Source organism: Sphingobium sp. DN12 (genome assembly GCF_051058005.1).
Taxonomy (GTDB): Bacteria; Pseudomonadota; Alphaproteobacteria; order Sphingomonadales; family Sphingomonadaceae; genus Sphingobium; species Sphingobium yanoikuyae.
This window is the reverse complement of record NZ_CP173717.1, coordinates 167,768-223,383: the sequence shown is the minus strand read 5'-3', so window position 1 is coordinate 223,383 and position 55,616 is coordinate 167,768. Positions and strand designations below refer to the sequence as shown.

General features: G+C 64.9%; 54 protein-coding genes, 1 tRNA gene, 1 pseudogene and 1 other annotated feature (2 of these 57 running past the window's edge). Of the genes and pseudogenes, 32 read left to right on the top strand and 24 right to left on the bottom strand.

What is annotated here, in order from left to right:
* Positions 1-673, bottom strand: partial view of an IS110 family transposase gene (locus tag ACI6S0_RS01085; RefSeq protein WP_026109761.1) — the 5' portion only. The gene continues 344 nt to the left of window position 1, outside the view; the window shows 673 of its 1,017 coding nt (coding positions 1-673); the start codon lies at positions 671-673; its stop codon lies beyond the left edge, outside the window.
* A gap of 69 nt (positions 674-742) precedes the next feature.
* Between ACI6S0_RS01085 and ACI6S0_RS01080 the strand changes: the two are divergent.
* Positions 743-1,227, top strand: a pseudogene (locus ACI6S0_RS01080) (IS3 family transposase); the annotation flags it as partial.
* 39 nt (positions 1,228-1,266) lie between these two features.
* Here ACI6S0_RS01080 and ACI6S0_RS01075 read toward each other — a convergent pair.
* The 5 genes from ACI6S0_RS01075 to fsa form a co-directional block, all read right to left on the bottom strand.
* A protein-coding gene (locus tag ACI6S0_RS01075; RefSeq protein ID WP_120249343.1) for an IS3 family transposase occupies positions 1,267-2,495 on the bottom strand; the annotation gives its coding sequence in 2 pieces (ribosomal slippage) (positions 1,267-2,207 and positions 2,207-2,495; 1,230 coding nt in all).
* Positions 2,098-2,214, bottom strand: a sequence feature (AL1L pseudoknot). (Overlaps the previous gene by 117 nt.)
* A 786-nt stretch (positions 2,496-3,281) precedes the next feature.
* Positions 3,282-3,458 carry a hypothetical protein gene (locus ACI6S0_RS01070; protein ID WP_279729077.1) on the bottom strand — a complete coding sequence of 59 codons (177 nt, stop codon included), beginning with the start codon at positions 3,456-3,458 and terminating at the stop codon, positions 3,282-3,284.
* Positions 3,459-3,677: 219 nt separating this feature from the next.
* Positions 3,678-4,886 (bottom strand): GGDEF domain-containing protein, encoded by a 1,209-nt coding sequence (locus tag ACI6S0_RS01065; RefSeq protein ID WP_434404657.1) that lies wholly within the window; start codon positions 4,884-4,886, stop codon positions 3,678-3,680.
* Between the two features lie 69 nt (positions 4,887-4,955).
* Entirely contained in the window at positions 4,956-5,282 is a 327-nt protein-coding gene (locus ACI6S0_RS01060) for an antibiotic biosynthesis monooxygenase family protein (RefSeq protein WP_434404656.1), read from the bottom strand.
* Between the two features lie 86 nt (positions 5,283-5,368).
* Positions 5,369-6,022, bottom strand: coding sequence for a fructose-6-phosphate aldolase (fsa, locus tag ACI6S0_RS01055; protein WP_004210778.1), 654 nt, complete (start codon positions 6,020-6,022; stop codon positions 5,369-5,371).
* Between the two features lie 141 nt (positions 6,023-6,163).
* Here fsa and ACI6S0_RS01050 point away from each other — a divergent pair, with 141 nt between their 5' ends.
* Genes ACI6S0_RS01050 through ACI6S0_RS01040 form a run of 3 tightly spaced genes read left to right on the top strand, consistent with a single transcriptional unit; the run spans position 6,164 to position 9,185 of the window.
* Positions 6,164-6,802 (top strand): DUF2490 domain-containing protein, encoded by a 639-nt coding sequence (locus ACI6S0_RS01050; RefSeq protein ID WP_434404654.1) that lies wholly within the window; start codon positions 6,164-6,166, stop codon positions 6,800-6,802.
* Positions 6,803-6,840: 38 nt separating this feature from the next.
* Positions 6,841-9,009, top strand: coding sequence for a primosomal protein N' (locus ACI6S0_RS01045; RefSeq protein ID WP_434404653.1), 2,169 nt, complete (start codon positions 6,841-6,843; stop codon positions 9,007-9,009).
* The gene (locus ACI6S0_RS01040; protein ID WP_434404652.1) at positions 9,009-9,185 is read left to right on the top strand and encodes a DUF1289 domain-containing protein; all 177 of its coding nucleotides are present in this window, start codon (positions 9,009-9,011) and stop codon (positions 9,183-9,185) included. Before ACI6S0_RS01045 ends, ACI6S0_RS01040 begins: the two co-directional genes overlap by 1 nt.
* Here the strand turns inward: ACI6S0_RS01040 and ACI6S0_RS01035 are convergent.
* The 4 genes from ACI6S0_RS01035 to ada form a co-directional block, all read right to left on the bottom strand.
* Complete coding sequence (locus ACI6S0_RS01035; RefSeq protein WP_434404651.1) at positions 9,182-9,673, bottom strand: OmpA family protein; 492 nt, start codon at positions 9,671-9,673, stop codon at positions 9,182-9,184. The two genes, ACI6S0_RS01040 and ACI6S0_RS01035, sit on opposite strands and share 4 nt — an antisense overlap.
* A gap of 14 nt (positions 9,674-9,687) precedes the next feature.
* Complete coding sequence (locus tag ACI6S0_RS01030; RefSeq protein ID WP_434404650.1) at positions 9,688-10,908, bottom strand: diguanylate cyclase domain-containing protein; 1,221 nt, start codon at positions 10,906-10,908, stop codon at positions 9,688-9,690.
* Between the two features lie 2 nt (positions 10,909-10,910).
* Complete coding sequence (locus tag ACI6S0_RS01025) at positions 10,911-11,456, bottom strand: YfiR family protein (RefSeq protein ID WP_434404649.1); 546 nt, start codon at positions 11,454-11,456, stop codon at positions 10,911-10,913.
* A gap of 86 nt (positions 11,457-11,542) precedes the next feature.
* On the bottom strand, positions 11,543-12,631 hold the full coding sequence (ada, locus tag ACI6S0_RS01020) for a bifunctional DNA-binding transcriptional regulator/O6-methylguanine-DNA methyltransferase Ada (protein ID WP_434404648.1): 1,089 nt from the start codon (positions 12,629-12,631) through the stop codon (positions 11,543-11,545).
* Between the two features lie 125 nt (positions 12,632-12,756).
* Between ada and ACI6S0_RS01015 the strand changes: the two genes are divergently transcribed.
* The 8 genes from ACI6S0_RS01015 to ACI6S0_RS00980 all read left to right on the top strand — a co-directional run bounded on the left by ACI6S0_RS01015 (position 12,757) and on the right by ACI6S0_RS00980 (position 21,564).
* On the top strand, positions 12,757-14,316 hold the full coding sequence (locus ACI6S0_RS01015; RefSeq protein WP_333885037.1) for a S1C family serine protease: 1,560 nt from the start codon (positions 12,757-12,759) through the stop codon (positions 14,314-14,316).
* Positions 14,317-14,497: 181 nt separating this feature from the next.
* The gene (locus ACI6S0_RS01010; protein WP_010338579.1) at positions 14,498-15,052 is read left to right on the top strand and encodes a F0F1 ATP synthase subunit delta; all 555 of its coding nucleotides are present in this window, start codon (positions 14,498-14,500) and stop codon (positions 15,050-15,052) included.
* A 2-nt stretch (positions 15,053-15,054) separates the two neighbouring features.
* Positions 15,055-16,584, top strand: coding sequence for a F0F1 ATP synthase subunit alpha (atpA, locus tag ACI6S0_RS01005; RefSeq protein ID WP_004210768.1), 1,530 nt, complete (start codon positions 15,055-15,057; stop codon positions 16,582-16,584).
* 42 nt (positions 16,585-16,626) lie between these two features.
* Entirely contained in the window at positions 16,627-17,217 is a 591-nt protein-coding gene (locus tag ACI6S0_RS01000; RefSeq protein WP_037511450.1) for a LysE family translocator, read from the top strand.
* Between the two features lie 3 nt (positions 17,218-17,220).
* Positions 17,221-18,105, top strand: a complete 885-nt coding sequence (locus tag ACI6S0_RS00995) for a F0F1 ATP synthase subunit gamma (RefSeq protein ID WP_004210766.1) — start codon at positions 17,221-17,223, stop codon at positions 18,103-18,105.
* Between the two features lie 24 nt (positions 18,106-18,129).
* Entirely contained in the window at positions 18,130-19,575 is a 1,446-nt protein-coding gene (gene atpD / locus ACI6S0_RS00990; RefSeq protein ID WP_004210765.1) for a F0F1 ATP synthase subunit beta, read from the top strand.
* A 54-nt stretch (positions 19,576-19,629) separates the two neighbouring features.
* A complete protein-coding gene (locus tag ACI6S0_RS00985) occupies positions 19,630-19,884 on the top strand; it encodes an ATP synthase F1 subunit epsilon (protein ID WP_004210764.1) in 255 nt (84 codons plus the stop codon).
* Positions 19,885-20,004: 120 nt separating this feature from the next.
* Positions 20,005-21,564: a hypothetical protein gene (locus ACI6S0_RS00980; RefSeq protein ID WP_434404644.1), complete on the top strand. Its 1,560-nt coding sequence runs from the start codon at positions 20,005-20,007 to the stop codon at positions 21,562-21,564.
* On the opposite strand, the gene ACI6S0_RS00975 is transcribed toward ACI6S0_RS00980, so the two are convergent.
* Entirely contained in the window at positions 21,538-22,263 is a 726-nt protein-coding gene (locus tag ACI6S0_RS00975) for a class I SAM-dependent methyltransferase (protein WP_434404643.1), read from the bottom strand. The two genes, ACI6S0_RS00980 and ACI6S0_RS00975, sit on opposite strands and share 27 nt — an antisense overlap.
* The gene (locus tag ACI6S0_RS00970) at positions 22,236-23,261 is read right to left on the bottom strand and encodes a glycosyltransferase family 2 protein (protein ID WP_434404642.1); all 1,026 of its coding nucleotides are present in this window, start codon (positions 23,259-23,261) and stop codon (positions 22,236-22,238) included. Before ACI6S0_RS00970 ends, ACI6S0_RS00975 begins: the two co-directional genes overlap by 28 nt.
* Before the next feature lie 243 nt (positions 23,262-23,504).
* Between ACI6S0_RS00970 and ACI6S0_RS00965 the strand changes: the two genes are divergently transcribed.
* The 7 genes from ACI6S0_RS00965 (at position 23,505) to ACI6S0_RS00935 (ending at position 30,215) form a co-directional block, all read left to right on the top strand.
* Entirely contained in the window at positions 23,505-25,037 is a 1,533-nt protein-coding gene (locus tag ACI6S0_RS00965) for a CpaF family protein (protein ID WP_004210759.1), read from the top strand.
* A gap of 78 nt (positions 25,038-25,115) precedes the next feature.
* The gene (locus ACI6S0_RS00960) at positions 25,116-25,841 is read left to right on the top strand and encodes a hypothetical protein (protein WP_434404641.1); all 726 of its coding nucleotides are present in this window, start codon (positions 25,116-25,118) and stop codon (positions 25,839-25,841) included.
* Positions 25,842-25,887: 46 nt separating this feature from the next.
* Positions 25,888-27,111 carry a glycosyltransferase family 4 protein gene (locus ACI6S0_RS00955; protein ID WP_434404640.1) on the top strand — a complete coding sequence of 408 codons (1,224 nt, stop codon included), beginning with the start codon at positions 25,888-25,890 and terminating at the stop codon, positions 27,109-27,111.
* A gap of 5 nt (positions 27,112-27,116) precedes the next feature.
* A complete protein-coding gene (locus ACI6S0_RS00950) occupies positions 27,117-27,644 on the top strand; it encodes a sigma-70 family RNA polymerase sigma factor (protein ID WP_038292604.1) in 528 nt (175 codons plus the stop codon).
* A complete protein-coding gene (locus ACI6S0_RS00945) occupies positions 27,637-28,362 on the top strand; it encodes an anti-sigma factor family protein (RefSeq protein WP_434404639.1) in 726 nt (241 codons plus the stop codon). Before ACI6S0_RS00950 ends, ACI6S0_RS00945 begins: the two co-directional genes overlap by 8 nt.
* Before the next feature lie 87 nt (positions 28,363-28,449).
* The gene (locus ACI6S0_RS00940; protein WP_069336645.1) at positions 28,450-29,256 is read left to right on the top strand and encodes a class I SAM-dependent methyltransferase; all 807 of its coding nucleotides are present in this window, start codon (positions 28,450-28,452) and stop codon (positions 29,254-29,256) included.
* Positions 29,257-29,309: 53 nt separating this feature from the next.
* On the top strand, positions 29,310-30,215 hold the full coding sequence (locus ACI6S0_RS00935; protein ID WP_434404638.1) for a DMT family transporter: 906 nt from the start codon (positions 29,310-29,312) through the stop codon (positions 30,213-30,215).
* On the opposite strand, the gene ACI6S0_RS00930 is transcribed toward ACI6S0_RS00935, so the two are convergent.
* Positions 30,212-30,643: an OsmC family protein gene (locus ACI6S0_RS00930; RefSeq protein WP_017500508.1), complete on the bottom strand. Its 432-nt coding sequence runs from the start codon at positions 30,641-30,643 to the stop codon at positions 30,212-30,214. The two genes, ACI6S0_RS00935 and ACI6S0_RS00930, sit on opposite strands and share 4 nt — an antisense overlap.
* 86 nt (positions 30,644-30,729) lie before the next feature.
* On the opposite strand from ACI6S0_RS00930, the gene ACI6S0_RS00925 reads away from it, so the two are divergent.
* From ACI6S0_RS00925 to ACI6S0_RS00875, 11 genes are all read left to right on the top strand, one after another.
* Entirely contained in the window at positions 30,730-31,095 is a 366-nt protein-coding gene (locus ACI6S0_RS00925; RefSeq protein WP_037511472.1) for a PRC-barrel domain-containing protein, read from the top strand.
* A gap of 174 nt (positions 31,096-31,269) precedes the next feature.
* Entirely contained in the window at positions 31,270-31,938 is a 669-nt protein-coding gene (locus ACI6S0_RS00920) for an RBBP9/YdeN family alpha/beta hydrolase (protein ID WP_010338566.1), read from the top strand.
* Between the two features lie 110 nt (positions 31,939-32,048).
* The gene (locus ACI6S0_RS00915) at positions 32,049-32,237 is read left to right on the top strand and encodes a YezD family protein (protein WP_010338565.1); all 189 of its coding nucleotides are present in this window, start codon (positions 32,049-32,051) and stop codon (positions 32,235-32,237) included.
* 167 nt (positions 32,238-32,404) lie between these two features.
* Positions 32,405-34,864, top strand: coding sequence for a TonB-dependent receptor (locus ACI6S0_RS00910; protein ID WP_434404637.1), 2,460 nt, complete (start codon positions 32,405-32,407; stop codon positions 34,862-34,864).
* Positions 34,865-34,966: 102 nt separating this feature from the next.
* On the top strand, positions 34,967-35,839 hold the full coding sequence (gene panB / locus ACI6S0_RS00905; protein WP_004210735.1) for a 3-methyl-2-oxobutanoate hydroxymethyltransferase: 873 nt from the start codon (positions 34,967-34,969) through the stop codon (positions 35,837-35,839).
* 74 nt (positions 35,840-35,913) lie between these two features.
* Positions 35,914-36,612, top strand: coding sequence for a tetratricopeptide repeat protein (locus ACI6S0_RS00900; RefSeq protein WP_434404635.1), 699 nt, complete (start codon positions 35,914-35,916; stop codon positions 36,610-36,612).
* 8 nt (positions 36,613-36,620) lie between these two features.
* Positions 36,621-37,970, top strand: a complete 1,350-nt coding sequence (locus tag ACI6S0_RS00895) for a PQQ-binding-like beta-propeller repeat protein (protein ID WP_004210733.1) — start codon at positions 36,621-36,623, stop codon at positions 37,968-37,970.
* 32 nt (positions 37,971-38,002) lie between these two features.
* Positions 38,003-39,367 (top strand): ribosome biogenesis GTPase Der, encoded by a 1,365-nt coding sequence (der, locus tag ACI6S0_RS00890; RefSeq protein WP_010338561.1) that lies wholly within the window; start codon positions 38,003-38,005, stop codon positions 39,365-39,367.
* A complete protein-coding gene (locus ACI6S0_RS00885; RefSeq protein WP_026109037.1) occupies positions 39,357-39,593 on the top strand; it encodes a sulfurtransferase TusA family protein in 237 nt (78 codons plus the stop codon). Before der ends, ACI6S0_RS00885 begins: the two co-directional genes overlap by 11 nt.
* A gap of 55 nt (positions 39,594-39,648) precedes the next feature.
* Positions 39,649-40,080 (top strand): Hpt domain-containing protein, encoded by a 432-nt coding sequence (locus tag ACI6S0_RS00880; protein ID WP_010338559.1) that lies wholly within the window; start codon positions 39,649-39,651, stop codon positions 40,078-40,080.
* Between the two features lie 45 nt (positions 40,081-40,125).
* Positions 40,126-41,130 (top strand): LLM class flavin-dependent oxidoreductase, encoded by a 1,005-nt coding sequence (locus tag ACI6S0_RS00875; protein WP_434405890.1) that lies wholly within the window; start codon positions 40,126-40,128, stop codon positions 41,128-41,130.
* Positions 41,131-41,134: 4 nt separating this feature from the next.
* On the opposite strand, the gene ACI6S0_RS00870 is transcribed toward ACI6S0_RS00875, so the two are convergent.
* Positions 41,135-42,217 carry an acyltransferase family protein gene (locus ACI6S0_RS00870; RefSeq protein ID WP_434404633.1) on the bottom strand — a complete coding sequence of 361 codons (1,083 nt, stop codon included), beginning with the start codon at positions 42,215-42,217 and terminating at the stop codon, positions 41,135-41,137.
* A gap of 237 nt (positions 42,218-42,454) precedes the next feature.
* On the opposite strand from ACI6S0_RS00870, the gene ACI6S0_RS00865 reads away from it, so the two are divergent.
* Positions 42,455-44,119 carry an ATP-binding protein gene (locus tag ACI6S0_RS00865; RefSeq protein WP_434404631.1) on the top strand — a complete coding sequence of 555 codons (1,665 nt, stop codon included), beginning with the start codon at positions 42,455-42,457 and terminating at the stop codon, positions 44,117-44,119.
* A gap of 14 nt (positions 44,120-44,133) precedes the next feature.
* Here ACI6S0_RS00865 and ACI6S0_RS00860 read toward each other — a convergent pair whose 3' ends face one another.
* The 8 genes from ACI6S0_RS00860 to ACI6S0_RS00825 form a co-directional block, all read right to left on the bottom strand.
* Positions 44,134-45,585 (bottom strand): MATE family efflux transporter, encoded by a 1,452-nt coding sequence (locus ACI6S0_RS00860; RefSeq protein WP_099231838.1) that lies wholly within the window; start codon positions 45,583-45,585, stop codon positions 44,134-44,136.
* A gap of 44 nt (positions 45,586-45,629) precedes the next feature.
* Complete coding sequence (locus tag ACI6S0_RS00855) at positions 45,630-48,329, bottom strand: valine--tRNA ligase (RefSeq protein ID WP_434404630.1); 2,700 nt, start codon at positions 48,327-48,329, stop codon at positions 45,630-45,632.
* Between the two features lie 47 nt (positions 48,330-48,376).
* The gene (locus ACI6S0_RS00850) at positions 48,377-48,973 is read right to left on the bottom strand and encodes an AAA family ATPase (protein WP_434404629.1); all 597 of its coding nucleotides are present in this window, start codon (positions 48,971-48,973) and stop codon (positions 48,377-48,379) included.
* Entirely contained in the window at positions 48,970-49,185 is a 216-nt protein-coding gene (locus tag ACI6S0_RS00845) for a hypothetical protein (protein ID WP_004210716.1), read from the bottom strand. Before ACI6S0_RS00845 ends, ACI6S0_RS00850 begins: the two co-directional genes overlap by 4 nt.
* A gap of 38 nt (positions 49,186-49,223) precedes the next feature.
* Positions 49,224-51,302: a prolyl oligopeptidase family serine peptidase gene (locus ACI6S0_RS00840; RefSeq protein WP_434404628.1), complete on the bottom strand. Its 2,079-nt coding sequence runs from the start codon at positions 51,300-51,302 to the stop codon at positions 49,224-49,226.
* A 141-nt stretch (positions 51,303-51,443) separates the two neighbouring features.
* Entirely contained in the window at positions 51,444-51,932 is a 489-nt protein-coding gene (locus tag ACI6S0_RS00835; RefSeq protein ID WP_004210714.1) for a DUF2497 domain-containing protein, read from the bottom strand.
* Between the two features lie 69 nt (positions 51,933-52,001).
* Positions 52,002-53,444, bottom strand: a complete 1,443-nt coding sequence (locus tag ACI6S0_RS00830; RefSeq protein ID WP_434404627.1) for a TolC family outer membrane protein — start codon at positions 53,442-53,444, stop codon at positions 52,002-52,004.
* 10 nt (positions 53,445-53,454) lie between these two features.
* Entirely contained in the window at positions 53,455-54,087 is a 633-nt protein-coding gene (locus ACI6S0_RS00825; RefSeq protein WP_004210712.1) for a protein-L-isoaspartate O-methyltransferase family protein, read from the bottom strand.
* A 190-nt stretch (positions 54,088-54,277) separates the two neighbouring features.
* On the opposite strand from ACI6S0_RS00825, the gene ACI6S0_RS00820 reads away from it, so the two are divergent.
* A tRNA-Cys gene (locus tag ACI6S0_RS00820) sits at positions 54,278-54,351 on the top strand.
* Positions 54,352-54,398: 47 nt separating this feature from the next.
* Here the strand turns inward: ACI6S0_RS00820 and pnuC are convergent.
* Complete coding sequence (pnuC, locus tag ACI6S0_RS00815; protein ID WP_434404626.1) at positions 54,399-54,965, bottom strand: nicotinamide riboside transporter PnuC; 567 nt, start codon at positions 54,963-54,965, stop codon at positions 54,399-54,401.
* A protein-coding gene (locus ACI6S0_RS00810) for a phosphotransferase enzyme family protein (protein WP_434404625.1) crosses the window boundary here: on the bottom strand, positions 54,965-55,616 show its 3' portion. The gene runs 491 nt beyond the window's last position; only the last 652 of its 1,143 coding nucleotides appear in the window; its start codon lies beyond the right edge, outside the window; its stop codon occupies positions 54,965-54,967. Before ACI6S0_RS00810 ends, pnuC begins: the two co-directional genes overlap by 1 nt.

Below are 55,616 nucleotides of genomic sequence, written 5' to 3'. Positions count from 1 at the left end.
CCGTTTTGGGCCCAACGCCTTTGATCCTGGCGACACGCTGACAGGGCTCGCTCGATTTGAAGACGGCTTCGATTTTCTTGTCGAAATGCTCGATGCGGCGTTCGAGATCGCAGAAGAAATCCCAGAGCTCGGCAATGGTCTCACGGGCCATAGTCGAGAGGCCGGAGTCGGCGCGTGCGAGTATCTCCGGAATCATGCGTCTCACCCGGGTAATCGACTTGGCAAAGGCAATGCCACGATCAAGCAGCAGCCCGCGCATCTGGCTGACCAGGGCCGTTCGGTGGTTCACAAGACGCTGGCGGGCGCGGTGTAGAGCCTGGATATCCTGTTGCTCAACGCTTTTCTTAGGCACCAGCGGAATGTGGGGTTGACGCACAGCCGTACAGATCGCCTCGGCATCGTTGCCGTCGTTCTTCTGCCTGCGGACAAATGGCTTCACATATTGAGGACTCACGATCTTCACGTTGTGGCCCAACTCTTCAAATTGGCGGGCCCAGCAAAATGCTCCTGTGCAGGCTTCGATCGCGACGGTGCAGGGCTCAATCCCGGCCAGCACCGAAAGTAGTTGGTCGCGCATGACCCGCCGTTTGAAAATCGCATTGCCCTTGCGATCAACGCCATGCAGCTGGAAGACATTCTTCGCCAGATCAATACCAAGTACATCGATGGTCATCATTCCTCTCCTTCGACTGCCGGTTGCACAACGATGCTCCGGGGTGGGAGAGCCGTCCATCCCATTAGCTGGCGCAAGGAATATGGCGGGCTGAAGACCGACCAGGCACGGCGGATGAAGGATCTGGAGAAGGAAAACCAACGGCTGCGCCGGGCGATCTCGGACCTGACGCTGGACAAGCTGATATTGCAGGAAGCTGCACGGGGAAACTTCTGAGCCCCGCGCGGCGACGGCGCTGCATCGATCATATACGACGGGATCTGCCAGTCCGGCTATCCGAGCGACGGATATGCCGGGTTCTAGGGCAGCATCGATCGACACAGCGTAAAGTGCCGCGTGGGGCGGATGACGAACAGGCGCTGACGGAGGACATCATCGCCTTGGCAAAGCAATATGGTCGTTACGGCTACCGCCGGGTCACGGCGTTGCTGTGCCATGCGGGGTGGACGGTGAACCATAAACGGGTCGAGCGGATATGGCGGCGCGAAGGGCTCAAGGTGCCGCAGCGCCAGCCCAAACGCGGGCGTCTATGGCTCAACGACGGATCATGCATCTGAACCGCACCGGGTCTGCCGGAGGCATTGGGTTGTGAGTCACGCTGCCATATCGATGTTGGCCGCGGCAGCATAATATTGTTCTTCGGCTTCGGCAGGAGGGATGTTGCCGATGGACTCCAGCAGCCGACGATGGTTGAACCAGTCGACCCATTCGAGCGTGGCATATTCGACTGCTTCGAAGCTGCGCCATGGTCCACGCCTGTGGATCACCTCAGCCTTGTAAAGGCCATTGATCGTCTCGGCCAAAGCGTTGTCATAGCTATCGCCGACGCTGCCGACTGAGGGTTCTATCCCGGCTTCGGCGAGACGCTCGGTGTACTTGATGGAGACGTATTGCGACCCGCGATCGCTATGATGGATGAGGCCGCCCCGATGGGCCGGCCGACGATCGTGAAGCGCCTGTTCCAGAGCATCGAGCACGAAGCTGGCATGGGCCGTTCTGCTGGCCCGCCAACCTACAATCCGCCGAGCATAGGTATCGATGACGAAGGCAACGTAGACGAACCCCGCCCAGGTCGCGACGTAGGTGAAGTCCGACACCCACAGCATGTTCGGCGCTGGCGCGTAGAACTTGCGGTTGACGTGATCGAGAGGGCATGGCGCCGCCTTGTCACTGATAGTTGTGCGCACCGGCTTGCCCCGGATCACCCCTGCCAAGCCCATCTCCCGCATCAACCGCGCGACTGTGCAGCGGGCGACCGGAAAGCCTTCCCGCATCATCTGCCGCCAGACCTTGCGCACGCCGTAGACCGCGAAGTTCTCGGCGAATACGCGCGCGACCTCGGGCTTCAGGGCGACGTCCCGCTGCGCCCGCGCCGACAGGCGTGTCGGATCCTGCCGCTTTGCGACGCGCTCGTGGTAAGTGGATGGGGCGATCGGCAGGACACGGCAGATCGGCTCGACCCCATAGGCATCGCGGTGATCGTCGATGAAGGCGATCATCGCCGGAACGGGCGGTCGAGCTCCGCCTGGGCAAAATATGCCGATGCCTTGCGCAGGATCTCATTGGCCTGTCGCAGCTCGCGGACCTCGCGCTCCAGTGCCTTCATCTTGTCGGCTACCTCGGTCGGGACGCCCGCGCGCTTGCCGCTGTCGACCTCAGCCTTCTTCACCCACTCATGCAGCGTCTGCGGAACGCAGCCGATCTTCTCCGCAATCGAAACCACCGCTGCCCAGCGAGAGGGGTAATCACGTTCGTGATCGATCACCATACGCACCGCGCGCTCGCGGACTTCCGGCGCAAACTTGTTCGTTGTCTTGCTCATACAGGCTCCACCTTCTCAGGAGTTGGAGCCTCCGGCAAACCCGGGGCGGTTCAAAGACAAAGCCTAAAACGCCTTCGCCCGCGTCGTTGGTAATTTACCGGGGCGCTCCCATCAATGATCCGCGGCTGAAGGTTCAGATGCGCTTACTCGGCATTTCTGAGCCAGACATACAGGTAGATGCTCGCCGCCCAGGATTGCCTCTCACTGCTCTGTTTGGAACTAAGCTCGGTCGTGTCGCGGTCAATCCACGCAGCGATCCTTCAAACCCATACGCAGTTGATGAGTCTCTCCCTCTGCATGTTGTGCGTCCAGCTATTGCCCTTCTCTTAGAACGCCATCACGCAGGCCTTCAGGTTAATCGTGAGATCGCGGCAATCGCATCAGCTACCACTGCAGTACAGGCGGTTACCAAAGGGCCGCAAAAATCAAACAATCAGGAATTTACCTCAGCTCGACTCCCACGCACAAATAGCAAAAATAGCCGTTAAACAATGAGCTGCCACTACTAACGATACGCCCATCGACACCAAACTGCATCTACCCCATTGCGGTCGGAGCAGAGGTTGACACAAAACCCGCTTCAGAGGAGCAGAGGTTGAAAATCAGCCGTGATCCTCTGGTGACAAAAGTGCCGAAATGCGTGGGTGCCAGGAGCAGACTTCCTGACAACCGACAGATTGCGCGATGGCGCCTTGCTGTGCCGCCCCGCTTGCCATCCCGGCGCGCCGCTGCTTGGGTTTCGCGATGCTGCTAACTGCCAAGGCGGCGCGGCGACACGCGCCCTTGTCATTCTGCCTGACTGGTTGCCTTGTTCACATAATATTGGCGCTGATGTTCCGGCATCACGCTCCATTCAGGGTGATAACCCAGATCGATATGGGTTTCCCCCGCGGCGATCTGATCGAGCAATTTCTGCCGATCCGCCGCGGCCATCTCCCGTGCCAGTTTTTCTATCTTATCCATCGCAAACCCCTGTTATATGGCGACAACCGATGACCAACCTTGTTATTCTACGGCCATATCGCGCAAGTAATAACTCATTGATTTAAATCAAGTTCCCGACGAACGAGCTTGTCCCGTGCACGACCAGTCGCGATCCGATCCGCGGACAGCGACCAATTGTCGGGAAATCGGTGTTTCGGCGGCACATTCAGGGCGCTGATCACGGGAGCGAATCGCCGATCAGGCGCGGCGGGCCACGCTGGCGAGACGCAGTGGCGGACTTGCGGCGCCCTGCTCCATGTCGGCGTCAAACGACATGCGATCGCGCCCCTTGCGCTTGGCGTCATAGAGCGCGCGGTCCGCCCGATCGAACAGATGCGGCAGTTCCTCCGTGCCCGTGATGCTGGCCGCCGCCCCGATGCTGGTCGACACTTGCAGACTCGCCCCGGCGACACCCGCCCCGCTCTGCGCGAAACGATGGCAGATGCGGCGACCGAGCGCCGGCAGATTTTCGGGTGGGAGGCCAAAGAGCAGAACGGCGAACTCATCGCCGCCCAGCCGCGCCACCAGTGCATCGGCGGGTACGCAATCCGTCAATATTTCGGCCAGGCCCGACAGCAGCCGGTCCCCGGTGGCGTGGCCGAAGCCGTCATTGACCGCCTTGAAATGATCGACGTCGCACAGCAGCAGGGCCACCGGCTGGCCGGCCCGCCGCGCCAGCGCCATGCCGGCTGCCGCCTTCGCCTCGAACGCGCGGCGATTATAGGCGCCGGTCAGCGAATCCCGCTCCGCCAGCGCCGTGATCTGCCGTTCGCGCCGGTGCCGCACCGCCGCCAGCATCAGCAGCGCCAGCGACACTTCGACCAATATGCCCTCATAGAGCGAGGCCTTGATCAGCAGCCCCTTGAAGCCGACTAGGCTGACAAACAGGCCCGGCATGAAGATCAGCCCCGACTTGGCGAGGTAGAATATGCCGTGGCCAAGGAAGATGTGCCCCAGCCGCACCGCATCGCGCACTTCGCTGGTGCGGCGGAGCGAAAGCAGGAGGGACGCGGCCTTGAGCGACAGGATCGCGACCAGCGCCGAATTGACGAGACCGAACAGGGCGGTGCGATCACTTGCCGGATCGGTGCCCAGCAGCGCCACCCAGACCAGCAGCACGCCGAGCCAGATGCCAGGGAGGCGTCGCCCGGCAAAGGCCGCCGCCCCCTTGGCGAACAACAGATGCGCCACCACCAGCAGGCCATTGGCCAGCCAGACATAGAGAAGGAAGCTGTCCACCGTGCGCAGCACCGACATGCCGCTGCCCACCACGATGGTCGCGAATCCCGCGCTCCACCAGGCGAGCGAGCGCACCTTTGCCAGACGCCATTCGGCGGCCAGCACCAGCGCCGCAACAAGGGCGATGGCCTGGGTCATGAGCAGCATGGTGACGGCGTCGATCGGCATGGACAGGTTCATCGGGGAAAGGAGCGCGTTATCTATCCGAATATGCTGAACAAAAGGTTCCCGCCCGGCTCAGCTCGTCGCACGCATCAGCAGGTCGTCGGTGACCGTCATGGTGAAGATCGGGTCGGCATCCGCCGGCACTTCGGCGATCGCGTCAACAAAGGCGGCGCGGGTGTCCGGATCATCATAGACCATCTTCGCGTCGAACGCCGCGCGCCAGGTCGCCTCGTCCGGCCATTCGGCATAGCCCACGAACCGCCCGTCCACATCGCGGTGCAGGCGCGATCCATAGCTGCCATATTTTTCACGGATGAGGTCGGTGCCGCGGCGCCAGGCTGCACGGAACTGCTCTTCCTTGCCGGGGTGGATGCGCCACCAATAGACCGCAACGAACATGGCCACCTCCTTGTGCGGAGACAATGGCCGGGCGGCGGCAGGAGTTCCGGCGGGCAGGCCGATCGCCCGCCCGCCGGCAATGTCGCTTAGAGGATCGACTGGCCGGTCTTGGCCCAATCCGACATGAAGCCGGCAATGCCCTTGTCGGTCAGCACATGGTTGAACAGGGCCTTGATGACGGCCGGCGGCGCGGTCATCACATCGGCGCCGATCTTGGCGCTGTCGAGCACATGGATCGGGTGACGGACCGACGCGACCAGGATTTCGGTGTCGAACGCGTAATTGTCGTAGATCAGGCGGATGTCTTCGATCAGCTGCATGCCGTCGAAGCCATTATCGTCATGACGGCCGACGAAGGGCGAGATGAAGCTGGCGCCGGCCTTGGCCGCGAGCAGTGCCTGGTTGGCCGAGAAGCAGAGGGTGACGTTCACCATCACGCCATCGTCGGTCAGCGCCTTGCAGGTCTTGAGGCCGTCGATGGTCAGCGGCACCTTGATGCAGACATTGGGGGCGATCTTCCGCAGGACCGCGGCTTCCTTCATCATCGTCTCATGGTCGAGCGCGACGACCTCGGCCGATACCGGGCCGTCGACGACGCCGCAGATTTCCTCGATCACTTCCAGGAACTTGCGGCCCGACTTGTGGATCAGCGACGGGTTGGTGGTGACGCCGTCCAGCAGGCCGGTGGCGGCCAGGTCACGGATTTCGGCAATGTCGGCGGTGTCGACGAAGAATTTCATGGGATGCTCCGGGGCAGGATTCGCGAATCGGCTCCCTTTAGCGGCTGGCCGATGGATTGGCCATCGGGGCGAACGGTGATTGCCTTGCCCCCCGCCGCCTTCTACCTCTTCCGCGACAGGGGAGCGGCCATGATGTTTGCGATGCGCGCATATATTTGCCTGACTGCCCTCGCCATGCTCGTCCTGCCCTTTTCCGCCCGCGCTGCGGATCAGGAGGCGCAGACCTGGATCAGCGCTGGCGGCGTCGCGCAGATTGACGACAATGATCGCATCGGCATCGAAACAAGCTATCGCCTGCGGCCGGCCGACGACCAGCTGCTGCAACGGATCACCCTGGACCATCGGATCGCCGATGGCGTGCAACTGGGCGGCGGCTTCGCCTTCGTCACCAGCCGGAAGCAGAAGGAGATGCGCTTCCACCAGCAGCTGATCGTGGATCTGGGCGTGCTGCAGAGCCGCACCCGGCTGGAACAGCGCTATATCGACAGCGCCGCCCGCCCGGCCTGGCGCCTGCGCGAACGCATCCAGCTCGACATCCCGCTGGAAAAGCAGCGGAAATGGTTCCTCCTGACCTCCGCCGAATTTTTCTTCGAACTGCACAAGCCAAGCGCGGTCCAGGACAGCGAACTTGTCACCACGCGGCAGCTGATCGGCCTGCGCCATGTGCTGACGCCGCGGCTCGGCATCCAGCTCAGCTATATGCGCCAGCATAGTTTTCCCGACGACCGCCCCGACGAGGTCGTCCATGTCCCCTGGCTGGCGATCGCCTGGCGGCTCTGACGATTTGCCAGAACGGCAAGAGCGGTTAAGGACGCTCCATGGCCCGCGCCCGTGTCCTCCTGCTCAATGCCGCCCTCGGCCCGCTCGACTATCGCATCCCCCATGGCATGACGGCCAGGCCGGGCAGCATCGTGGTCGCCCCGCTGGGCCCGCGCCAGCTGGTCGGTGTGGTCTGGGACGAGGAGTCCTTTCCGGATGTCGAGACGGTCGGCGACAACCGGCTGCGCAACCTGCTGGAAGTGCTGGACGCGCCGCCGCTGCCTGAAACGCTGCGCCGGCTGATCGAATGGACCGCCGACTATTATCTTGCTCCGCCGGCCGCCGTGCTGCGCATGGCGCTGGCGTCGATGTCCGCGCTGGAGGGCACGCGCACCGTCATCGAATATCGTGCCACCGGCCAGCGGCCCGATCGCATGACCGAACAGCGGACCCAGGCGATGGAGCGGATCGGCGACCGGCAGGGGCTGGTGCGCGAACTGGCGATGATCGGCGGGGTCAGCGACACGGTGATCCGCGGTCTGGTGAAGGCAGGCGCGTTCGAACCGGTCGAGGTCAGCGTCGACACGCCTTTCCCCGAGCCCGACCCGGCCCACGCGCCGCCGGCCCTGTCCGACCAGCAGATGGCGGCCGCGACCGACATGGCGGATGCGGTGCGTGCCCATGAATTCGCCCCCTTCCTGCTCGACGGCGTCACCGGATCGGGCAAGACCGAGGTCTATTTCGAGGCGATCGCCGCGGCCATCCGCGCCGGCAAGCAGACCTTGGTGCTGCTGCCCGAAATCGCCCTGACCGAACCCTTCCTTGAGCGGTTCGAAAAACGCTTCGGCACGGTCCCCGTCAACTGGCATAGCGGCCTGCGCCAGAGCGAACGCCGGCGCGCCTGGCGCGCGATCGCGGCAGGCGAGGCCCGTGTTGTCGTCGGTGCCCGGTCCGCCTTGTTCCTGCCCTACCCAAATCTGGGCCTGATCGTCGTCGACGAAGCGCATGAGGCGAGCTTCAAGCAGGAGGAAGGCGTCCATTATCACGCCCGCGACGTCGCGGTGATGCGGGGCCTCATCGAACATTTCCCGGTCGTTCTGGCCTCCGCCACTCCCGCGATCGAGACACGGCACCAGGTAGATCTCGGCCGTTATCGCGAGATCAAGCTGCCCGCCCGTTTCGGCGGCGCGCAGATGCCCGATATCGAAGGCATCAACCTGCTGACCGATCCGCCCGAGCGCGGCCGCTGGATCGCGCCGCCGCTGGTGGTGGCGATGGAGGAAGTACTGGCCAAGGGCGAGCAGAGCCTGCTCTTCCTCAACCGACGCGGCTATGCGCCGCTGACGCTGTGCCGCCATTGCGGCTATCGCTTCCAATGCCCCAATTGCACCAGCTGGATGGTCGAGCATCGGCTGACCAAGCGGCTGGCCTGCCATCATTGCGGCCATGTCATCCCGGCGCCGCGCTTCTGCCCCGAATGCAAGGAAGAGGACAGCCTGGTCGCCTGCGGCCCCGGCGTCGAGCGCATCGCCGACGAAGTGAAGGCGCTGTGGCCACAGGCGCGGGTGGCCATCGCCACGTCCGACACGCTGCATTCGCCCGCCCGCGCCGCCGATTTCGTCAAGTCGGTCGAGGCCGGCGACATCGACATCATCGTCGGCACCCAGCTCATCACCAAGGGCTATCATTTCCCCAACCTGACCCTGGTCGGCGTGATCGACGCGGACCTGGGGTTGGAGGGCGGCGATCTGCGCGCGTCTGAACGCACCTTCCAGCAGATCATGCAGGTCGCCGGGCGCGCCGGGCGCGGCGAAAAGCCGGGCCATGTCTTCATCCAGACCCGCATGCCCGATGCGGAGGTGATCCAGGCACTGATCGCCGGCGACAGCGAGCGCTTCTATCTGATCGAGACCGAAAATCGCCGCCGCGCCAACGCCCCGCCCTTCGGCCGTTTCGCCGCGATCATCATTTCCAGCGAGGATAGCGACGAAGCCGCACAAACCGCGCGGCTGATCGGCAAGTCGGCGCCACAGGTGGAGGGCATGCGGGTCTATGGCCCCGCCCCAGCCCCCCTTTCGGTGCTGCGCGGCCGGCATCGCCACCGGCTGCTGATCCACGCCACGCGCCAGGTCGACATCCAGTCGGTGATCCGCGAATGGCTGGGCAATCTGGTGTGGAAATCCACCACCCGCGTCGCGGTGGACATCGATCCCTACAGCTTCATGTGATGGCCGCGCCGATCGAGTGCCCATGCCGCAATCTCTGTTCGCTCGATGCGGAACGCAAGAGCTGCACCGGCTGTGGCCGCACGCTCGACGAAATCGTTCACTGGCGCAGCATGACCGACGCCGAACGCGCCGCCGTCATGGCGCGGGTGAAGGATTTCGAGCCGATTCGCCGTTAAAGCGGCATCGCATCGCCTGGTGCGACGATGATGACCACGCGGCGGTTTTCCTGACGGCCGACCTCGCTGTCATTGCTCGCCACCGGCACCCGCAACCCCATGCCCACCGGATGCAGAGCCGCCGGTGCCATGCCGCCCGCCGCCAGCGCGTCGGCAACGGCCTGCGCCCGCTTCTGCGACAATTGCTCATTATAGGCGGCCGTGCCGGTATTGTCCGTATGCCCCTCCACCTTGGCGCCGCGCACTTCGACGGCGACCAGCGCGCTCGCGATCCGGCTGATCACGTCGCGCTGCGCCGGGATCAGCACGCTCTGGTCGGTCGAGAACAACAGCCGGTCGGCCATGCCGAATTCCCAGTTGCTGCCGACCGGCTGAAAGCCATTGGCGCGCAGCACCGTCTTCTGTGCTTCGGTGAAGCCATCACTCGGCTCCACCGTCTGACAGGCTGCCAGCAAAGTCAGCGCCAGGAGGGAAAGAAGCTTTCGCATATTGTTCCTCATCATCAATTCCGGCCGTCGCTCCGCGCCTTGGCCGCATACATGGCCGCGTCGGCATGGCGCAGCAGTGCGCGCGGATCGACACTGTCCTGTGGATAGAGAGCGCTGCCGATGCTCAGCGAGGATCGGATGCTGACGCCGCTCGGCAACATGATCGGCTGGGTCATGCCGGCCCCGATCTGGGCCGACATCTGATCGGCCTCGGATCGGGTCGCCCCGGCCGCCAGGATCAGCGCAAATTCGTCGCCGCCCAGACGGAAGGCCATGTCGCCCGGCCTCAAGGCCATCCGCAGCCGCGCGGCGATGACGATCAGCATGACATCGCCGGCATCATGCCCATGGCTGTCATTGACCTGCTTGAACCGGTTCACATCGACATAGATGACCGCGAAGGATGTGTCGCCTGCATCGGCCTGCGCCATGGTCGCCGCCAGCTCTCGCTCGAACATCGCACGATTGCCAAGGCCGGTCAGCGGATCGCGCGTCGCCTGGCGCTCCAGGATCCGATTCTCGTTCAAAATGCCGGTGTGCCATTCGTCCAGTTCATCCAGCAGCGCATTGAAATCGCGCGCGAACTGATCGACCTCATGAATGCCGGCGACCGGCACGCGCCGATCGAACTGGCGGTCAGTGCGAACTGCATGGGCGACTTGCGCAATATGGGCCAATGGTCCCGTCACGTCGCGCTGCAACCGCCGCGCCAGCAACTGGGTCGCGACGATGGTCAGCCCCAGGCAGGCGAGCGCAGTGGCCACCCCCGACAGGATATAGCGCCCCAGCCCTCCGGCATCGCCGAACACCTGCACTTCGGCGACGACGACCGGCCCATGATGAACCGGCACCCGCACCGGGCTGGGCCAGAACAGCGCGTCCACGATCCGGGACAGGCTGCCGGCCATGCCGCGATCGGGCCGGTTCCAGGCCGCGATCAGCCGTCCATCACGATCATGCAGTTCGACCGATCGCACGCTTTCGGATGCCGCCACCGTAGCGATCCCGCGCCGCGCCGCATCGACATCCTCGAACAGCAGGGCCGGCTCGACCGTATAGGCGACGGTCTGCGCGATCAGCGTCAGGTTGCGCGCGGCATAGCCGCGAATGACGGTGACACCTGTCACCGTCAGCGTCAGGCCCGCCATCAACACGGCGAACAAAATCAGGCGCAGATGCGCTCGCGCCAGCAACTGGCGCAACGTCGGCATTGCGGTCAGGCTTGGTTCGGCCATGGTCAATAGCCCCCCTTCGCCACGCGCAGCACACGCGGATCGATCCGCACCGTGGATCGGGACACCGCATCGATGTTGAGCTGGAAGGACAGCGTCTGCGGCGCAAACAACAGGCAGAACATCGCCCCGCCCGCACAGTCGCGATCATCCTCCGCGATCGTCACCACCGCATTGCCGCGCATGGCGGCGATCAAACGCTGGCGCACCACCGCGTCCAGGCTTCCGAGATAAAGCGCATCGCACCGCGCGGCCGGCGCGGTCTCGTCGGCGGCCAGCGCCACCGTGGTGATCCGCGCCCCGTTCGTCAGGCTGATCTCATCCAACTGGTCGCCATGGGCGACGACACCGGCCATGCACATGCGCACGACCGGCCGCGCGGTTGGCCAGCGGGTAAATTCCAGGATGGATCCGACCATGCGCGCAACGCCGGCGGCCATCCGGTCGGGACCGGGACCGATCGGCATCGCCACCGGCCGCGCCAGCGGCAATGCCACTGTCATGGTCGGCGTCATCAGCAACAGCCAGAACAACAGACTACGCAAGCCCACCCGCCCCCTTTGAAGAAGGCGCGAGCCTATAGTTAATCAAAAGTTAAATTACGAGAATATTGTGACGCAAGCGGATCGAGAAAGGATCATTCACCTGTCGCCTTCGCTGTCATCTTCGCGCGACGCTCCGCCTCCAGCAGGCTCCGCTTGCGGTCGACTCCATAGGCATAGCCGCCCAGGCTTCCGTCGCTGCGCAGCACACGATGACACGGCACCAATATTGCCAGGCCATTGTCGCCGCAGGCGGTCCCCGCTGCGCGCACGGCGCCCGGCCGGCCGATCGCCGCGGCGATTTCTCCATAGCTGCGCGTCTCGCCCGCCGGGATCGCCCGCAAGGCGGCCCAGACCGCCTGCTGAAAGGCGGTGCCGCCGACATCGGTCGGCAGGTCCGCGTCGGCGCCCGGATTGTCGACCAGCGCCGCCACTGCCGCCGCCCAGCGATCCAGCGCGGCGTCCGAGGGCAACAGAGTCGCGTTGGGATATCGGCGGCGCAGGTCTGCCTCCCCTTCCTCGAAGGCGATGCGGCACAGGCCGCGCTCGGTCGCCGCGACCAGCAGCGCGCCCAGGCTCGTCCCGATCACGACATGGCGGATATCGACGCCGCGCCCGCCCTCGCGCCAGGCGCTGGGCGTCATGCCCAGATGCCGTTCGGCATCGGCATAGGCGCGGCTCGGCGCGTTATAGCCGGCCTCATAGATCGCATCGGTCACGCTGCCGGGCGTCGCCAGTGCCGCCTTCAGCCGCTCGGCGCGCAGATCGCGGGCATAGGCGGCCGGGGTCAGGCCGGTGATCCGCTTGAACAAGCGATGGAAATGATGCGGCGCATAGCCGACATGGTCGGCCATCTCCTCCAGCCGGGGCGGCGTTTCGGCGGCGCGGATCAGGCGGATCGCCGCTTCCACCGCCTGCTGGTCGCGCCCGACCTCATCCGGCCGGCAGCGCAGACAGGCGCGAAAGCCCGCCGCACGGGCCGCCGCACCATCAGGCAGGAAGATCATATTCTCCCGCTTCGGGTGCCGGGCCGGGCAGCTCGGCTTGCAATAGATGCCGGTGGTCAGCACCGCCCCGACGAAGCAGCCATCCTGCCGCCGATCGCGTGCGAGAAAGGCGGCCCAGCAGTCTTCGGCATCGGGCATGGCGGCCGGGACGGGTTCGAGGCGTGTCATCTGGTTCATGGATATGGGGTAATCCAGACGGCTTGGCGAGGCTTCCCGTCGCTTGCGGTCAAAAGCACACGGCCCGTCGCATCCGCTTTTTCCCGATTGCCTAAAGCGGGCCTTCGCATATGTATGCGCCTCCTATGGTCGCCCTTTTCCGTCGCCTTCGCCCGATCGCCGCGCTTGTCGCGTCCCTCGTCCTGCTCAGCCCCGCACGGGCCGAACAGCAGGATATCACCGCCGCCGCGCGCAGCGTGGTGCGCGTCGCCCTGGTCGCGACCAATGGCGCGGACGCCTATTTCGTGGGCCATGGCAGCGGCATCGCGATCGCCCCGGACAAGGTGCTGACCAACGCCCATGTCGTCGAACTGGCGCGCGAGGAGAAGGATCTCGTCATCGGCGTGATCCCGTCGGAGGGCAAGAAAAGCTATGGCGGGCGGATCATCGCCTATTCGCCGGGCAACGACCTGGCCCTGATCCAGCTGGAGGAAGGCAGCCTGCCGGTCGCCACCTTCTATGCCGGGGCGGTCGATGACGGCCAGCATGTCACCGCTATCGGCTATCCCGGCACCGTCGATCGCGCCCAGGGCCTCAGCCTCAAGCAGTTGGTCGAACCGCTCGGCACGGTGAAGACCAGCGGCAGCATCTCGTCCGGCCGCTCCAGCCAGAGCTTCGACACCATCCTGCACACCGCCCCGCTTGCCGCCGGCAACAGCGGCGGCCCGCTGGTCGACGATTGCGGCCGGGTGCTGGGCGTCAACAGCTTCGGCTCGATCTCGGACGGCAATGATGCCGAATTCGGCTTTGCCGTATCCTGGCGCGAAGTCGCTTCCTTCCTGCGTCAGGCCGGCGTGTCCTCGCTCCACACCGTCGTCGCCTGCCGCACCATGGCCGAAGCCGACGCGGCCGAAGCATCGATCACCCAGCGCGAATCGCAGTTGACCGAACAGAATGACCGCGCCGCCGCCGACAAGCGCGAGCAGGCGCTGCAGCAGGCCCGCGACACCGCCGAGCGCGATGTCATTTCCGGCCGCGAAAATGCGATGGCGGGCGCCGCCGTGCTGCTGGCCCTCGCCGTGCTGGGTCTGGGCGCTGGCGGCCTCTTCTACAGCCAGGGCCGCGAAAAGCGCGCCACCTGGTTCATCGCCGGTGGCGGCATCCTGTTGATGGGCGCGCTTGGCCTGTTCGTGTTCAAGCCCAGCTTTGCCAGCATCGACGAGCGGGTGAAGCTGCCCGAGGACCAGAGCGTGGTCAGCAACAAGGCCTTTGCCTGGGCCGGCGACAATATCTGCCGCATCGACCTCAACCGCAGCCGACTGACCGTGTCGCAGCCCAATGATGTCGGCCTGAACTGGGCCGAGGGCGGCTGCGTCAACGGCGACACGCAGTATCAGGCGACCGGCACGACCTGGCAGCGCGCCCATGTGCCCGACGAGGGCAATTATGTCAGCCGCAGCGAATTCGACCCGACCACCGGCCTGTTGCGGGTGCAGCGCTGGCTGCCCGACGGCAACACGATGGACAAGGCCCGCGCCCTGCTGAAGGATGGCCCGATCAAGGGATGCAGCAGCGATTCCACGATGTTGACCCGGATCGCGACGCTCCAGTCGGACCTCGCCGCGCTGCTGCCGCCCCAGCCGAACGAGCGGCTGGTCTATCATTGCCAAAAAGGACGGCTTGCCCCCGCAGACCCTGCCCCCTAGCCTGTCCGTTTTCCCGAAAAACTCAGTCAAATTGGCTTGATTTCGTCGATGCGATGGAATCGTGTCACATGACTTGCATAGTCATATTGGCACTGCTAACCGGCCCGACAACAGGGGACGGTTATTACTGCTCCCCCTCTTTTTGCATGACCGGCAAATCAAGTTGGAGGACGGTAAGCGCGTGGAGACTACCGGCGGTATTCAGGCCAGCCTCAGCGGCCGCTATGCGGTGGCGCTGTTCGATCTGGCCCGCGACGGCAAGACGCTCGACACCGTCGCAGCGAGCCTCGCGGCAATCAAGACGGCGATCGCAGAATCGTCTGATTTCAAGGGCCTGATCAACAGTCCCGTTCTCAGCCGCGACGCAGCGGGTAAGACGATCGCGGCGGTTGCATCCGCCATGTCGATCGATCCGCTGACGACGAATTTTCTGGGCGTACTCGCCCAGAACCGTCGCCTCTCGCAGCTTCCCGCGGTCATCCGCGCCTATGAGACGCTGCTGTCGAATCACAAGGGCGAGGCCCGCGCCGAAGTGACGAGCGCGCATCCGCTCACCAAGACTCAACTGACCGCGCTGGCCAAGGGCCTCAAGGCGCGCGTCGGCCGCGACGTCGCCGTCGAGGCCAAGGTCGATCCCGCGATCCTGGGTGGGCTGGTCGTCAAGATCGGCAGCCAGATGATCGATTCCTCCATCCGCACCCGTTTGAATAGTCTCGCCCTGGCGATGAAAGGCTGAACATGGATATCAACGCCGCAGAAATTTCGAAGGTCATCAAGGACCAGATCGCCAATTTCGGCACCGAAGCGCAGGTCAGCGAAGTCGGTTCCGTTCTGACCGTGGGTGACGGCATCGCCCGCGTCCATGGCCTCGACAACGTCCAGGCGGGCGAAATGGTCGAGTTCGCCAATGGCGTGCAGGGCATGGCACTCAACCTCGAAGCCGACAATGTCGGCATCGTGATCTTCGGCTCGGACGCCGAGATCAAGGAAGGCGATACCGTCAAGCGCACCGGCACCATCGTCGACGTTCCCGTCGGCAAGGGTCTGCTGGGCCGCGTCGTCGACGGCCTCGGCAATCCGATCGATGGCAAGGGCCCGATCGAATATACCGAGCGCAAGCGCGTCGAAGTCAAGGCACCGGGCATCATCCCCCGCAAGTCGGTGCACGAACCCGTGCAGACCGGCCTGAAGGCGATCGACGCCCTCGTCCCCGTCGGCCGTGGCCAGCGCGAACTGATCATCGGTGACCGCCAGACCGGCAAGACCGCCGTCGCGATCGATACCTTCATCAACCAGAAGGGCATCAACGCAGGCGACGACGAGAGCAAGAAGCTCTACTGCATCTACGTCGCCGTCGGCCAGAAGCGCTCGACCGTCGCGCAGATCGTCAAGCAGCTCGAAGAAAATGGCGCGATGGAATATTCGATCGTCGTCGCCGCGACCGCTTCGGAACCCGCTCCGCTCCAGTATCTGGCGCCCTATACCGGCGTCACCATGGGCGAATTCTTCCGCGACAACGGGATGCACGCCGTGATCGTGTATGACGACCTTTCCAAGCAGGCCGTCGCCTATCGTCAGATGTCGCTGCTGCTGCGCCGCCCGCCGGGCCGCGAAGCCTATCCGGGCGACGTCTTCTATCTGCACAGCCGCCTGCTGGAACGCGCTGCGAAGATGAACGACGCCAATGGCAATGGCTCGCTGACCGCGCTGCCGATCATCGAGACCCAGGCAGGCGACGTGTCGGCCTATATTCCGACCAACGTGATCTCGATCACCGACGGCCAGATCTTCCTCGAAACCAACCTCTTCTACCAGGGCATCCGTCCGGCCATCAACGTCGGCCTGTCGGTGTCGCGCGTCGGCTCGGCCGCGCAGACCAAGGCGATGAAGAAGGTTTCGGGCTCGATCAAGCTGGAGCTGGCCCAGTATCGCGAAATGGCGGCCTTCGCCCAGTTCGGTTCGGACCTCGACGCCTCGACCCAGAAGCTGCTGAACCGCGGCGCGCGCCTGACCGAACTGCTCAAGCAGGGCCAGTTCTCGCCGCTGCCGTTCGAAGAGCAGACCGCGTCGATCTTCGCCGGCACCAACGGCTATCTGGACGGTATCCCGGTCAAGGACGTGACCCGTTATGAAGAGCTGATGCTCGCCTATCTGCGTCACGACCACCCCGAAGTGCTGACCGCGATCCGCGACAGCAAGGATCTGGGCGACGACGCCAAGGGCAAGCTGAAGGCTGCGCTGGACTCGTTCGGCAAGACCTTCGCTTAAGACGCTGTGCTGACCGCCCATTCCCTTCTTGCCTGGACCGTGATGTCGATCGGTCTGGTGCTGCTGCCGGGGCCGGACACCATGTTGGTGGCCGGCCACGCGGCGCGCCGCGGCTTCAAGGCGGGAATGGCGGCAATCGGCGGCATCCAGCTTGGCGGCCTGTTCTACATGCTGTTGTGCGGCTTCGGCTTCCTCAGCGTGCTGAATGCGGTGCCGGGGCTGTTCTTGGGCGTCAAGATCGCCGGTGCCCTCTATCTGGCCTGGATGGGCTTTGGCCTGCTGCGCGGCGCGATCAAGCCGGCGCCGGCAAGCGAAACGCCCAAGGTCCGGATCGGCGGATCGCCCTTCGCCCAGGGCCTGGTCAGCACCGTGCTGAACCCCAAGGTCGCGATCTTCTTCCTCGCCGCGCTGCCGCAGTTCGTGGGCACCGGCCCGGATGCGCCGTGGCAGGGCATGCTGCTGATCGCGATCGTCTATGGGCTCGGTTTCCTGTGGTGCGCCCTGCTCGCGCTGCTCGCCACCAAGGCGGGCCGCAAAGTGGGGCAGAGCAGCGCGATGCGCTGGTTCGAAGGCGCCATGGGCGTCGGTTTCTTTGGTCTCGCGGGCCGTCTGGCCCTTGCTCGGAATATTTGAACTATGGCTAGCCTCAAGGAACTGAAGCTGCGCATCGGGTCGGTGAAGTCGACCCAGAAGATCACCAAGGCGAAGCAGATGGTCGCCGCGGCCAAGCTGCGCAAGGCGCAGGCCGCTGCCGAAGCTGCCCGCCCCTATAGCGAGCGATTGGAAGCGGTCGTTGCAAGCCTGGCGACCAAGATCGCCGGCGGCTCGGGCGAAGGCGCTTCGCCGCTGCTCGCCGGCACCGGCAAGGACGAAGTCCATCTGCTGGTCGTCGCCAATAGCGATCGCGGCCTTGCCGGCGCGTTCAACGCCAATATCGTGAAGGCCGCGCTGGCCAAGGCCCGCGCGCTGGAGCTGGATGGCAAGAAGGTGCTGTTCTACCTGATCGGCCGCAAGGGCCGTCCGGTGATCAACCGCACCTATCCGGGCAAGATCGTCGCCAATTACGACACCACCGGTGCCAAGGAACCGGGCTTTGCCCAGGCCCAGGCGGTGGCGCAGGAACTCAGCCAGATGTTCCTGGACGGCAAGTTCGACGTCGCCCATCTCTTCTACTCGCGCTTCAAGTCGGCGCTCGCGCAGATCCCGACCGAACAGCAGATCATCCCGGTGAAGATCCCCGCCGATGCCGACCGCAACGCGATCGCCGCCACGGTGGAATATGAACCGAGCGAGGAAGCGATCCTCGACGACCTGCTGCCGCGCAACGTCACGGTGCAGCTCTTCAAGGCGCTGCTGGAAAACAACGCGTCCGAACAGGGTGCGTCGATGACCGCGATGGACAATGCGACCCGCAATGCCGGCGATCTCATCAACAAGCTGACGATCCAGTATAACCGCAGCCGCCAGGCCGCGATCACCACCGAACTCGTCGAAATCATCTCGGGCGCCGAAGCCCTCTAAGGACAAGCAGGCAAGGACATAGTCATGGCAACCACCAACAATGTAGGCCGCATCTCGCAGGTCATCGGCGCCGTCGTCGACGTGACCTTCCCCGATGCGCTTCCGGCGATCCTTTCGGCGCTGGAAACCAGCAACAACGGCCAGCGCCTGGTGCTGGAAGTCGCCCAGCATCTGGGTGAGAACACCGTCCGCACCATCGCGATGGACTCGACCGACGGTCTGACCCGCGGCCAGGAAGTCACCGACACCGGCGCGCAGATCTCGGTTCCGGTCGGCCCGGCCACCCTCGGCCGCATCCTGAACGTCGTCGGCGAGCCGATCGACGAGCGCGGCCCGGTTGCCACCGAACTGCGTTCGCCGATCCATGCCAAGGCCCCCGAGTTCGTCGACCAGTCGACCGACGCCTCGATCCTGGTCACCGGCATCAAGGTCATCGACCTTCTGGCCCCCTATGCCAAGGGCGGCAAGATCGGCCTGTTCGGCGGCGCCGGCGTCGGCAAGACCGTTCTCATCCAGGAACTGATTAACAACATCGCCAAGGGCCATGGCGGCACCTCGGTCTTCGCGGGCGTCGGCGAACGCACCCGTGAAGGTAACGATCTGTACCATGAATTCCTCGACGCCAACGTCATCGCCAAGGATGCCGACGGCAACGCGATCAGCGAAGGTTCGAAGGTGGCCCTGGTCTATGGCCAGATGAACGAACCGCCGGGCGCCCGTGCCCGCGTCGCCCTGTCGGGCCTGACGATCGCCGAATATTTCCGCGACGTCGAGAACCAGGACGTGCTGTTCTTCGTCGACAACATCTTCCGCTTCACCCAGGCGGGCGCGGAAGTGTCGGCTCTGCTCGGCCGTATTCCTTCGGCCGTGGGCTACCAGCCGACCCTGGCGACCGACATGGGTCAGCTGCAGGAACGCATCACCTCGACCAACAAGGGCTCGATCACCTCGGTCCAGGCCGTCTACGTCCCCGCGGACGACTTGACCGACCCGGCGCCGGCGACCTCGTTCGCGCATCTTGACGCCACCACCGTTCTCAACCGCGCCATTTCGGAACTGGGCATCTATCCGGCGGTCGATCCGCTGGACTCGACCAGCCGCGTTCTGGAACCCCGCGTCGTCGGCCAGGAACATTACGACACCGCCCGTGCCGTCCAGTCGATCTTGCAGAAGTACAAGTCGCTGCAGGACATCATCGCGATCCTGGGCATGGACGAGCTGTCGGAAGAGGACAAGATCACCGTCGCCCGCGCGCGCAAGATCCAGAAGTTCCTGTCGCAGCCGTTCCACGTCGCCGAAGTCTTCACCGGCATCTCGGGCAAGTTCGTCCAGATCGAAGACACGGTGAAGTCGTTCAAGGCCGTGGTCGATGGTGAATATGACCATCTGCCCGAAAACGCCTTCTACATGGTCGGCGGCATCGACGAAGCCATCGAAAAGGCGAAGAAGCTGGCTGCCGAAGCAGCCTAAGCTCTAACCTCATATACCCCTCCCCGGTTCGGGGAGGGGGCATAGGACATAAAAATGGCACTGCATTTCGAACTCGTGACCCCTGAAAAGCTCGTCCGCTCGGAAGAGGTCTATCAGGTCGTCGTTCCCGGCACCGATGGCGACTTCGGCGTGCTGGAGGGCCATGCGCCCTTCATGTCGACCGTGCGCGATGGCGCGATCCAGATCTTCGCATCGGCTGGCGCCGCACCGGAAATCATCCCGGTCGAGGGCGGCTTTGCCGAGGTCAATGAAAAGGGCCTGACGGTTCTCGCCGAAAAGGCGGGCTGATCGCCCTGATGTGCGGGAAGTTGGAAGAGCTCTTCTCTTTCCAACCCACCGCATTCATGCCAGACGGACAGACCAAGGGGCGCGCTTCGCGCCCCTTTTTCTTGTGAGTGCGGTGCGCCGATGACCGCCCTCGCCGCCAAGACCGCTGTTTCTGCGCCACCGAGCGGTTCTGGCGGCCTGCTCGCGCACACCGTTCCGGCCGGCTGGCTGATTGCCGCCCTATTTGCCTGGCTCAGCCTCGACCAGTTGCTGCTCTGGCGCTTCCTGGACGTCGCCCCGTTCTGGGCCTATCCCCTCGCCCTGCTGCTGATCGGCGGGCTGTGCACCGTCATGCTGCGCACCATGCCCGACCGATCGGGGCCGAGCATCGGCATGCTGCTGCTATGCACGGGGGGCTCTCTGCTGCTGCTGATGCTCGGCGGCGAAGGCCGGTTCTTCTATGCCAATGTGGACTGGCAGGTGCGGCTCGCCGCGTTTCGCGACATGGCCGTCAATCCCTGGCCCTTCGTCTATACCGAACGGGCTGTCCCCGACCTGTTGCGGGCGCCGATCGGCATGTTCCTCGCCCCTGCCCTGCTCTACAAGGAGCTGGGCGTACGCGCGGGCGATATCGCATTGCTGGCGCAAAATGCCCTGCTGCTGGGCCTGACTCTCGCGCTAGCCGCGCAACTGTTCGACGGCCGGCGCGGCCGACTGGTCGCGCTGCTCGTCTTCCTCGGCTTCAGCGGCATAGACGCGATCGGCGACCTGGTCCTCAACGGCCGGCTGGGCGACCATCTGGAGGACTGGATCGGTCTCCAATATTCCTCGACCATCACCCTGGCCTTCTGGGTTCCGCAACATGCCATGTCCGGCTGGATCGGGGCGATGGGCTATCTGCTCTGGCGCCGCGAACGATTGCCATTGGCATCCTATCTCGCGTTGCTGCCGTTGACGGCCCTATGGTCGCCGCTCGGTCTGATGGGTGCGATGCCCTTCGCCGCGCTGGCCGGCATCCGCACCCTGGCGGCGCGCCGCCTGCGTATCGCCGACATGCTGCTCCCGGCGCTGGCCAGCCTGTTGGCCGTCCCGTCCCTTCTCTATCTCGGCGCGGCATCGGGCGCGGACGTCGGACTGCGGTTCCAGCCGATTCCGCCGCTGCAATGGTTGATGTTCCAGGGGATCGAAACCCTGCCCTATCTGGTGCCGATGCTGTTGGTCGCCCGACCGTCGCGATTTGGCCGAGACACGCTCTGGCTGGCCTTCGCCTGGCTGATGCTGATCCCGTTCGTGCAGATCGGATGGTCGATCGATTTCATGGCGCGGGCATCCATCACCGCGCTGGCCATCCTGGCAGCGATGCTGGCCGATGAGCTGGGCAATGGGACCGAACGGCACACCTGGCTGATCGCTATGCTGCTGATCGGCAGCCTGACGGGGCTGGCCGAGATCCGCCGCGCGCTTGTCCATCCGCCTGCGCCCGAAGTGCGCTGTTCGGTATCGAAGGCGTGGGATCAGACCTTTGCCGCCTTCCCCAAGGGATCCTATTTCGCGCCCCTGCCCGCCATGCCCGCCCTGGTGCGACCGGCAAGGCCCACATCTGTTCCTGCCAGCGAACCGGCCCGGTGCTGGGACGGGCTATGGTTCAGTCCGCATAATTTCCGGCAGCCAGGATCAGGCGGAGAGAATCGCGTAAAGTGACAGGCCGATCGGGAAATTGATGCGGCCCAGCATGTGGCGTTCGGCCGCGAACACCTGTTGCAGCGAGCGATTGAGCCAGGGGGCCGGGCGGGCATCGAGCGGCGCTTCCCGCCGAAGCAACTGATGCGCCATCCGCTGGGCAACGGCGAGCGGGAACAACAGGCTGTTGAAATAGCCCGATGCCTCGACCCGCAAGCCGGCCGCCGCGGCGACGCCGGCAAGGCCATCATGCGTATAGCGCCGCTTGTGATGGTGCAGCACGTCATGATCGGACCATAGCCAGGGAACCGCCGGCACGGTGACGAGCAGTCGCCCGCCTATCGCAAGCCGGCCGCGCAATGCGGCGAGCGACGCTTCATCCTGGTCGACATGCTCCAGCACGTCGAGCAGGGCGATCAGGTCATAGCGCCGGTCGCCGAAGCCGACCTTCTCCGGCAACGCCCCTGCCTCCACGGTGGCGACGCCCCGCGCGGCCGCGATGGCCCGTGCTTCGTCATCATATTCCAGCGCATCGACGCTGCCATGCTGCGCCAGAAGCGCCAGATTGCCGCCGGTGCCGCAGCCCGCTTCCAAGATGCGGGCGTCATCGGGCAAGGCGACATGATCGCGGATCAGGCCATCGATGATGGCGCGGCGGGCGACGAACCACCAATGTTCGCCCTCCTGAGCATTCATGCTCGTATAGGCTGAGCGATCCATTCTTCGTCCCTTTCCAGTTGATCAAGCGCCGGGGCCGCGTCGCCCTCGACGTTGCGCGCCCCGGCATCGGCAGCGACGATATATAGGGGCCGCTGCCGCACCTCACGGGCGATCCGCCCGACATATTCGCCCATGATGCCCAGGCTGAGCAGGTTGAGCCCGCCAAGGCCCAGGACGGCAACCATCATCGAGGCATAGCCGGGCACGTCGACGCCGGTCGCCAGCGTATGCACGACCAGAAAACCGGCATAGGCAAAGGCGATGAGCGCGATCGCGCCACCGACATAGGACCAGATGCGCAGTGGCATGGTGGTCGATGCGGTGATGCCGTCCACGGCCAGGGACCAGAGCTTGCCCAGCCCCCATTTGCTGCGTCCGGTTTCCCGCCGCGCACGGACATAATCGACCGTCGCGACCCGGAAGCCGATCCAGGAAAACAGCCCCTTGTTGAACCGGGCCTGCTCGCCCAATTGCTTGACGACATCGACGGCCTGCCGGTCAAGCAGGCGGAAATCACCGACATTTTCGGGAATGGGATAGTCGGACAGGCGATTGAGCAGCGCATAGAAGCCCCGCGCGCTCCAGCGCTTTAACCAGCTGTCGCTCGATCGGTCGGCTCGCCGCGCATTGACCACCTGGGCACCAGCGAGCCAGAGGCGAACCATGTCGACGATCACTTCGGGCGGATCCTGCAGATCGACATCGATCGGAATGACCGCGTCTCCGACAGCATGGTCGATGCCGGCCGCCAAGGCGGCCTCCTTGCCGAAGTTGCGCGACAGCCGGACATAGCGCAGGTCCGGGTTGAACCGCGACAATATCTCCAGCACGTCACCGGTGCGGTCCGCGCTGCCATCATCGACGAACAGATATTCGGCGCGCGCGTCGGCGCCGATCAGGGACAGCGCCTCGTCCACAGCAGGCCGTGCCGCATCAAGAAAAAGGGAGATGCCATCCTGTTCGTTGAAAACGGGAATGACGATGGACAAGGTTCGCATGGCACCGAAATCCTGAAAGCCTGCAATCCCTATCGGCGAGATTGGTTAATGTCGGGTAACCGTGCCCCGCCCTTCGCCCCGATCCGGCACGACGCCATCCTTGTCGGCGATCCGTCGTCCACAGGATGGGCGCTGGCGCATTAGCCATTTGTCAAAGTTTCCAGCTTATTCACCTTCTCCAGCCATGGTGAATCGGCCCATTTTGGGGTGGCTGGCCCGATCGCAAAATTCCGGCGGAGAGTTATGAGCGCATTTGGACGGAAAAATGGACCTGCCGGCATCAAGCCGGGTTTCGGCGTCGCCCGACCGATGCACAGCGGCGGCGCAGCGCGCGAGGAGGCCCCGCGCGGCGGCGAGCAGTTCCCGCCGCTCGACCTGGCGGCCCTGCCGGGCGAAATTCCGCTCGATCCGCTGTCGGCGCCGACCAGCCAGATGCAGCGCAATGCGGACGCCATGTCGCGCCTGTCCGAACGCGCCAATGCCGAACATGTCGCCGATGCCGGCCCGCAGGGGTTCGAGGCATCGGTTCACAAGATCAAGGAACAGGTGCTTCCCCGCCTGCTCGAACGCGTCGATCCCGAAGCGGCCGCGACCCTCACCAAGGATGAACTGGCGGAGGAATTCCGGCCGATCATCATGGAAGTGCTGGCCGAGTTGAAGCTGACGCTCAACCGGCGCGAGCAGTTCGCGCTGGAAAAGGTGCTGGTCGACGAGCTTCTGGGCCTTGGCCCGCTCGAGGAATTGCTGGCCGACCCGGACATCAGCGATATCATGGTCAACGGTCCCGAGCAGACCTATGTCGAAAAGAAGGGCAAGCTCCAGATCGCGCCGATCAAGTTCCGCGATGAAGAGCATCTGTTCCAGATCGCCCAGCGCATCGTGAACAAGGTCGGCCGCCGCGTCGACCAGACCACGCCGCTGGCCGACGCCCGCCTGCCCGACGGTTCGCGTGTCAACGTGATCGTGCCGCCGCTCAGCCTCAAGGGCACGGCCATCTCGATCCGTAAATTCTCAGCCAAGCCGATCACCATCGACATGCTCGCCCAATGGGGCGCGATGAACCAGAAGATGGCGACCGCACTCAAGATCGCCGGCGCCTGCCGTTTCAACATCGTCATTTCGGGCGGTACCGGTTCGGGCAAGACGACGATGCTCAATGCGCTGTCGAAGATGATCGATCCGGGCGAGCGCGTGCTGACCATCGAGGACGCGGCCGAACTGCGCCTGCAGCAGCCGCACTGGTTGCCGCTCGAAACCCGTCCGCCCAACCTGGAAGGCCAGGGCGCGATCACCATCGGCGATCTCGTCAAGAACGCCCTGCGTATGCGCCCGGACCGCATCATCCTGGGCGAAATTCGTGGTGCGGAATGTTTCGACCTGCTCGCCGCGATGAACACTGGCCATGACGGCTCCATGTGTACGCTCCACAGCAACAGCCCGCGCGAATGCCTGGGCCGTATGGAAAACATGATCCTGATGGGCGACATCAAGATCCCGAAGGAAGCCATTTCCAAGCAGATTGCCGACTCGGTCGACCTGATCGTCCAGGTGAAGCGCCTGCGCGACGGTTCGCGTCGCGTCACCAACGTGACCGAGGTGATCGGCATGGAAGGCGACGTCATCGTCACCCAGGAACTGTTCAAGTTCGAATATCATGACGAGGATGACAGCGGTAAGATCATCGGCGAATATCGCTCGATGGGCCTGCGCCCCTATACGCTCGACAAGGCCCGCATGTTCGGCTTCGACCAGCCCTTCCTCGAAGCCTGTCTCTGACCCTCAGGGAATAAAGGCTTCCGCTCCCGCGTAGACGGGATGTGAATCGTCACATCCTCATCGCGGGAGCAGCCTTTCTTGTCCGTTCGATCCCTTTCGCGCCATGGCCTCGCCGCCATGGCGAGCGCCTTTCTGGGCGATGTTGCGCTGGCGTCAGACGCCTATCCCGACGTGCCCGAACCGATGATCTTCGACATGATGCGGCCGCTGGGCGCCAAGCGCGGCGAACTGGAGGTCAATACGCTGGCGACCGTTCCGCTATCGGGCGATGACGACGCCGTCCATTGGGCGCCGGAAATCGAATATGCCTTTGCCGACGGCTTCGCGATCGAGGGCGAACTGCCCTTCGTCAACGGCCGGCTCGCCGAACTGAAGCTCGGCCTGCAGGCGAGTTTCGGCACCACCGGCCGCGGGCGCACCGGCCATGGCGTCCAATATCTCGGCATCTATGACCGCCGCGCCAAACATTATCGCAGCAGTTTCGCCTATATGGCGGCCCATCGCTACAATAGCCGCTGGAGCAGCGTGACGATGGCAGGGCTTGCCGACGTCAAGCTGTCGGGCGGCCATGGCCGCAATGGCGTGATCCTCAACCACTCTGCCTTCTACGACAGTCGCGAAGGGCAGGTATTGGGGCTGGAAATCAACTATCAGGGCGGCAGCGAGGGCGGCCTGCTGCTGATGCCGCAATTGCACCAGCAACTGGGCGGCAATTTCGCCATGCAGGCGGGCCTTGGCGCGGAACGGCCACGCGGTGATGTCTTCCGTCCCACCGCCGGCCTGCGCATCATTCGTCAATTTTAATTGGCCATCGATGGAATAGGCGCGATCCGACAAGCGTATGCGGGGCATGACGCTGCATTCCCCGCTCTCTTCCCTTCGCGCCCATATTCATGCCGCCCTGCCGGTCGCCACGGCGCCGACATCATCCCGGCCGCTGAAGATCGCGCTGTTTTCGGGCAATTATGATTGCGTGCGCGATGGCGCGAACCGAGCGCTCAACCGCCTGGTCCGGCATATGCTGGACCAACATAAGGCAGAGGTGCGCATCTATTCGCCGACCGCGCCGACGCCGGCCTTCGCCTCGGCCGGCGATGTCCGATCGGTGCGCTCGCTCTGCATTCCCGGTCGCCCGGAATATCGGCTCGCGATCGGCCTGCCCCGTGCCGCCCGCGCCGATCTGGAGGCGTTCCAGCCTGACATCGTGCATCTGTCCGCGCCCGACCTGCTCGGCCGGCAGGCGCTGAACTGGGCGCGGCGCAACGCCGTGCCGACCGTCGCCAGCCTGCACACCCGGTTCGAGACCTATCTTGCTTATTACCGCCTCGGCTTCCTGCGGCGGCAGGTCGTGGCCTATCTCGATCGCTTCTATGGCGATTGCGACCGCATCCTCGCCCCGACCCCGCCGATCGCTGCGGACCTCGCCGCAATCCATGGCGCCGAGCGCATTGCCCTCTGGAGTCGGGGCGTCGATCGATCCGTATTTCATCCGGCGATGCGAGATGAAGGCCTGCGCGCCCAGCTTGGCTATGCGCCCGACGATGTCGTGCCGCTCTTCTTCGGCCGGCTGGTCCGGGAAAAGGGGCTCGATATCTTTGCCGACGCCATCATGGCGGCACGCGCCAGCGGCCTGTCGCTGCGCCCGCTGATCCTGGGCGATGGCCCGGCGCGCGATGCCCTCGCCCGCCATTTGCCCAATGCCAGCTTTGCCGGCCATGTCGAAGGGGCACGTCTCGGCGCGCTGGTCGCCAGCGCCGACATATTGGTCAATCCCAGCGTCACGGAGGCGTTCGGCAACGTCAATCTGGAGGCGATGGCCAGCGGTCTTGCCGTCCTGTCGGCCAACGTCCCCAGCGCATCCGCCCTGATCGATAATGGCGTCAACGGACTGCTGGTGCCGCCGGGCGACATTGGCGCCTATGCTGGCGGCCTGGCTTCCCTCGTCCGCGACACCGGCCTAAGGCGGCGGCTTGGCCATGCGGCGGAGACGACGGCGGGCGACTATCGCTGGGACCATGTCCTGGATTCGGTGGCGCGCGTCTATCGCGAACTGGCGGGCGCCCCAATGGAATGATGTGGATGACGGGCAAGCGGACGGACATGGAAATGGAGGCGGACCTGCGCGCCATGCGCCGCTATGCCCGCGCCCTGTCGCGCGACCATGTCGTCGCCGACGATGTGGTGCAGGACGCCGTGATGCGCGCGATCGAACGGCGCGATCAGTTCCAGCCCGATCGCAGCCGCCGCCGCTGGCTGCTGGCCATCGTTCACAATGTCTTCATCTCGGCCAAGCGGCGCGAGGCGGCGGAAACGCGCCGCAATCTGGCCTTTGCCCAGATCCAGGTCGATCATGCCGATCCCGACCAGGAGGTGCGCGCCGACCTGATGCAGGTCGCCCGCGCCTTTGCCGACCTGCCCGACCATCAGCGCGCCGTCATGCACCTGACCGTCGTCGAGGGGCTGAGCTATCAGGAAAGCGCCGACCTTCTGGGCATAGCGGTCGGCACGGTGATGTCGCGCCTTGCCCGTGCGCGGGCGACATTGCGACAGGACAGGGACAGGCAGCCGCGCGATCGGCTGCGCATCGTGGGAGGACAGGATGAGTGAGGATCCTTCGGAGATCGAACTGATGGCCTATGTCGACGGCCAGCTCGATCCCGGCCGGCGCTTTGCGGTGGAGACCCGCCTGTCGCGCCGGCCCGACCTCGCCGCGCAGGTGATGGGCGACCTCAGCGCCCGTACCGGGCTGCGCCTGTTGGCGCAGGACCGCGCGCCCCTGCCCGAAGCCATGGCGGCACAGGCGAGCGCGATCAGCCCGCCCGCCACACGCCATCGTCGCTTTGCGATCGGCGCCAGCGGCGGCCTTGCCCTGCTGGCGGCAAGCTTCGTTGCCCTTCTCATGGTGCGCGACGGGCCGCCCGCCTATGTCGTCGATGCCGCCACCTCGCACCGCGTCGCCATGATCCGCGCCCGGATGCAGGGGCAGATCGAATCGCCCAGCTTTGACCCGCGCGAGATATTGGCCAGCACCCATATCGACATTCCCGGCCTGCCCGCCGACTGGCGCGTGACCGATGTCCAGCTCTTCCCCGGTGAACGCACCCCCGCACTGCTGATCGCGCTACGCACGCCCGAAGGGCGCGACCTGTCCATCTATGCCATGCACCAGCGCACCGACGCGCCCGAGCGGCCGGATTCGGTGCGCGAGGGCGCCCAGTCAGTGGCCTATTGGCGGCGCGGCGACATGTCCTATGCGCTGACTGGCGAGGATGAACCGGCCGCGATCGACGCCACGGCGGAATCGATCGCGGGCAGCTGGTCCTGACCGGCCCGTCCCTAACCACCGGATTTCCTTGCCAGTGGGATGCGGGCACGGCACACCCTGCGCTCCAGATCCGTTGAGAGGTTGCCCATGTCCGCTTTTCCCCGCCGATCGATCGCGCTTGCCGCTGCCCTTACCCTCCTGCCGCTGGGCGCGGCCGTCGCCCAGCATGCCGGCCATGGCGCCGATCCGGTGGCAGCCGCCATCGGCGCGTCCAGCCGTACCCCGGCCAATGTCGCCCGCGACAAATATCGCCATCCCCAGGAAACGCTCGCCTTCTTTGGCGTGACGCCGACCCAGACGGTGGTGGAATGGGCGCCGAGCGGCGGCTGGTACACGGAAATCCTGGCGCCGCTGCTGCGCGACAAGGGCAGCTTCTACGCGCTCCAGCCCACCGGCCGCTATCTTGACGGCTACAAGAAGTTCCTGGCCGAAAAACCGCAGGCCTATGACAAGGTGAAGCTGGTCGCCTATCCCGAGGAAGCCGCCAGCATCCCGGCAAACAGCGTCGACACCGTGCTGACCTTCCGCAATGTCCACAACATGGTCATGGGCGGCAGCGAGGACGCGACCTTCAAGGCCTTCTTCGCCATGCTCAAGCCCGGCGGCACGCTGGGCATCGTCGACCATCGCCTGCCCGAGGATCGCGACACGGCGCTGGAAAAGAGCAGCGGCTATCTCAAGGTCTCGACCATTCGCCGTATCGCGGAAGGCGCGGGCTTCGAATATGTCGGCGCATCGGAAGTGAACGCCAATCCCAAGGACACGGCCGATTGGGAAAAGGGGGTCTGGACCCTGCCGCCCACGCTGCGTAACGGCGAAGTTGACAGGGCGAAGTATGTTGCAATCGGCGAAAGCGACCGCATGACGCTGAAATTCCGCAAGCCGCTCAAGTAAGAAACCACGTCCAGCCCGGTTGCGCCATCGCGTAACCGGGTTAAGGAAGCGGCGTGTCCAGCGCCGCCGCCCCGTCCCGCCCGCATCGCCCGCTCTTCGCCATCGGCCTGCGCCTGATCGCGGTCATCTGCCTGGCGGTGATGTTCGTGACCGGCCGGGTCGCCGACGCCCATGGCGTCCATCTGGTCGAAACCCTCTTCTACCGTCAGGCGCTTGCCCTACCCGTAGTCTTCGCCTGGCTGGCGATGAGCAGCGGCATCGGCGCCATCCGCACCCGGCGGATCAGTGTCCATGCGACCCGCATGGTCATCGGCCTCACCGGCATGGCGCTCAATTTCCTGTCCTACATCCTGTTGCCGCCGGCCGAGGCGACGACGATCGGCTTCACCATGCCGATCTTTGGCACGATCCTGTCGGCGCTGATCCTGCGCGAACCGACTGGTATCCATCGCTGGGCGGCGGTCCTGATCGGCTTTCTGGGCGTCCTCATCATGGTCCGCCCCGAAGGCGGCCATTTCCCGCCGATGGGCGTTGCCGTCGCCATCACCGCCGCGCTGGTGACGGCCAGCGTCAGCCTGGTGCTGCGCGAGCTTGGACGTACCGAGAGCGCGGGAGTCGTCGTCTTCTGGTTCACCGCCCTGTCGGTGCCGCCGCTCGGCATCGGCATGCTCTTCTATGGTCAGGCGCATGACGCGCAGACCTGGGGCCTGTTGCTGATGATCGGCCTGTTCGGCGGCATCGCGCAGCTTTGCCTCACCGCCGCGCTGCGCTGGGCGCCGGTGTCGGTGGTGCTGCCGATGGATTATAGCTCGATCCTGTGGACCACCCTGCTGGGCTGGGCGATCTGGGGCGACTGGCCGATGTGGACCACCTGGATCGGCGCGGCGCTGATCATCGCCAGCGGCCTATATATCGCCTGGCGTGAACATCGCCACGCCAGGCGTATCGCGGCGGCCTAGGCCAGCAGTTCCGCGTCCAGGCTGATATCGGCCTTCAGCAGTTTCGATACCGGGCACCCTGCCTTCGCCTTGGCGGCCAGTTCCTGGAAAGTCGCATCGTCGGCGCCGGGGATCTTCGCCTTCAGCGTCAGCTTGCTCGCGGTGATGGCAAAGCCGCCCTCCTGCTGCTCCAACGTGACGACCGCGCTCGTTTCCATCTTCTCCGCCGTCAGCCCGGCTTCGCCCAGGATCAGCGACAATGCCATGGTGAAGCAGGAGGCATGAGCCGCCGCGATCAGTTCTTCCGGATTGCTGCCCGGCATGCCCTCGAACCGGGTGGCGAAGCCATAGGGATAGGCGTCGAGCGCGCCGCTCTGGGTCGAGATCGTACCCTTGCCGTCCTTCAGGCCGCCGCTCCAGGCCGCCGAACCGCTGCGATTGATCTTCATGCCGATGCTCCTTGCTGTGAAGCGGAGGAACCCCAGCGGTTCCCCATGGTTGCATCAGAATAGAATGTTTTTGCAGGAGAGTGACAATGGCCGAGATGATGAGCGCGCATCGCCATGACCTGATCGCATCCGACCGGGTCGAGGGCACCGCCGTCTACAATCGCCAGGGCGACAGGCTTGGCAAGATATCCCATTTCATGGTCGACAAGCGCAGCGGCCATGTGCGCTATGCGCTGCTGTCCTTCGGCGGTTTCCTGGGCATGGGCAATGAACATTACCCCCTGCCCTGGTCGATGCTGGCCTATGATACGGACAAGGGCGGCTATGTGATCGAACTGGCCAAGGAGGTGCTGGAACAGGCGCCCCATTATCTGGACGAGGACCGGCCGGCCTTCGACGATGCCTATGGCCGCAACGTCTACCAATATTATGGGCTGATCTACCCCTGGTAGCTTTTCCCCGCCCGTTCAGGAGCTTGATGCGGGCGCGCGGCCATGGGGTCGACGCGCCCGTTTATCTGCCATTCAGGTTGCCCAGATTCTGACACATTTCGGCGCTCGCCCATTGTCTACCAGATGAATAGTATTATTTTGGGAGGCTCAGAATATAGGACGAGGATAAGGATAATGGAGCGATTCGGACATTCGGGTGACGCGCGCCAGCCGGTCGTGCTGACAATCCCCGGCCTCAACAACAGCGGCCCGGATCATTGGCAGACATTGTGGGACAGCGGACGCGGCGATTGCCAGCGCGTCGATCTGGGCAGTTGGGCCAGCCCCAATCGCAATGCCTGGGTCACGCGGCTCGACGCCGCCATTCGCCAGGCTGACGGCCCGGTCATCCTGGCGGCGCACAGCCTGGGCTGCCTCGCCGTCGCCTGGTGGGGCGCCCTGCAAAGCCAGGCCTATGGCTGGCCGGTGACCGGCGCCCTGCTGGTCGCGCCGCCCGATTGCGACCGGATGGAAACGCCCGAGACGATCGGTGGATTCGGCCCGACGCCGCGTACGCCCCTGCCCTTCCCGTCGATCCTCGTCGCCAGTCGCAACGACCCCTATATCTTCTTCGAACGCGCCCACAGCATCGGCAAGAATTGGGGCAGCCAATTCGTCGATGCCGGCCATAGCGGCCATATCAACGCGGATTCGGGACTGGGCGCCTGGGGCTTTGGCCAGGCGCTGCTGGAACGGCTGATCGACAATGCGCAGGAACAGGCGTCCGCCGTGCGCCAGATGCGCCCGGCCATGCCGATGGCGCGGCTTGATCGCCCGTCCGACGGGCTGCGCATGACCAGTTGATATCGGCCCCAGACATCGCCGGGGCGCGACAAGAGAATCTTGCGCGCCCCTTATATTTGCTTTTTTGTCTACTAATGCAGTTGAGTTAAAACGCGGCCAGAGGGATGAACATGACCGAACATAGAACCATCGAACTTCGCCACAGCCGCGCCGAAAGCCAGCGCCCCGACATCATCGCCAGCATCGACAAGGTGCGCGACGTGCTGGAAGGGCTGCGCTTCGGCTCCATCACATTGACCGTCCACGACGCCCGCGTCGTGCAGATCGACGTCACCGAAAAGACGCGTCTGACCGCCTGACCGATCAGGGGAGGGCAAGCGCATAGATCAGGGCATGTCGGGGATGGCATGCCGATGCGGCACTGGGGACGCCGCATCACCAGAAACGACCCCAGCACGGCTTTGACCGGACCACCGGAAACGCCGCGATCAAAACTCACCGGACCTCCGGAACCAAGGGGAAGAACATGATTGCGCGTTTTCTGTTGCTCGCCAGCGTGGCGAGCGCGTCATTTGTCACGCCTGCCGCCTTTGCGGCCGAAGCGGCCCAACCCACTGCCGCCGATGACCAGCAGGCCAGCAGCCCGCGCGGCGACGTGATCGTCGTCACCGCCCGCCGGCGCCAGGAAACCGCGCAGGAAGTGCCACTGGCCATTTCCGTGGTGAAGGGCGACAGCATCGAGGCGACCGGCAATTTCAACATCGTGAAGCTGCAGCAGCTCGCGCCGACGCTGCAGGTCTACACCACCAATCCACGCAACACCTCGGTCAACATCCGTGGCCTTGGCGTGCCGTTCGGCCTCACCAGCGACGGCTTCGAACAGGGCGTCGGCATCTATGTCGACGATGTCTATAACAGCCGCGTCGCCGCCGCGACCTTCGACTTTCTCGACGTCAACCAGGTGGAAGTACTGCGCGGCCCCCAGGGCACGCTCTATGGCAAGAACACCACGGCGGGCGCGATCAACATCACGACCAACCAGCCGACCTTCGACTTCGAGGGCCGGGCCGAACTGACGGTCGGCAATCTGAACTACAAGCAGGCGAAGGCCGCCATTTCCGGCCCGCTGACCGACACGATCGCCGCCCGCATCGCCGTCGCCGCGACCAGTCGTCGCGGCACGCTCTACAATGTGACCAGCCAACGCTGGATCAACGAGCAGGACAATCTGGGCATTCGCGGCCAGTTGCTGTTCCAGCCGACCGAGGATTTCAGCCTCACCTTGTCGGGCGACTATAGCAAGCAGGATCCCGAATGCTGCGGCACCACCTTCGTGCGCGTCGGCAAGACCCAGCGTCCGCTCAATCGCCAATATGATGCGCTGGCCGCTGCCCAGGGCTATGTCGTGCCCAGCCGCAACCCCTATGACCGGCTGACGGACCTCGATTCCAACCTCAATGCCGGCAACAAGATTGGCGGCGTGTCGGCCAAGATCAAATGGGATGTCGGCCCCGGCACGCTGACCTCGGTCACCGCCTGGCGATTCTGGGACTGGAAGCCGGAAAATGACCGCGACTTCACCGGTCTGTCGATCGTCTCCAGGTCGCAGAACCCGTCGCAGCAGGACCAGTACAGCCAGGAATTCCGCTATAATTACGAAAGCAAGCACATCGACTTCGTCGTCGGCCTGTTCGGCTTCAAGCAGCGGATCGACACCCAGGGCACCGAACAGCAGGGCGAAGATGCCGCCCAGTGGAGCCTTGCCCCCTCGACCGACCCGAACAACCCCGCCAATATTCCGGCCACTCTGGCGGGCCTGACCGCCAGCAACACGCAATGGCTCAAGGCCGACAGCGCCGCCCTGTTCGGCCAGCTCAGCTGGAAGGTCACGGACGCGCTGACCATCCAGCCCGGCGTGCGCCTGAACTATGACAAGAAGTCCGGCTTCTACCAGCGCGTCGTCACCAATGCGCAGGGCCAGGCCATCAGCTGCACCACGGTTGCGGAGCCCGGCACCATCAAGGGGACGACGCAGCAGTGCGGCGTCTATCAGCCGCAGGTCAGCTCCCCGTCCGACAGCGCCTGGAACTTCACCTACGACTTCAACGTCAACTACAAGATCGCGCCGGACGTGCTGGCCTATGCGACCTATGCGAAGAGCTTCAAGACGCTGGGCATCAACCAGAATGGCCTGCCGCTTAACGCCGACAACACCGTCAATTATGACGCCAGCACGGTGAAGCCGGAATCGGTCAATCATTATGAGATCGGCCTCAAGACCCAGTTCCTAGATCGCCGGGCGACCTTCAACCTCACCGCCTTCCGCACCGACATCAAGAATTTTCAGGCAACCGTGAATGGCGGCCAGTTCGGTACGGTGCGCGGCTATCTCGCCAATGCCGGCAAGGTCCGCTCGCAGGGGATCGAGGCGGATTTCAAGATCGTCGCCAGCGACCGCTTCACCGCCTATGCCAATGGCGCCTTCACTGACGCCAAGTACAAGAAGTTCGTCGACGCGCCCTGTCCGCCCGAATTGTCCGGCGGCACCTACCAGCCGTCGGGCGCCACCCCGGATTATTCGCAGCCCGGCGTCCCCGGCGCACTCAGCCCGCGCCAGTGCGACATTTCGGGTCAGAACCTGCCCGGCGTGTCGAAATGGGCCTTCTCCTACGGCGCGGAATATAACATCCCGGTCACGCTGCTGGCGAAGGACGGGCAGCTCTATCTGGGCGTCGACGGCAATTACCGTTCGCACTGGAACAGCAATGCCTCACCATCCATCTACACCGAAGTGAAGGGCTATGCCCTGACCAACGTCCGCGCCGGCTTCCGCGGCGAAGGCTTCGATGTGTTCGGCTGGGTGCGCAACGCCTTCGACGTCAACTATATCGAAAATCTTCAGGTCGCACCGGGCAATACCGGCCTGATCGCCGGCCAGGTCGGCGATCCGCAGACCTGGGGCGGCACGATCAAATTCTCCTTCTGATCCGATCGGACACGGACAGGACGGCCGGCCGGCGCGCGCATCATGCCGCGCCGGCCGGTCCGGCATTTGCACGCCGCCCCGCGCTGGGCTAGACCGCGCCCCATGTCCACGACCTTCACGCTCGACACCGCGACCAGCCGCGCCAATCCCACGCCCGCGCCGATGAAGCGGCTGACCGTGCCCCAGATCCAGCGCCGCAAGTTCGAGGGCAAAACCGACGAGCCGCTGGTGATGCTTACCGCCTATACCGCGCGTCAGGCGCAACTGCTCGATCCGCATTGCGACATGCTGTTGGTCGGCGATTCGCTGGCGCAGGTCATCTATGGCCTGCCCTCCACCCTGCCGGTCACGCTCGACATGATGATCGCCCATGGCGCCGCCGTGGTGCGCGGCAGCTATCACAGCGTCGTGCTGGTCGACATGCCCTTCGGTTCCTATGAGGCATCGCCCCAGCAGGCCTTTGCCAGCGCCAGCCGCGTCATGGCCGAAACCGGCTGCGCCGGCGTCAAGCTGGAAGGCGGCGAGGCGATGGCGGAAACGATCCGCTTCCTCACCCAGCGCGGCATCCCGGTGATGGCCCATATCGGCCTGACGCCGCAGGCGGTGAACGCGCTGGGCGGTTATGGCGCGCGCGGCAAGAGCCAGGAGGAACATGCCAAGATATTGGGCGACGCCAAGGCCGTGGCGGCCGCCGGCGCCTTTGGCATGGTGGTCGAAGGGGTGATGGAGGAACTGGCCGACATCATCACGACCAGCGTCGACATACCCGTGATCGGCATCGGCGCATCGGCCCGGTGCGATGGCCAGGTGCTGGTGGCGGAGGACATGCTGGGCATGTTCGAACGCACCGCCCGCTTCGTGAAACGCTACGCCAACCTTGCCGAAACGATCAGCCAGGCGGCGGAAAGCTATGCCGCGGAGGTGCGCAATCGCAGCTTTCCGGGCGATGATCAGGTCTATCGGCCGAAAAAGTGATTTGCGTGGCCACGCTGCGCCGCTAATGATCCCGCCTTCCGGCTGCCCCTAATGACCATTTTTCGGAGATTCCCGTGGCCCTGACGCCGCAAAACAGCGAAGCCTTCATGCGCGAGGTCGATGACGCCGTCCGCCAGGACCAGCTCCTCACCTTCTGGCAGCGTTATGGCCGCGCCTTGGCCGTCCTGCTGATCGTCGGCCTCGCCGCCTTTGGCGGCTGGCTCTACTGGCAGCATTACAGCAAGACCCAGTCGGAAGCCGTGTCCGAACAGATGGACAAGATGCTGGCGACGGCGGTCGGTGGTGGCACGCCCGATGCCAAGGATGTCGATGCGCTGGCCAAGGCCAGCCAGCCCGGCTATCGCGCCTCCGCCCTGCTGGTGAAGGCCGGCCTCGCCGCGCGCAAGGGCGACAACAAGGCCGCGATCGAAGCCTATAAGGCGATGGCGGCGGACAACTCGCTCGACCAGCCCTATCGCGACCTGGCCCTGATCCGTCAGACCACGATCGAATTCGATGCGCTCAAGCCGCAGCAGGTGGTCGATCGCCTCAAGCCCCTCGCCGTCGAGGGCGCACCATGGTTCGGCAGCGCCGGCGAACTGGTTGCCATCGCCTATATGAAGATGCGCAAGCCCGAACTGGCCGGCCCGATGTTCGCGGCCATGGCCAAGGACGAGAATGTGCCCCAGTCGATCCGTTCACGTGCGCGACAGATGGCGGGGCTATTGGGAATTGATGCGGTCGAAACGCCCGCCGAACCGGTACAGGGATAAGCAAGCGCATGGCTAAGCACAGCATCACGAAATTCGGCCCGATGGGCCGTACCCTGACCACCGTCGCCCTGGTTGCGATGCTGGCGGGCTGCGGCGTGGTCGGCGGCAAGAAGGGCGGCCCCAAGACCCCGGTGGTCGGCAACCGCACCTCTATCCTGTCGAACGAACAGGGGATCGAAGTCGATCCGACCCTGGCCGACGTGCCCGTCACCCTGCCCGAATCCTACGCCAATGACCAATGGTCGCAGCCGGGCGGCGATCCGTCCAAGGCGATGGGCCATCTGGCGCTGGGCGCAGCGCCGCAGCAGGCCTGGACCGCATCGATCGAAGGCAGCACGCCCCAGGCGCGCCTTGCCTCAGCCCCCGTCGTGTCCGGCGGCAAGCTGTTCGTGATCGACGCCGGCGCCCATGTCATCGCGATGGATGCCAACACCGGCCAGAAGCTGTGGCAGACCAGCCTTCCGGCCGAGGGCAATGGCCGCGCCCTGTTCGGCGGCGGCGTCAGCGTCCTGGGCGACAAGCTGTTCGCCAGCACCGGCGTGGGCGACGTCGTGTCGATGAACGTCGCCGATGGCTCGATCGGGTGGAAGGTTCATCCCGGTGGCCCGCTGCGCGGCGCCCCGACGCTGGAAAATGGCCATGTCTATGTGATGGGTCAGGACAACCAGATCTTCGCCCTCAACCAGAGCGACGGCGCGACCCAGTGGACCGACAGCGGCACGCTGCAGGTGACCGGCATTTTCGGCGTGGCCGCTCCGGCCGCCGCGCAGGGCACGGTGATCGCGGGCTATAGCTCGGGCGAGATCAACGCCTATCGCTATGAAAATGGCCGCACCCTGTGGGGCGATGCGCTATCGCGCACCAGCATCTCCACCGCCGTCGCCTCGCTGACCGACATCGACGCCGATCCGGTGATCGACCGCGGCCGCGTCTTCGCGATCGGCCAGGGCGGCCGCATGGCCTCCTATGAACTCACCAGCGGCCAGCGCCTGTGGGAAATCAACATCGCCGGCATCTCCACCCCCTGGATCGCAGGTGAGTGGGTGTTTGCCGTCACCAGCGATGCCAAGCTGCTCTGCGTCGCCCGCGCGACCGGCAAGATCCGCTGGATCAGCCAGCTGCGCCGCTGGCAGAAGGAAAAGAAGAAGGACAAGGCGATCCGCTGGACCGGCCCGGTCCTTGCCGGTGGCCGCCTGATTCTGGTATCGACCCATGGTGATCTGAACTATGTCGATCCGGCGACCGGCACCATCCAGCAGGCAGTGGACATGAACAAGTCCATGTCGCTCTCGCCGGTGGTCGCCAACAACATGCTCTACATCCTTGCCGATGACGGCAAGCTGACGGCGCTGCGTTAAGGGCAGCGATAGAAAGGAAACGGGCCCACATCATGCTGCCCACAGTTGCCATTGTCGGGCGGCCCAATGTGGGCAAGTCCACCCTTTTCAACCGCCTGGTCGGCAAGAAGCTGGCGCTGGTCGATGACCAGCCCGGCGTCACCCGCGACCGGCGCGAGGGCGAGGCTCATCTTCTGGGCCTCGACTTCACCATCATCGACACCGCCGGCTATGAGGATGAGGATCCCCACAGCCTGCCCGGTCGCATGCGCATGCAGACCCAGGCCGCGGTCGAGAATTGCGACGTCGCCCTGTTCATGGTCGATGCCCGCGCCGGCATCACCCCGCTGGACGAAGAAATCGCCCGCTGGCTGCGCGAGGGCGATGCCCCGGTGATCCTGGTCGCCAACAAGGCCGAGGGCAAGGCGACCGAAGCCGGCGTCATGGAAGCCTTCATACTGGGCCTGGGCGAACCCATCCCCTTCTCCGCCGAACATGGCCAGGGCCTGGCCGACCTGTTCCAGGCGCTGCTCCCCTATCTCGAACGCGAGGATGGCGAGGAGCATGAGAAGGAATTTTACGAGGACGAGGAGAGCGCACCGCTCAAGCTCGCGATCGTTGGCCGTCCCAATGCCGGCAAGTCGACCCTCATCAACCGGCTGCTCGGCGAGAATCGACTGCTGACCGGGCCGGAAGCCGGCATCACCCGCGACAGCATCGCCGTCGACTGGATGTGGACCAGCTATGAGGGTGAGGAACGCCCCGTCCGCCTGATCGACACCGCCGGCATGCGCAAGCGCGCCAAGGTGCAGGACAAGCTGGAAAAGCTGGCCGTGTCCGATGGCCTGAACGCCGTGAACTTCGCCGAAGTCGTGGTGCTGCTGCTCGACGCCACCCGCGGCCTGGAGGCGCAGGATCTGCGCATCGCCGACAAGGTGCTGGAGGAAGGCCGCGCCCTCATCGTCGCCCTCAACAAATGGGATACGGTGGAACATGGCTCGGCCCTCTATCAGGGCATCAAGCAGGCGCTGTTCGACGGTCTCGCGCAGGTGCGCGGCGTGCCGATCATGACCGTGTCGGCCGCCACCGGAAAGGGGCTCGATGACCTGATCAAGGTCGCGTTCGAAACCCGCACTGCCTGGTCGCAGCGTATTTCGACCGGCGTGCTCAACCGCTGGTTCGAAGCCGCGCTCGAGGCCAACCCGCCGCCGGCACCGGGTGGCAAGCGGATCAAGCTGCGCTACATCACCCAGAACAAGACGCGCCCGCCGACGTTCGTGCTGTTCGGCACGCGGCTCGACGAATTGCCCGAAAGCTATCGCCGCTATCTGGTGAACGGCATCCGCAAGGAACTGGGCTTTGGCGCCGTGCCGGTGCGCCTGACGCTGCGCAGCGCCAAGAACCCCTATGCCAAATGAGGCGGGCGGCCCCGATGCCGCCCCCTTTCATGTCGACGCCAGGGGCATGAAATGTCCCTGGCCCGTCCTGCGCGCCGCCCGAGCGATGCGTGACGCAGATCATGTGACGATTGATGCCGACGACGCTATCGCCCCACGCGAACTGGCAGCGCTGGCGCAGCAGCATGGATGGCAATTTTCCGCCCTTTCCCCGCAGCGTTTCGCACTCAGCAAGGTGCCGGCTTAACCGGCTGTTTACGCCCGCCGGCTAATCTCGCGAGCGTCAGGAAAGGAGTGCGCAGGTGCCCGAACACGCTACCGAACTGGTGGACTGGAACGATTTTGCCCGGACCCGCACGGAGCTGGGTACGGCTTTCATGCGCATTCTGGGCTATTTCCGCGAAGATGGTGAAAAGGCGATCGGCAGCATCGAGCAGGCCTTTCGCGATCGCGATGCCGTGTCCCTCGTCCGTCCGGCCCATACGCTGAAGGGCGAATCGGCTCAGTTCGGCGCCCATCGGCTCAGTGCCATGGCCGAGGAGATCGAAATGGTCGCACGTCGCTGCGTCGAATTTCGCGAGAGCCCGGACGAACTGATCGAGACCGTGGTGGCGCTGCGCCCCTGCTTTACCGAGACCATGGCCCTGCTCGATCGCGACGCCAATCCGCTGGTCGCGCGCCGTCCCACCTTCGGCCGCCGCGTCGAACCACAGGGCTTTGGTCGCGCCGGCTGATATTCGGTATTGAAATAAAACTGACCATGGCCCCATATGGCGGTCATGACCCGCTTCTCCGTCCTTGATCTCGTCCCTGTCCGCGAAGGCAGCGACGTGTCCGCCGCCCTTGCCGATGCTGCCGATCTGGCCGCCCATGTCGAAGCATTGGGCTATCACCGCCTCTGGGTGGCCGAACATCATGGCATGCCCGGCATCGCGTCGGCCGCCACGGCTGTCGTGCTCGCCCATATCGGCCAGGCGACTTCATCCATCCGCATCGGCGCGGGCGGCATCATGTTGCCCAACCACGCGCCGCTGCTGATCGCGGAACAGTTCGGCACGCTCGATGCGCTGTTCCCCGGCCGCATCGACCTGGGCCTGGGCCGCGCCCCCGGTTCCGACCAGAAAGTGTCGCAGGCCATCCGTCGCGGCCTCAGCGGCGGGGCCGACCAGTTCCCCCGCGACGTGATCGAACTCCAGGCCTATTTCGCCGGCGACGATCGACTGGGCATTCAGGCCACGCCGGGCGAAGGCGCCAATATCCCGCTCTGGATTCTCGGCTCCAGCCTCTACGGCGCACAACTGGCGGCCGCGCTCGGCCTGCCCTACGCCTTTGCCTCCCATTTCGCCCCGGCCGCGCTGGACGAGGCGTTGGCCATCTATCGCCGCGACTTCCGCCCTTCGGCCCAGCTTGACCGCCCCTATGCCATGGCCGGCTATAACATCTTCGCCGCCGACAGTGCGGTGGAGGCAGAACTGGTCGCCAGTTCGATGCAACAGGCCTTCGTGCGGCTGCGCACCGGCCAGCCCGGCAAGCTGCAACCGCCGCTGGCGGGCTATTATGACAGCCTGCCGATGCAGGCGCGGGCGATGCTGTCCGACGTCCTGAGCGCCTCCAGCATCGGCACTCAGGCGGATGTCGAGCGCGACCTGGCCGCCTTCATCGATCGCACCGGCGTGGACGAGGTGATCATTGCCGCCCAGATCTTCGATCCGGCGGCGCGCAAGCGCAGCTATGAAATCGCCATGGCAGCGGCGCAGGCGATCGGCGCTCGCGAACTGGCCTGATGCCTCAGGAGGCGGCCAGCCGGCCGCCACTCATCAGCCCGGCCATGGTCGGCGACAGGCGCTGCATCAGGTTGCCGATCAGGATGACCACCGCCAGCACGAGGATGGGCTGGGCGATCAGATAGAGCGGATAGAGCGGCGATCCGAGCGGACCGAACAATTGCCCCAGTAGCGGCCCGCCCAGCCAGATCAGGATCAGATGGGCGCAGAAGAGGAAGAAGGCATAGGGCTCGACCCGCATCAGCAGGCCGCGCGCCGGGCTTTCGGCCAGTGCCCAGGCCAGCCGCCAGAAGCAGAGCGATGCCGCCATGCGCACCGCCATGTCGAGGCACGCCAGGGCCAGCGGCGCCAGCCCCGCCCCGCCCTTGAGCGAGACATAGAGCTGCGCGCCCATCAGCAGGCCGAAGGGCAGGGAAGCTGCCAGCATCGGCACAGCCGCGGCCCGGTCCGCCCAGCCCTCCCGCCGGGCCAATATGCCGATAGTGAAGAAGAAGAGGATCGACGGGCGCATCAGCACCGGCGGCCCGAGCCCCGCAATCTGGCATGACAGCGCCACCAGCGCGACCGCCATCAGCATCCAGTTGGGCAACCGCACCAGCAAGGGCGCCGCGACCATGCACAGGAACAGGTCGCGCAGGAACGGCATCTGGACATTGATGTCCGGATTGCGGTTGATGATGAACAATTCCTCGGCGATCCAGCCGCCCGACTGCGGCACCGGCGCCGACAGACCCAGCAGCCAGGCCGCGCCCGACACCAGCAGGATCGCCACCGCATTCCACAACAGCATCGGCAGCAGGATGGTCCGCGCCTTGCGTCCGACATGATCGAACCAGTTGCGCGTGCGCGCCGACCCGCCGACCAGCCAGCCGGAGATCAGGCCCAGCAGCGGCACCGCGCTGCGGCCGAAAATCTCCATCAGCACCCAGCGCAGCCCTTCCTGCGGGGAGCCACGCAGCAATTCCAGATCCTGGCCATTCCGTCCGGTCCAGGCATGGACATAGACGACACCCAGAATGCAGATCACACGCGCAATCGCGATCGCGTCGGAACGGCGCGTCGCATTGGCCAAGACGATATCGGGCAAGCAAAAATCCTGATTGTGGCAGGTTTCCAATGCCCGAAACCCGCTCCTGTTCCCCCTCCCGCGCGACGGAGCGAGCCGGAAGCGGGATCATGGGACGCATCAGCGCGGATTTCCGCGCTCCATGGGCCGTTCCGCAAGGGGCATTTCGGCCCGTGGGTAATCCAATATTTACCTCCCCCCGATAGCAATCTGGTCGATTGCCGGACGCGTGCCGGCTGCGGGGGACAATAGAGGCTCATGACCCAGATGCCGGGCGCACATCAATTTTCGCACGACACGGGCGCTGCCGCATCGTCTGCCGGCATGCACCAGCCGCTGGGCATGGTGTTCCAGATCGCCGGGTCGAGTTCGAAGATCCTGGTCGATCCCAACAGTCTCGCGGCGCTGGCCCATGATCCCGACACCTGCCTCGCCATGGCCGGCCAGGTCGGCAGCCAGGTGAAGATGCGGGTCGGCGATCGCTGGCTGATCGCCAACATCCGGTCGCTGATGCTCGACCGGCGCGATGGTGGCGCGATCATCGCCGATATCGATTTTCTGGGCGAAGGCGATGAGGAAAAGCTGACCGGCCGCATCTACGGATTCCGGCGCGGCGTCACCCGCTATCCCACACCCGGCACCGACATCTATCCCGTGTCCAGCTACGACATGCAGCAAATCTATGCCGCCGACGATCGGCCGCATGTCCAGATCGGCACTGTCTATCCGACGACGGACACGCGGGCCGCGCTCTATGTCGATTCGATGCTGGGCAAGCATTTTGCACTGCTCGGCTCGACCGGCACCGGCAAGTCGACCAGCGCGGCGCTGATCCTGCACCGCATCTGCGACCTGTCGCCCCAGGGCCATATCGTCATGATCGACCCGCATGGCGAATATGGCGCGGCCTTCCAGCAGAATGGCGCGGTGTTCGACGTGAACAATCTCGCCCTGCCCTATTGGCTGATGAATTTCGAGGAACATTGCGAGGTGTTCGTCACCTCCGAAGGCGCCGAGCGCACCCAGGATTGCGACATCCTCGCCAAATGCCTGCTCGCCGCGCGGATGAAGAACCGGCTGGCCGAAAGTATCGGCCGCCTGACCGTGGATTCGCCCGTTCCCTATCTGCTGTCCGATCTCACCGCGATCCTGCAGAACGAGATGGGCAAGCTCGACAAGGGCACCGGATCGCTCCCCTATCTGCGCCTCAAGTCCAAGGTCGACGAGATCAAGGGCGACCCGCGCTATTCCTTCATGTTCTCCGGCATGCTGGTGGCCGATTCGATGCAGGCCTTCCTCGCCAAGGTCTTCCGCCTGCCCTCGGGCGGCAAGCCGATCTCCATCATCGACGTGTCCTCCATGCCCTCCGACATCACCTCGGTGGTCGTCTCGGTGCTGTCCCGGCTGGTGTTCGACTATGCGCTATGGGCGCGCGACGAACCGCAGCGCCCTATCCTGCTCGTGTGCGAGGAAGCCCATCGCTACATCCCCGCCAGCACCGCCGGCGGCGGTCAGGCGGTGCGCCGCATCCTGGAGCGGATCGCCAAGGAAGGCCGTAAATATGGCGTATCGCTGGGCCTCATCACCCAGCGTCCGTCGGACCTTGCCGAAGGCGTGCTGTCGCAGTGCGGCACCATCATCTCGATGCGCCTCAACAACGACCGCGACCAGGCCTTCGTGAAGGCGGCCATGCCCGAAGGCGCGCGCGGCTTCCTCGATTCGATCCCTGCCCTGCGCAACCGCGAGGCCATCATCTGCGGCGAAGGTGTCGCCGTGCCGATCCGCGTCGCGCTCGACAATCTGGAAGAAGCGCGGCGCCCGGCTTCCGGCGATCCCAGCTTCACCCAGCTCTGGCGCCAGGCCGGCGGCGAGGACGATATCCTTACCCGCACCATCACCCGCTGGCGCAACCAGGGGCGCTGATCGGCGCTCCGGCCTCAGCCGGTCGGCGCGATCCGACCGGCCGGCTCGGTCTCGCTATGCACCGCCTCGCGGCATTCCTCTTCGTGCATCGGCACCATCAGCTTCGCCTTGCGCCAGCCGCCCTGCCAATAGACCAGAGCCGCGAGCGTCAGTGACACCGCCGACCCCACCGGGAAGCTCAGCCACAGCGCATCCGCGCCGATCCGGGGATAGGCGAGATAATAGAAGCCCAGCCGCACCGCGAAAAGGGTGAATACCAGGATCAGCAGCGGCGCCACCACCACGCCATTGGCGCGCATCACCCCGAACAGGATCATGGTGCAGCCAAACAGCATGAAACTCCAGCTCGCCAGCAGCTGCATGTTCCAGGCTGCATCGATCACCGCCTGGTTATGGCTCAGGAACAGCGCCAGCAGCGCTTCATGGAAGATCAGGATGACGACCACCATCGCGCCGGTGATCGCCAGCAGATAGGATATGCCATAGCCGGTGATCCGGCTGATCCGGTCCCATCGACCCGCGCCGATATTCTGCGCCGCCATGGCGCTGACCGCCGCGCCCATCGCCATCGCCGGCATCTGCAGATAGGTCCAGATCTGCTGCGCCGCGCCATAGGCCGCCGTCACCAGAAATCCTTCGCGATTGACCAGGCCGATCATCACCAGGCCGGACGTCGACATGACGATCATCTGCAGGCCCATCGGCAGGCCCTTGGTGGACAGCACCCGCATCTCGTCCATCGCGGGCTTGAGATAGCCAAGCTCCGCGCCGCGAAGCCGCAACGGCAGATCCTTGGCATAGGTATAGATGACCAGCGCGATCAGGCTGACGAAACCCGCCGCCGCCGTTGCCGCCGCCGAACCGCCGATCCCCATCGCCGGGATCGGCCCCAGCCCCAGGATCAGCACCGGATTGAGCACCAGGTCGATCGCCACCGACAGGATCATGAAGATCAACGGCGTGCGCGCGTCGCCGGTGCCGCGCAGCCCCATCATCATCATGACGCTCAGCAGCGAGGCCGGCATCGCGACGAAGATGACGCGCAGATAGGTCAGCGCCATGTCGAACGCCTCGGGCGGCGTCGCCAGCAGATGGAGCAGCGCCGGCCCGCCGAACCAGCCCGCCACCGCGACGCCCATGGCCAGCAGGAAGCAGAAGCCGACCGCCGAGCCGAAGGCCCGCCGCGCCGCATCCATGTCGCGCGCGCCGACCGCCTGCGCGATCATCACCGTCGACGCCATGCCGAAGCCGAACACGACGGAGAACATCAGGAACATGATGATATTGGCGTTCGCCGTCGCGGCGAGCGCCTGTGGCCCCAGGAAGCGACCGACCCAGATCGCGTTGATCGATCCGTTCAGCGACTGGAGGATATTGGACGCCAGCGTCGGGATGGCGAATGTCAGCAAGGTGGAGGCGATCGGCCCCTGTGTCAGGTCCCGCGCCCCTTGTGCCCCTGCTGCCATTCGCCCTTACCCCTTATCCCCGATTGCGGCGCAGGCTAGGCGGCTCAGCCCAGCCGGTCCAGTGCCGCCTTCAGCCTTTCCGCCTCGGCGGTCTTTTCGGCATGGTCCTCGCGCGCCTTGGCCACGGCCTCGGGCTTGGCCTTCTCGACAAAGGCCGGGTTCGACAGGCGACCGCCCAGCGAATCCCGTTCCTTGGCCGCCGCTGCCAGCGCCTTTTCGAGGCGGGTCTTTTCCGCCGCAATGTCGATCACGCCTTCCAGCGGCAGGATGAAGGTCGCCTCGTCGACGACGATCTGCGCCGCACCGCCAGCGACATCCTCGCCAAAGGCCAGACTCTCGATCCGGCCCAGACGCGCCAACGCCGCGCCCTGGCGATCCAGGCGGCCACGGGTTGCGTCCGCCGCATCGCGCACGACCATGCGCAGCTTGGCGCCCGGCGGCACGTTGAGTTCGGTCCGCGCGGTGCGGATCGCGCTCACCAGACGGATCAGCCAGTCGATCTCGCCCTGCGCTTCGGTGTCGACTTCATAGAGGGCGACCGGCCACTCGGCCACGATCAGTTCCTGCGCGCGCTGCCCGGTCAGCTGCCACAGCTCTTCAGTGATGAAGGGCATGAAGGGGTGCAGCATCACCAAAATCTGGTCGAACGCCCAGCCGGCAACGGCCTTCGTCTCGTCGTCCATCGAACCCTTGGTCAGTTCGATATACCAGTCGCAAAACTGGTCCCAGACGAAGTGATAGATGGCGTTGGCGCCCGCGTCGAAGCGCAGTTCGGCCATGGCCGTGTCGATCGCCTGCACCGTCGCCACCGTTTCGGCGATGATCCAGCGATTGACCGGCAGCGTCGCATGCGGCGCTTCGCGGCTGGTCGAGGCTGTGACGCCATTGGCCTGCAGGAAGCGCGCCGCGTTCCACAGCTTGGTCGCGAAGTTGCGATAACCCTCGACCCGCTTCTCATCCATCTTCACATCACGGCCCTGGCTTTCCATCGCCGCCATGAAGAAGCGCAGCGCGTCCGCGCCGAACTTGTCGATCAGGCCCAGCGGATCGACCACATTGCCCTTGGACTTGGACATTTTCTGCCCATCGGCCGCACGCACCAGGCCATGGAGATAGAGCTTCTTCCACGGCACATCGCCCATGAACTCCATCCCCTGCATCGCCATGCGCGCATCCCAGAAGAACAGGATGTCGAAGCCGGAGATTAGCAGGTCATTGGGATAATGGCGGGCCAGCGTCTCGCTCTGTTCCGGCCAGCCCAGCGTGCCGAACGGCCACAAGGCGGACGAGAACCAGGTGTCGAGCACGTCGGGATCGCGGACCAGCCTCTTGTTGCCGGCCTGCTGCTGCGCCTCTTCCTCGGTCTCGGCGACATAGGCATTGCCTTCGTCATCGAACCAGGCCGGAATCTGGTGCCCCCACCAGAGCTGGCGCGACACGCACCAGGGCTGGATATTCTCCATCCAGTTGAAGAAGGTCTTTGCCCAGCTCTTGGGGACAATCTCGATCCGGCCGTCGCGCACCGCCTGCATCGGCGCCACCGCCAGCTTGCCGGCGTCGACATACCATTGGTCGGTCAGCCAGGGCTCGATCACCACGCCCGAACGATCGCCATAGGGGGTCTGGATCGTGCGCGGCTCGAAATCGGCGGCGACGTCATCGCCTTCCTTATTCTTGGTGACATGCGGTACCAGCAGGCCCAGCGCCTTCATCTCGGCAACGACGATCTCGCGCGCGCCGTCCACGCCGTCCTTCTTGAAGCGGTGCAGCCCGAGGAAGCGATCGGGGATCAGGCCGTCGGCGGTCTGCACGACATTGGCGTCGGCATCGAACATGTTGAGCATGTCCGCGGCCTTCATGCCCGCGCGCTTGCCAACCTCGAAATCGTTGAAGTCATGGCCCGGCGTGATCTTGACCGCGCCCGAACCCAGTTCCGGATCGGCATGTTCGTCGGCGACCACCTTGAAGCGGCGGCCGGTGATCGGCTGGAGAATCTCCTTGCCGATGACCGCCTGATAGCGGGCATCGTCGGGATGCACGGCGATCGCCATATCGGCCAGCATGGTTTCCGGGCGGGTGGTGGCGACGACGATATGGTCGCTGCCATCGGCCAGGGTCACCCCGTCCGCCAGCGGATAGCGGAAGCGCCAGAAGCCGCCCTGCGTTTCCTTGGTCTCGACCTCCAGGTCGGAAATGGCCGAGCGGAAATGCGGATCCCAGTTGACCAGACGCTTGTCGCGATAGAGCAGGCCGCGCTGGTGCAGCTCTACGAACACCTTGATGACGGCCTTGGAAAAGCCCTCGTCCATGGTGAAGCGCTCATTGGCCCAGTCCATCGAACAGCCGAGGCGCCGTAGCTGGCTGGTGATCGCGCCGCCGCTTTCCGCCTTCCAGTCCCACACCTTGGCGACGAAATCGTCGCGGCTGAAATCGGTGCGCTTCTGCCCGGCCGCGTTCAGCTGGCGCTCGACCACCATCTGGGTCGCGATGCCGGCATGGTCGGTGCCGACCACCCACAGCGCATCCTTGCCGCGCAGCCGCTCGTAACGCACGACGATGTCCTGCAGCGTATTGTCGAGCGCATGGCCGACATGCAGGCTGCCGGTCACGTTCGGCGGCGGATTGACGATGGTGAAGGGGTCGGCGCCCGGACGGTCCGGGCGGAACAGGCCATTGGCCTCCCAATGCTGGTACCAGCGGGTCTCGATGGCGGCGGGGTCAAAGGTTTTGGGCAGTTCGGTCATGATCGCGCTTTAACGCCTGCCGCACGACACGCAAGGCATGGCGCGCGTCAGACCAGGCTAACCATGACTTCCGATGGCAGACCAGCGCGGATCGTGATGCTGCCATCGCCCTTTCGGGCGACCAATTGCGGTTCACTCAGGCTGTTGTCGAACACCCAGGCTCGATCCGCCTGGTCGAAGAACCAGCGCAACTGCGCGAAGGATCTTATGCGCCGCGCCGCCACCTTGTCGGCCGGCACATCATGCCCGCCCTTGGCCACCCGATAGGCGATCCGCTCCAGCTGGCGCTCCACCGAATCCAGATAGACATAGATCAGCCGTATCTCGAAGCCGCGCGCCCGCGCCTTCTCCACCAACCGCCGATATTTGGGACTGGACAGCACGGTCTCGACGCCGATGGTCTGATGCACGTCGATCGACGCATCCAGCCAGGCCTCGATCCTCTGCACGGCCGCCAGATTGGCGGCGTCCTGCACCAATCCTTCGCTTTCCCGAAGCCGGGCGGTCAGCAGGTCGGGATTGATGATCCAGACCGAACCGTCAAATTCGGCCACGTCGCTGCGTCCATAGGCCGAGCTTTTGCCACAGCCATTGGGGCCCGCGACGATCCACAGGCGCGGCCGCGCATGGCCCTTGCCGATCAAATCTTGTCCCTGATCGCCTTATTCTCTTCCCGCGCCTTGCGAACGCTGGCGCGGAAGGAGGCGAGGAATTCGGCCTCGAACTGCGGGCTGTCGGCATCGACCACCCGCAGCTTCACGGCCTTGCCGTCCTTGTGGACGGTCCGGTATCTGGGCTTGCCCGGCTTGCCGAGGTCGATGGGACCATCGACGATATCGACCTTCATCTTTGCCATGGGGTCAATATAGCAGGCCGGGCCAGCCCCTCAAAGGCTCATTTCCCCTTGGCCGCGCCGGTCCACTGGTCCAGCCAGCCCAGCGCCTCATCATACCATTGCAGCGAGTTCTTGGGCTTCAACACCCAGTGATTCTCGTCCGGGAAGACGACCAGGCGCGACGGGATTTCGCGGCGCTGCAAGGCGGTGAAGGCGGCCAGCCCCTGGGTATAGGGAATGCGGAAATCCTTCTCGCCGGTCACGACCAGCATCGGCGTCTTCCACTGGGCGACATGATTGACCGGGTTCCATTTCTCGAACTCTTCGGGCTTCTCATAATAGGGGCCGCCATGCTCCCATTCGTCGAACCACAGTTCCTCGGTCTCATAGGCCATGGCGCGGGCGTCGAACACGCCGTCATGCTGGACGATGCACTTGAAGCCGTCGGCCCACTGCCCCTCGATCCAGTTCATCATATAGCCGCCATAGCTGGCGCCGAGCGCGCAGGCGTTCTTCGCATCGACATTGGCGTCCTTCGCCGCCGCCGCGGCCAGGCCCAGCTTCAGATCCTCCAGCGGCTTGCCACCCCAATCCTTGTTGATCGCGTCGGTGAAGGCCTGGCCATAACCGGTCGAGCCATGGAAATCGACGATCACCGCGGCATAGCCATGGGCGGCGAACGCCTTGGGGTTCCAGCGATAGGACCAGCTGTCGTTGAAGCTGCCCTGCGGCCCGCCATGCACCAGGAAGGCGACCGGCAGCTTGCCCTTGGCACCGGTCGGCTTCACGATCTGTCCCCAGACCGTGTCGCCATTGGCACCCTTGAAGCTGAAGCGCTGGACCGACACGTCATCCACCCCGGCCAGCTTCTGCGCATTGACATTCGTCAGGCGCACCGGCTTGCCTTGAGTCTTTGAAGAGTAATTGGGGGGCATCTTCCAGAAATCGGCCGGCGACTGGATGCTGTCCAGCGCATAGACGAAGCCGCCATCGGGCAGCGGCACGACGCTGCCGGCATGGCCCTTTTCGGTGAGGCGCGTCACCTTGCCCGATGCGGCATCGACCCGGAACACCGGATTGTCGAGCACGTCATTGGCGGTGACCAGCAGCCCCTTGCCATGCGCTTCCCAGGCGATCGATCCGACCGACCGATCCCAGCCCTCGGTCAACGCGCGCGTCTCGCCAGTGGCGATGTTGCGCAGCATCAGCACCAGCCGATCGGCTTCATAGCCGGGCCGCTTCATCGCCGCATAGGCCAGCCATTTGCCGTCGGGCGACACCACCGGCATCGTGTCGGTCGCATCATTGGCGTCGGTCAGGTTGACCGGCTTTGCGCTGCCGTCGGCCGGCACGCTGAAGATATCGAGGTTGGTCGACAGCGGTTCGATCCGCCCGGCCTCGCGCAGGGCGAAGAACAACGTCTTGCCATCCGCGCTCCAGGCCAGTTCCTCTGCCCCGCCAAAGGGCTTGGACGGGCTGTCTCCGACCAGGCCGCCCATCACCGACACCGCCTTGCCGCCCGCGACCGGCATGACGAAGATCTGCGAACGCTGGCCGTCGCTCCACGTATCCCAGTGGCGCACGAACAGCTGGTCATAGACCCGGCCGCTGCCCGCGCTCGGCGGGGTCGGCGCCTGCACATCGTCGATCGTGCGCGCGCCGACCGGGCGGTCGGCCCACAGCGCCACCTTGTCACCCTGGGGGTTCAGCAGGAAACCGGAAATGCCGCCGGGCGCCTTGCTGATCTGCACCGGCTGACCGCCCGCGATCGGCGCGCGCCACAACTGGTCGTCGCCGCTGGCGTTGGAGACATAATAAAGCGCCCTGCCGTCGGCCGAAAAGACCGGCGATGCCTCATTCTTGTCGGGCACCGACGCGATCAGCCGGGGCGCCTGCCCCGCCTTGTCGATCGCCAGCAGATAGAGGTCGGTGCGGCCGCGATTATTGGCGAGATCCGTGCTGCGCAGCTGATAGGCCATCCACTTGCCGTCCGGCGACACGGTCGGCGACGACACCCGGTCCAGCGACACCATGTCATTGGGCGTGAAGGGACGGGCAGCCGCCGGCGCCACCAGCGCAGACGACAGCATCGGCGACAGGGCCAGTGCGCCAAGGCCGGCAAGCAGGATATGTTTCATGGAAAAATCACCCTCGGATCGAAAACACGGCGTGCCGGCGCATGCGATGCACGACCGGGCGCGTCGATGAGATGATCCGTGGTCTAGGCGCGCCTTACGCCCCCGGCAAGAGGCCGGCGCGCGATCGCCGGCCTGTCGGCCTCAGCGGCCGGTGATGCGGGAGATTTCCTTGGCGACCATGTCCTCGACCAGCGCGGGCAGACGCGCGTCGAGCCATTCCTTGAGCATCGGCCGCAGCATCGAGCGGACCAGAGCCTCCAGCGTATTGTCCTCACCCTCGCGCGGGCTGACCAGCATGGTGGACAGGGCCGAGAGCGAATGACGCGCGGCCACTTCGCTTTCCACCGACAGGATCGAGTCGCCGTCCGATTCGGACGGGGCCACAGCCTTCACGGCGCGGGTCGACTTGGGCGCGGGCATCACTTCCTCCACCGGAATCTCGTCGGTCAGTTCCAGCACTTCCTCGACCTCGGCCGACATCACCGCATGGGACGCGGCACTCAGGTCGATCGGGGTCTTCTGGCGGCGCTGCGGCGCGGCCTGAACGGCATCCTCGCCCTCTTCGGCGATGATCCGCTTGATGGACGAGAGTATCTCTTCCATCGAGGGTTCCTTGGTCATGTCACCCATGGATAATTCCCGTCCAAATTTCATTCCGCACCTATTCCGCCAAGATTACCTGTTCAGGTTAACAAGCGGTTAAGGCTGCGCGGCATCGACTTTGGCGTTTTGAGCCGGCGTGTCAACGGTACGCGTTGAAACCGCCTGGGGCTTGCCGTCATAGTCCCAGTCGAACCATTTGCCCTCGACCCGTTCATAATTGACCATCGGGTCATAGAGGGTGCCACTCTCCAGGCCCAGATCATCGGCCTCGGCATGGCCCATGGCTGCCAGCAGGGTGAAGCCGGCGACATAGGCATTGCGGCGCGCGGTCACCAGTTCGACCTTGGCGTTGAGCGATTCCTGCTCGGCATTGAGGATGTCGAGGATGGTGCGGCTGCCGACCGAATTTTCCGCACGCACGCCTTCCAGCGACAGTTCGGCGGCATCGACCGCCTTCTGGCTCGACTGGATCGTGCGCAGCGACGCCTGCAACGCGGCATAGGCGGCGCGCGCCTGCGAGATCACGCCGCGCTCGACCTCGATCTGCCGCTCGATCGCCTGCGACTCGAGCGCCTGGTTCTGGCGCACCTGCGCAGCCGGACGACCGCCCTGGTAGAAGGGAATGGTCAGGGTCGCACCAACGGCCGCCTGCTTGTTGGCCGCAATGTCCTTGTCCATATAGTCGGTATAGCTGCCCTGGCTGAAACCGCTCAAGGTCGGCAGCGTGGCGCCCTTGGCCGCCTTCACGTCATAGCGCGCCGCCTCACGCGACTTCTGCGCGGCCAGGATATCGGGATTGTCCGCCAGCGCGACGCGCACGGCGCTGTCGGGATCGGCCGGCAGGCCCGGCAGAGCGGGCGGCGATTCCAGATCGACCGGCGCCTCGCCGACCATCGCGATATAATTTTCGCGGCTGGTGATCAGGTTGGATTCGGCGCGCTGCAAGTCGGAACGGGCCAGTTCCAGACGCGATTCGGACTGGGCGACGTCGGTGCGGGTGACATCGCCGACCTCGAACCGGTCGTTGGTCGCCTGGAGATTGACCTCCAGCACCTTCACGTTCGCGGCATTGAGCGACACCAGCGCGCTGTCGCGGATCACGTCCATATAGGCGGCGACCGTCTGCGAGAACACGCTCGCCTCGGTCCCGCGCAGATTGGCCTGGCCCGATTCGACGCGCGTTTCCGCCGCCTTCACGCTGTTGCGGACGGTGCCGCCGGAATAGATGGGCACATCGATGCTGGCACTGGCATTGGCCGAGCGATGCGGCGCCAGGAAGCTGTTCGACGGACGCACCACCAGTTCCTGGAACTGGAGCTGCGAATTGGCCGTGGGCCGCCCCGCCGCCTTCTGGATCGGGACATTCTCGTCCGTCGCCCGCTGACCGGCGCGCGCGCCGGTCAGGGTCGGGTTGGTGCGATAGGCCTTGGCCAGCGCGCCCTGCAGGGTTTCGGCATGCGCCACCCCTGCCATGGAGGAGGATAGCAACAGCAAGGCTGTAGCGGCTTGGCGCCGAAGGGTCATACGCTTTGCTGTCATCTATCCTGTCTCAAAAAACGAACTGCTCCGGCGCGGCGAAACCGGGAAGCACGACCATTTCCATGTCGGTAAGGCTGGCGAGACCCAGCACGCCCGCCACCGCGCGGCCGCTGCACAGGCGAGCGACACCGCGTTCGACGACGCCCGTCACCACCCGTCCCCCATCGACTAGCTGCTGGACGAGCGCAGCGGGGACTTCCTCCACCGCGCCGTCAATGAAAAGAACATCATAGGGCGCACCGGCCGATGCGCCGGCGGCCAGCGGGCCACGCACCACGGTCACGCCGGGCACCGCGATCTCCGCGCCACCCTCGACCTCGACTGCCGTCACCTGCGCACCCAGCTCGGCGAGCAGCGCCGCGCTGTAGCCGGTCGCGGCGCCGATCAGCAGCACCTTCTCGCCGGCCTGGACATCGGCTTCCTTGAGCAGACGGCCAGTGACCAGCGGCGGGTTCAGCGCACGGTCGCCGTCCAGCGGGATCGGGCGATCGACATAGGTCATGGCCCGGCGCTCGGCGGGGACATAGTCCTCGCGCGGCACCTTCGCCATCACGGCGATCACGCGCTGATCGTCCACGGCGCTGGTGCGCAGCTGGCTCTCGACCATGGCGGTCCGCATCGAAGAAAAGTTCTGCTCGGTCACGATAGTTCCTCGCTTGGCACAACTGTATTGGCAATGCAATACAGTGAAGGGATTACCGGACCTCTAAATCAGCATTTCCCCCGCGCCAAGCGGCTTTCCACGATGGAGAGCGAGATTCTTGGGATTGTTCGCCTTCCCGCGCTTGACTTTGCGATCAAAGGCGGACATTTGCCGCCTCCACCGCACGGAAGGCCCGATGGCGGAGTGGTGACGCAGAGGACTGCAAATCCTTGCACGCCGGTTCGATTCCGGCTCGGGCCTCCATTTTCCAGATAGAAGCGATCCCTGCCGACTCAAGGCAGCAGCCCTGTTCAGGCTGCGCTGCGACGCATCGCCTGCCGCCAGCGCCAATAGCCCAGCACCGCCAGCCCGATCATCGCGGCATAGAGACCGGCCGTCAGCCACAGGCCCTTGAACGCGAACATCCCGACGTAGAAGATGTCGACCGCGATCCACAGCAGCCAGCTTGCCGCATGGCGCCGCGCGGTCCAATATTGGGCAACCAGGCTGAAACTGCTCAGCGCAGAATCCATCCAGGGCAGCGCCGCATCGGTATAATGATGGGTGAACCAGCCGATCGCGCCGGCACAGAGCGCCCCCAGCGCCAGCCCCTTGACGGCCCGCATCGGCGGCAGCGGCACCACCCTTACCTCGCCCTCGTCGCGCTTGCCCCGTGCCCAGCCGATCCAGCCATAAACGATGGCGATGCCGAACAGCCCCTGCAGCACCATGTCGGCATAGAGGCGCACGTCCAGGAACAGCTTGGCATACAGGGCGCAGGCCATCAGGTTGATCGGCCAGCACAGCAGATGCCGCCGCGCCGTCAGCCAGATGCCGAGGAAACTGATGATGACAGCGACGATCTCCAGCATCGACATCAGGCCGCCACCCCTTCACTTAGTTGCGCCAGAAAGCTCTGCCCCTCCCCCGACAGAAACCAGTCGGCATGGCCGACCAGATAGGCTTGCCAGGCCAGAATCGCCCCTTCGCGATCGACCAATATGCCGAAGAAATAATCGATTTCGGTCAGGGCGAATTCGACATGGACCAGCGGCAGCAGGCACAGCAGCGTATCGATCTCGCCTGGCCCCAGCGGCAGGACGCTGCGATAACCCGCCAGCAAGGCCAGTGCCCCATCCACATCCGCCGGCTCGGACAGTTGCCCGTCCTCCAGCGCCAGCCAGGGAATGGCCGTCCGCTCGATCGCGGTGGCCAGATCATGCAGGGCGCAGCTGCGGGTCGACAGGCCGAAATCGAAGATGCTGCTGACCGCCCCTTCCGCCGACCAGAGCAGGTTGGAGGGATGCCAGTCATTATGGGTCCAGAGCGCAGGCTGCTCCGCGAGCCGCGGTGCCAGCCCCTGCCCCAGCGCCGCGAACAGCCGTGCCAGTTCCGACCGCCAGGGAATGTCCGCCAGGAAGGCCGCCACCGCCGGTCGCGCCGCGACATAGGCGTCCGCTGCGACCAGTGGATCGACGGCAGGCAATATGGTGAAGCTCGACACCAACGGATGCGGCCCGCGTGCCGGC

What these genes read in the sequence shown, in the direction of transcription:
- ACI6S0_RS00995 (WP_004210766.1), top strand. Translation starts at nt 17,221, where the DNA reads ATGGCTAGCCTCAAGGAACTGAAGCTGCGCATCGGGTCGGTGAAGTCG.
- ACI6S0_RS00875 (WP_434405890.1), top strand. Translation starts at nt 40,126, where the DNA reads ATGACCCGCTTCTCCGTCCTTGATCTCGTCCCTGTCCGCGAAGGCAGC.
- ACI6S0_RS01060 (WP_434404656.1), bottom strand. Translation starts at nt 5,282, where the DNA reads ATGTTCGTTGCGGTCTATTGGTGGCGCATCCACCCCGGCAAGGAAGAG.
- ACI6S0_RS00885 (WP_026109037.1), top strand. Translation starts at nt 39,357, where the DNA reads ATGCCAAATGAGGCGGGCGGCCCCGATGCCGCCCCCTTTCATGTCGAC.
- ACI6S0_RS01065 (WP_434404657.1), bottom strand. Translation starts at nt 4,886, where the DNA reads ATGCCGATCGACGCCGTCACCATGCTGCTCATGACCCAGGCCATCGCC.
- ACI6S0_RS00950 (WP_038292604.1), top strand. Translation starts at nt 27,117, where the DNA reads ATGACGGGCAAGCGGACGGACATGGAAATGGAGGCGGACCTGCGCGCC.
- ACI6S0_RS00915 (WP_010338565.1), top strand. Translation starts at nt 32,049, where the DNA reads ATGACCGAACATAGAACCATCGAACTTCGCCACAGCCGCGCCGAAAGC.
- fsa (WP_004210778.1), bottom strand. Translation starts at nt 6,022, where the DNA reads ATGAAATTCTTCGTCGACACCGCCGACATTGCCGAAATCCGTGACCTG.
- ACI6S0_RS00845 (WP_004210716.1), bottom strand. Translation starts at nt 49,185, where the DNA reads ATGGCAAAGATGAAGGTCGATATCGTCGATGGTCCCATCGACCTCGGC.
- ACI6S0_RS01045 (WP_434404653.1), top strand. Translation starts at nt 6,841, where the DNA reads ATGGCCCGCGCCCGTGTCCTCCTGCTCAATGCCGCCCTCGGCCCGCTC.
- ACI6S0_RS00985 (WP_004210764.1), top strand. Translation starts at nt 19,630, where the DNA reads ATGGCACTGCATTTCGAACTCGTGACCCCTGAAAAGCTCGTCCGCTCG.
- ACI6S0_RS00955 (WP_434404640.1), top strand. Translation starts at nt 25,888, where the DNA reads ATGACGCTGCATTCCCCGCTCTCTTCCCTTCGCGCCCATATTCATGCC.
- atpA (WP_004210768.1), top strand. Translation starts at nt 15,055, where the DNA reads ATGGATATCAACGCCGCAGAAATTTCGAAGGTCATCAAGGACCAGATC.
- ACI6S0_RS01015 (WP_333885037.1), top strand. Translation starts at nt 12,757, where the DNA reads ATGGTCGCCCTTTTCCGTCGCCTTCGCCCGATCGCCGCGCTTGTCGCG.
- ACI6S0_RS00830 (WP_434404627.1), bottom strand. Translation starts at nt 53,444, where the DNA reads ATGACAGCAAAGCGTATGACCCTTCGGCGCCAAGCCGCTACAGCCTTG.
- panB (WP_004210735.1), top strand. Translation starts at nt 34,967, where the DNA reads ATGTCCACGACCTTCACGCTCGACACCGCGACCAGCCGCGCCAATCCC.
- ACI6S0_RS01035 (WP_434404651.1), bottom strand. Translation starts at nt 9,673, where the DNA reads ATGCGAAAGCTTCTTTCCCTCCTGGCGCTGACTTTGCTGGCAGCCTGT.
- ACI6S0_RS00925 (WP_037511472.1), top strand. Translation starts at nt 30,730, where the DNA reads ATGGCCGAGATGATGAGCGCGCATCGCCATGACCTGATCGCATCCGAC.
- atpD (WP_004210765.1), top strand. Translation starts at nt 18,130, where the DNA reads ATGGCAACCACCAACAATGTAGGCCGCATCTCGCAGGTCATCGGCGCC.
- ACI6S0_RS00865 (WP_434404631.1), top strand. Translation starts at nt 42,455, where the DNA reads ATGACCCAGATGCCGGGCGCACATCAATTTTCGCACGACACGGGCGCT.
- ACI6S0_RS00940 (WP_069336645.1), top strand. Translation starts at nt 28,450, where the DNA reads ATGTCCGCTTTTCCCCGCCGATCGATCGCGCTTGCCGCTGCCCTTACC.
- ACI6S0_RS00855 (WP_434404630.1), bottom strand. Translation starts at nt 48,329, where the DNA reads ATGACCGAACTGCCCAAAACCTTTGACCCCGCCGCCATCGAGACCCGC.
- ACI6S0_RS00835 (WP_004210714.1), bottom strand. Translation starts at nt 51,932, where the DNA reads ATGGGTGACATGACCAAGGAACCCTCGATGGAAGAGATACTCTCGTCC.
- ACI6S0_RS00920 (WP_010338566.1), top strand. Translation starts at nt 31,270, where the DNA reads ATGGAGCGATTCGGACATTCGGGTGACGCGCGCCAGCCGGTCGTGCTG.
- ACI6S0_RS01000 (WP_037511450.1), top strand. Translation starts at nt 16,627, where the DNA reads ATGTCGATCGGTCTGGTGCTGCTGCCGGGGCCGGACACCATGTTGGTG.
- ACI6S0_RS00945 (WP_434404639.1), top strand. Translation starts at nt 27,637, where the DNA reads ATGAGTGAGGATCCTTCGGAGATCGAACTGATGGCCTATGTCGACGGC.
- ACI6S0_RS00910 (WP_434404637.1), top strand. Translation starts at nt 32,405, where the DNA reads ATGATTGCGCGTTTTCTGTTGCTCGCCAGCGTGGCGAGCGCGTCATTT.
- ACI6S0_RS00930 (WP_017500508.1), bottom strand. Translation starts at nt 30,643, where the DNA reads ATGAAGATCAATCGCAGCGGTTCGGCGGCCTGGAGCGGCGGCCTGAAG.
- ada (WP_434404648.1), bottom strand. Translation starts at nt 12,631, where the DNA reads ATGAACCAGATGACACGCCTCGAACCCGTCCCGGCCGCCATGCCCGAT.
- ACI6S0_RS00975 (WP_434404643.1), bottom strand. Translation starts at nt 22,263, where the DNA reads ATGGATCGCTCAGCCTATACGAGCATGAATGCTCAGGAGGGCGAACAT.
- ACI6S0_RS00970 (WP_434404642.1), bottom strand. Translation starts at nt 23,261, where the DNA reads ATGCGAACCTTGTCCATCGTCATTCCCGTTTTCAACGAACAGGATGGC.
- ACI6S0_RS00965 (WP_004210759.1), top strand. Translation starts at nt 23,505, where the DNA reads ATGAGCGCATTTGGACGGAAAAATGGACCTGCCGGCATCAAGCCGGGT.
- ACI6S0_RS00840 (WP_434404628.1), bottom strand. Translation starts at nt 51,302, where the DNA reads ATGAAACATATCCTGCTTGCCGGCCTTGGCGCACTGGCCCTGTCGCCG.
- ACI6S0_RS01050 (WP_434404654.1), top strand. Translation starts at nt 6,164, where the DNA reads ATGCGCGCATATATTTGCCTGACTGCCCTCGCCATGCTCGTCCTGCCC.
- ACI6S0_RS00980 (WP_434404644.1), top strand. Translation starts at nt 20,005, where the DNA reads ATGACCGCCCTCGCCGCCAAGACCGCTGTTTCTGCGCCACCGAGCGGT.
- ACI6S0_RS01030 (WP_434404650.1), bottom strand. Translation starts at nt 10,908, where the DNA reads ATGGCCGAACCAAGCCTGACCGCAATGCCGACGTTGCGCCAGTTGCTG.
- ACI6S0_RS01070 (WP_279729077.1), bottom strand. Translation starts at nt 3,458, where the DNA reads ATGGATAAGATAGAAAAACTGGCACGGGAGATGGCCGCGGCGGATCGG.
- ACI6S0_RS01040 (WP_434404652.1), top strand. Translation starts at nt 9,009, where the DNA reads ATGGCCGCGCCGATCGAGTGCCCATGCCGCAATCTCTGTTCGCTCGAT.
- pnuC (WP_434404626.1), bottom strand. Translation starts at nt 54,965, where the DNA reads ATGTCGATGCTGGAGATCGTCGCTGTCATCATCAGTTTCCTCGGCATC.
- ACI6S0_RS00860 (WP_099231838.1), bottom strand. Translation starts at nt 45,585, where the DNA reads ATGGCAGCAGGGGCACAAGGGGCGCGGGACCTGACACAGGGGCCGATC.
- ACI6S0_RS00895 (WP_004210733.1), top strand. Translation starts at nt 36,621, where the DNA reads ATGGCTAAGCACAGCATCACGAAATTCGGCCCGATGGGCCGTACCCTG.
- der (WP_010338561.1), top strand. Translation starts at nt 38,003, where the DNA reads ATGCTGCCCACAGTTGCCATTGTCGGGCGGCCCAATGTGGGCAAGTCC.